Annotated in this window: 43 protein-coding genes and 1 riboswitch; of the genes, 18 read left to right on the top strand and 25 right to left on the bottom strand. The window is 65.2% G+C overall.

Annotated elements, in window-relative coordinates:
* Nucleotides 1-121 precede the first annotated feature (121 nt).
* The 3 genes from ABFE16_11290 to ABFE16_11280 form a co-directional block, all read right to left on the bottom strand.
* Entirely contained in the window at nt 122-2,614 is a 2,493-nt protein-coding gene (locus ABFE16_11290) for a chemotaxis protein CheA (GenBank protein ID MEN6345877.1), read from the bottom strand.
* Nucleotides 2,615-2,652: 38 nt separating this feature from the next.
* Nucleotides 2,653-3,147, bottom strand: a complete 495-nt coding sequence (locus tag ABFE16_11285; GenBank protein MEN6345876.1) for a chemotaxis protein CheX — start codon at nt 3,145-3,147, stop codon at nt 2,653-2,655.
* A gap of 87 nt (nt 3,148-3,234) precedes the next feature.
* The gene (locus tag ABFE16_11280; protein MEN6345875.1) at nt 3,235-3,696 is read right to left on the bottom strand and encodes a response regulator; all 462 of its coding nucleotides are present in this window, start codon (nt 3,694-3,696) and stop codon (nt 3,235-3,237) included.
* Nucleotides 3,697-3,914: 218 nt separating this feature from the next.
* On the opposite strand from ABFE16_11280, the gene ABFE16_11275 reads away from it, so the two are divergent.
* Together ABFE16_11275 and ABFE16_11270 are read left to right on the top strand one after the other, a co-directional pair.
* Complete coding sequence (locus ABFE16_11275) at nt 3,915-6,272, top strand: sialidase family protein (protein MEN6345874.1); 2,358 nt, start codon at nt 3,915-3,917, stop codon at nt 6,270-6,272.
* A gap of 65 nt (nt 6,273-6,337) precedes the next feature.
* On the top strand, nt 6,338-6,706 hold the full coding sequence (locus tag ABFE16_11270) for a YbjQ family protein (protein ID MEN6345873.1): 369 nt from the start codon (nt 6,338-6,340) through the stop codon (nt 6,704-6,706).
* A gap of 132 nt (nt 6,707-6,838) precedes the next feature.
* Here ABFE16_11270 and ABFE16_11265 read toward each other — a convergent pair whose 3' ends face one another.
* A complete protein-coding gene (locus ABFE16_11265) occupies nt 6,839-7,765 on the bottom strand; it encodes a DUF1559 domain-containing protein (protein ID MEN6345872.1) in 927 nt (308 codons plus the stop codon).
* A 279-nt stretch (nt 7,766-8,044) separates the two neighbouring features.
* Here ABFE16_11265 and ABFE16_11260 point away from each other — a divergent pair, with 279 nt between their 5' ends.
* From ABFE16_11260 to phoU, 7 genes are all read left to right on the top strand, one after another.
* Nucleotides 8,045-8,752, top strand: a complete 708-nt coding sequence (locus ABFE16_11260; protein MEN6345871.1) for a response regulator transcription factor — start codon at nt 8,045-8,047, stop codon at nt 8,750-8,752.
* 5 nt (nt 8,753-8,757) lie between these two features.
* Nucleotides 8,758-10,515 carry an ATP-binding protein gene (locus tag ABFE16_11255; protein ID MEN6345870.1) on the top strand — a complete coding sequence of 586 codons (1,758 nt, stop codon included), beginning with the start codon at nt 8,758-8,760 and terminating at the stop codon, nt 10,513-10,515.
* A gap of 145 nt (nt 10,516-10,660) precedes the next feature.
* Complete coding sequence (locus ABFE16_11250) at nt 10,661-11,599, top strand: phosphate ABC transporter substrate-binding protein (GenBank protein MEN6345869.1); 939 nt, start codon at nt 10,661-10,663, stop codon at nt 11,597-11,599.
* Between the two features lie 111 nt (nt 11,600-11,710).
* Complete coding sequence (pstC, locus tag ABFE16_11245) at nt 11,711-12,661, top strand: phosphate ABC transporter permease subunit PstC (GenBank protein MEN6345868.1); 951 nt, start codon at nt 11,711-11,713, stop codon at nt 12,659-12,661.
* Nucleotides 12,645-13,604: a phosphate ABC transporter permease PstA gene (gene pstA, locus ABFE16_11240; protein MEN6345867.1), complete on the top strand. Its 960-nt coding sequence runs from the start codon at nt 12,645-12,647 to the stop codon at nt 13,602-13,604. The genes pstC and pstA overlap by 17 nt, the downstream gene beginning before the upstream one ends.
* Nucleotides 13,605-13,607: 3 nt before the next feature.
* Nucleotides 13,608-14,459: a phosphate ABC transporter ATP-binding protein PstB gene (gene pstB, locus ABFE16_11235; protein ID MEN6345866.1), complete on the top strand. Its 852-nt coding sequence runs from the start codon at nt 13,608-13,610 to the stop codon at nt 14,457-14,459.
* Nucleotides 14,459-15,130 (top strand): phosphate signaling complex protein PhoU, encoded by a 672-nt coding sequence (phoU, locus tag ABFE16_11230; GenBank protein ID MEN6345865.1) that lies wholly within the window; start codon nt 14,459-14,461, stop codon nt 15,128-15,130. Before pstB ends, phoU begins: the two co-directional genes overlap by 1 nt.
* Before the next feature lie 3 nt (nt 15,131-15,133).
* Here phoU and ABFE16_11225 read toward each other — a convergent pair whose 3' ends face one another.
* From ABFE16_11225 to ABFE16_11215, 3 genes are read right to left on the bottom strand one after another with little or no spacing between them, the layout of a single operon-like run.
* The gene (locus tag ABFE16_11225; protein ID MEN6345864.1) at nt 15,134-16,513 is read right to left on the bottom strand and encodes a CehA/McbA family metallohydrolase; all 1,380 of its coding nucleotides are present in this window, start codon (nt 16,511-16,513) and stop codon (nt 15,134-15,136) included.
* Nucleotides 16,514-16,564: 51 nt separating this feature from the next.
* The gene (locus ABFE16_11220; protein ID MEN6345863.1) at nt 16,565-17,698 is read right to left on the bottom strand and encodes a hypothetical protein; all 1,134 of its coding nucleotides are present in this window, start codon (nt 17,696-17,698) and stop codon (nt 16,565-16,567) included.
* A gap of 39 nt (nt 17,699-17,737) precedes the next feature.
* A complete protein-coding gene (locus ABFE16_11215; GenBank protein ID MEN6345862.1) occupies nt 17,738-18,517 on the bottom strand; it encodes an alpha-L-fucosidase in 780 nt (259 codons plus the stop codon).
* 139 nt (nt 18,518-18,656) lie between these two features.
* On the opposite strand from ABFE16_11215, the gene ABFE16_11210 reads away from it, so the two are divergent.
* The 7 genes from ABFE16_11210 (at nt 18,657) to ABFE16_11180 (ending at nt 26,953) form a co-directional block, all read left to right on the top strand.
* The gene (locus ABFE16_11210) at nt 18,657-19,139 is read left to right on the top strand and encodes a flavodoxin domain-containing protein (GenBank protein ID MEN6345861.1); all 483 of its coding nucleotides are present in this window, start codon (nt 18,657-18,659) and stop codon (nt 19,137-19,139) included.
* Nucleotides 19,140-19,337: 198 nt separating this feature from the next.
* Nucleotides 19,338-21,323, top strand: a complete 1,986-nt coding sequence (gene tkt, locus ABFE16_11205; GenBank protein ID MEN6345860.1) for a transketolase — start codon at nt 19,338-19,340, stop codon at nt 21,321-21,323.
* A 34-nt stretch (nt 21,324-21,357) separates the two neighbouring features.
* Nucleotides 21,358-22,770, top strand: coding sequence for a D-alanyl-D-alanine carboxypeptidase/D-alanyl-D-alanine-endopeptidase (gene dacB, locus ABFE16_11200; GenBank protein MEN6345859.1), 1,413 nt, complete (start codon nt 21,358-21,360; stop codon nt 22,768-22,770).
* A gap of 56 nt (nt 22,771-22,826) precedes the next feature.
* Nucleotides 22,827-23,016: riboswitch (cobalamin riboswitch) on the top strand.
* Nucleotides 23,017-23,158: 142 nt separating this feature from the next.
* The gene (locus tag ABFE16_11195) at nt 23,159-24,028 is read left to right on the top strand and encodes a homocysteine S-methyltransferase family protein (GenBank protein MEN6345858.1); all 870 of its coding nucleotides are present in this window, start codon (nt 23,159-23,161) and stop codon (nt 24,026-24,028) included.
* Between the two features lie 29 nt (nt 24,029-24,057).
* Nucleotides 24,058-25,080, top strand: a complete 1,023-nt coding sequence (locus ABFE16_11190) for an ABC transporter substrate-binding protein (GenBank protein ID MEN6345857.1) — start codon at nt 24,058-24,060, stop codon at nt 25,078-25,080.
* Nucleotides 25,080-25,907 (top strand): ABC transporter ATP-binding protein, encoded by an 828-nt coding sequence (locus tag ABFE16_11185; protein ID MEN6345856.1) that lies wholly within the window; start codon nt 25,080-25,082, stop codon nt 25,905-25,907. Before ABFE16_11190 ends, ABFE16_11185 begins: the two co-directional genes overlap by 1 nt.
* Nucleotides 25,904-26,953, top strand: a complete 1,050-nt coding sequence (locus ABFE16_11180) for an iron chelate uptake ABC transporter family permease subunit (GenBank protein MEN6345855.1) — start codon at nt 25,904-25,906, stop codon at nt 26,951-26,953. Before ABFE16_11185 ends, ABFE16_11180 begins: the two co-directional genes overlap by 4 nt.
* Here the strand turns inward: ABFE16_11180 and ABFE16_11175 are convergent.
* From ABFE16_11175 to ABFE16_11165, 3 genes are read right to left on the bottom strand one after another with little or no spacing between them, the layout of a single operon-like run.
* Nucleotides 26,886-27,335 (bottom strand): DUF2304 domain-containing protein, encoded by a 450-nt coding sequence (locus tag ABFE16_11175; protein MEN6345854.1) that lies wholly within the window; start codon nt 27,333-27,335, stop codon nt 26,886-26,888. The genes ABFE16_11180 and ABFE16_11175 overlap by 68 nt on opposite strands.
* A complete protein-coding gene (locus tag ABFE16_11170) occupies nt 27,328-28,059 on the bottom strand; it encodes a glycosyltransferase family 2 protein (protein MEN6345853.1) in 732 nt (243 codons plus the stop codon). Before ABFE16_11170 ends, ABFE16_11175 begins: the two co-directional genes overlap by 8 nt.
* 27 nt (nt 28,060-28,086) lie before the next feature.
* The gene (locus ABFE16_11165) at nt 28,087-29,754 is read right to left on the bottom strand and encodes a hypothetical protein (GenBank protein ID MEN6345852.1); all 1,668 of its coding nucleotides are present in this window, start codon (nt 29,752-29,754) and stop codon (nt 28,087-28,089) included.
* A 164-nt stretch (nt 29,755-29,918) separates the two neighbouring features.
* On the opposite strand from ABFE16_11165, the gene ABFE16_11160 reads away from it, so the two are divergent.
* Nucleotides 29,919-30,641 carry a YbhB/YbcL family Raf kinase inhibitor-like protein gene (locus tag ABFE16_11160; GenBank protein MEN6345851.1) on the top strand — a complete coding sequence of 241 codons (723 nt, stop codon included), beginning with the start codon at nt 29,919-29,921 and terminating at the stop codon, nt 30,639-30,641.
* Between the two features lie 35 nt (nt 30,642-30,676).
* On the opposite strand, the gene dusB is transcribed toward ABFE16_11160, so the two are convergent.
* The 14 genes from dusB to ABFE16_11090 form a co-directional block, all read right to left on the bottom strand.
* Nucleotides 30,677-31,750, bottom strand: a complete 1,074-nt coding sequence (dusB, locus tag ABFE16_11155) for a tRNA dihydrouridine synthase DusB (GenBank protein ID MEN6345850.1) — start codon at nt 31,748-31,750, stop codon at nt 30,677-30,679.
* Entirely contained in the window at nt 31,747-32,529 is a 783-nt protein-coding gene (locus tag ABFE16_11150; protein ID MEN6345849.1) for a type III pantothenate kinase, read from the bottom strand. Before ABFE16_11150 ends, dusB begins: the two co-directional genes overlap by 4 nt.
* Entirely contained in the window at nt 32,529-33,275 is a 747-nt protein-coding gene (locus ABFE16_11145) for a metallophosphoesterase (protein ID MEN6345848.1), read from the bottom strand. Before ABFE16_11145 ends, ABFE16_11150 begins: the two co-directional genes overlap by 1 nt.
* Nucleotides 33,276-33,339: 64 nt before the next feature.
* Nucleotides 33,340-34,323, bottom strand: a complete 984-nt coding sequence (locus ABFE16_11140; protein MEN6345847.1) for a KpsF/GutQ family sugar-phosphate isomerase — start codon at nt 34,321-34,323, stop codon at nt 33,340-33,342.
* A 76-nt stretch (nt 34,324-34,399) separates the two neighbouring features.
* Nucleotides 34,400-35,224 carry a 3-deoxy-8-phosphooctulonate synthase gene (kdsA, locus tag ABFE16_11135; protein ID MEN6345846.1) on the bottom strand — a complete coding sequence of 275 codons (825 nt, stop codon included), beginning with the start codon at nt 35,222-35,224 and terminating at the stop codon, nt 34,400-34,402.
* A 54-nt stretch (nt 35,225-35,278) separates the two neighbouring features.
* Entirely contained in the window at nt 35,279-36,046 is a 768-nt protein-coding gene (gene kdsB, locus ABFE16_11130) for a 3-deoxy-manno-octulosonate cytidylyltransferase (GenBank protein ID MEN6345845.1), read from the bottom strand.
* Between the two features lie 137 nt (nt 36,047-36,183).
* On the bottom strand, nt 36,184-36,663 hold the full coding sequence (locus tag ABFE16_11125; protein MEN6345844.1) for a hypothetical protein: 480 nt from the start codon (nt 36,661-36,663) through the stop codon (nt 36,184-36,186).
* A gap of 32 nt (nt 36,664-36,695) precedes the next feature.
* Nucleotides 36,696-37,547, bottom strand: coding sequence for a rod shape-determining protein MreC (mreC, locus tag ABFE16_11120; GenBank protein ID MEN6345843.1), 852 nt, complete (start codon nt 37,545-37,547; stop codon nt 36,696-36,698).
* Nucleotides 37,548-37,672: 125 nt separating this feature from the next.
* Entirely contained in the window at nt 37,673-38,674 is a 1,002-nt protein-coding gene (locus ABFE16_11115) for a rod shape-determining protein (protein MEN6345842.1), read from the bottom strand.
* Nucleotides 38,675-38,925: 251 nt separating this feature from the next.
* Nucleotides 38,926-39,576: a Maf family protein gene (locus tag ABFE16_11110; GenBank protein ID MEN6345841.1), complete on the bottom strand. Its 651-nt coding sequence runs from the start codon at nt 39,574-39,576 to the stop codon at nt 38,926-38,928.
* Nucleotides 39,573-41,192, bottom strand: coding sequence for an AarF/ABC1/UbiB kinase family protein (locus tag ABFE16_11105; GenBank protein ID MEN6345840.1), 1,620 nt, complete (start codon nt 41,190-41,192; stop codon nt 39,573-39,575). The genes ABFE16_11110 and ABFE16_11105 overlap by 4 nt, the downstream gene beginning before the upstream one ends.
* Before the next feature lie 58 nt (nt 41,193-41,250).
* Entirely contained in the window at nt 41,251-42,237 is a 987-nt protein-coding gene (gene amrS, locus ABFE16_11100) for an AmmeMemoRadiSam system radical SAM enzyme (GenBank protein MEN6345839.1), read from the bottom strand.
* Nucleotides 42,238-42,286: 49 nt separating this feature from the next.
* Nucleotides 42,287-43,126 (bottom strand): hypothetical protein, encoded by an 840-nt coding sequence (locus tag ABFE16_11095; GenBank protein ID MEN6345838.1) that lies wholly within the window; start codon nt 43,124-43,126, stop codon nt 42,287-42,289.
* A gap of 16 nt (nt 43,127-43,142) precedes the next feature.
* The gene (locus ABFE16_11090; GenBank protein MEN6345837.1) at nt 43,143-43,823 is read right to left on the bottom strand and encodes a hypothetical protein; all 681 of its coding nucleotides are present in this window, start codon (nt 43,821-43,823) and stop codon (nt 43,143-43,145) included.
* 502 nt (nt 43,824-44,325) lie between these two features.
* Between ABFE16_11090 and ABFE16_11085 the strand changes: the two genes are divergently transcribed.
* On the top strand, nt 44,326-45,645 hold the full coding sequence (locus tag ABFE16_11085) for a hypothetical protein (GenBank protein MEN6345836.1): 1,320 nt from the start codon (nt 44,326-44,328) through the stop codon (nt 45,643-45,645).
* A 31-nt stretch (nt 45,646-45,676) separates the two neighbouring features.
* On the opposite strand, the gene ABFE16_11080 is transcribed toward ABFE16_11085, so the two are convergent.
* Nucleotides 45,677-46,051, bottom strand: a 375-nt coding sequence (locus ABFE16_11080; GenBank protein ID MEN6345835.1) for a phosphatidylglycerol lysyltransferase domain-containing protein, incomplete at its 5' end; no start/stop codon positions are given.

Here is a 46,051-nt window from a genome sequence, read left to right as displayed (position 1 = left end):
CCCGCCTCGGCTCCGCTCGACGAGGTCGTCGTCGGGCCCCCTCGCGGGGACCGCCGTCTGTGCGTCTGTGGTAACGCCGCTCATGGTGTCTCCTTTCAAGCTGTGACCGGCGCGGCCGGCTTCAGGCTAGAGCAAGGGTCGGGCTCGTTCCGGTCGAGGCAGGACGTGGCCCCGTACCTTCCCGTGCGAGGGCGTAGACACCCGAGGTGTCCAGAATGAGCCCGACCCGTCCGTCTCCCAGAATCGCACCACCACTCACGCCGGGAACGCGCCAGGTTCCGTCGCCCAGGGACTTGGCAACCACCTGCTGCTGTCCCAGCAAGGCATCGACCAGCAAGGCGTAGCGATGGTCCCCATCGTCGACCGCCACCAGCAGCCCCTTCGTGGGGTCCTCGACGGCATCACGGACCCCGAAGAGACGGTGTGCGCGCACGATGGGCATCAGCTCGTCACGCACCATCGCCATCTCCCCGTGACCGGCTACTGTGGATAGCGAGTCCTCGGTAGGCTGGAGGCTGACGTCGATGTTGGCGGTCGGGATGATGTAGCGTTCGGCGCCAACCTGCACCAACATCCCGTCGGTGACTGCCAGGGTGAGAGGCAGCCGGAGGGAGAAGGTGGAGCCCTGGCCGGGCGAGGAGCTGATGTCGACACGTCCACGCAGAGACTCGACGTTCCGCTTCACAACGTCGAGCCCGACGCCACGGCCCGAGACATCGGTTACCTTGTCGGCCGTCGAGAAGCCCGGCGCGAGGATGAGGTTGTACACTTCGCTGTCGGACATCCCGCGGTCGGCCTCGATGATGCCCCGACTGGCGGCCTTCGTCAGGATGCGCTCACGGTCCAGGCCCTTGCCGTCATCCTGGATCTCGACCACGACATTGCCGCCGGCGTGGTAGGCGACGAGACGAACCCGACCGACAGTCGGCTTGCCTGCTGCAGCTCTCTCCTCCGGGGACTCGACGCCGTGGTCAACGGCATTCCGGACGAGGTGCACCAGCGGGTCACCGATGATGTCCACCATGTTCCGGTCAATCTCGGTGTCCTCGCCCTCGGTGAGAAACTCGACGTGCTTGCCGCACTTGTGGCTGACGTCTCGGGCAAGTCGCGCCATCTTCTGGAAGGTGGGCTTGAGAGGCACCATGCGCATGGCCATGCTCAGGTCCTGCAGCTCCCGGATGATCTTGGTCGTGCGCGTGATCTTCTTGGCGAGTTCGTGGTGCCCCTGATCGATCACGCCTTGGTCCTGGGCAATCATCGAATGGGCGATCACCAGCTCGCCGACGGCCTCAATGAGCTTGTCGAGACGGTCGGTGCGAACACGAACAGTGTTCTCCGCCGCCCGAGTGTCGGTGCTCATCCGACGCTGAGTGCGCAGGGCTCGGGCCACATCGGTGACCTTTGCCAGGCCGGACTGCACGAGCGCCTCACCGATGGGCCTTTGCCCCTGCGACGCCTGCACCAACTCGACGTCGTCGCGGGGCACGACGGCCTCGGCCACGAGGATGTCGCCAACACGGGGCGCCTGCGGTCCCGGGTCAGCCTGGGCGGACAAGTCGGGGTCATTGAGGCACCGCATCAGGTCTGCATAGGTCGCCGGCTCGGTCATTGGCACGCCGCCGAGGGCATCCTGAAGGGCGTGCGTGAGCTCCTTGAGCATGTCGATGGCCCGGAGCGCAAGGTCTGCGCAGGCATCGGCAAACACGACTTCGTGATCTCGCACACGGCTCAGAAGAGACTCCGCCCGATGAGCCATCCCGGTGATCGCATCCAGACCCAGAAAGGCGGAGGTCCCTTTGATCGTGTGGAAGGCGCGGAAGACGGTATTGACGCTCTCCTCGTCGGTGGGATCGGTCTCCAGGGCAAGGAGTGCGGCCTCGGCGCCTGAGATGTTGTCGCGCGTCTCGGTGATGAACTCGCTGAGGAGGTCGGGGTCGGCGTCGTCCGGCAGTTGGCCCCAGGGTGTACTGGTCTCGGCCTCTGTGTCCGTGTCCGTATCAAAGGAGACAGCGGCCTCTGAGTCTGGCGTCGGCTCCGTCAGGGCCTCCTCGGGCATCGCGGCCTGTAGGTGCGTGCTGATCTGGTCCAGGAGGGCGGGCCACTGCTCGGGAGTTGCCCCTCCAAGGTCGTCTGCGGCTGCGCACGCCTCGTGAAGCTCGAGGGCAACCTCCTCCGGGAGGTCCGGCCGGCTTCCGACGGCATGCAGGGCGGTCGCAAGCTGCTGCAACTGCTCCGGGTCTTCGGTATTGGTCCGCACCAGCAGGCTGGCCACCTCGTCGAGGGTCGGCGGCGTGGCGTAAGTGTCTTCGCACGCCTCCGGCACGGTCGGCTCCTCGGCGGGTGTTTCGGCCAGGGCTTCGAGAGCGTGCGCCACAGCGTCTTTGACCTGGGAGATGACCGACGCGGGACTGTCTGCCGTGCCGGTGAATACGGCCTGCAGGCCAGACAGGGCCGTCATGAGGTGTGCCTGGGCCTGCGGTTGCTCCGGGGACAGCCCAGAGAACGCTTCCTCGAGCATCGTTCCCATCTCGACGACTGCATCACGGTCGCCCGGGTCCAGGCGGCTGAGTTGCGCTACTGCTCGTCCCAGGACATCGGCGGGTGTTGGATCCATAGGGTGTCTGGTCAGACCTCCCATCATGGCTTGGCTGACTACGCCTGTTTGCGGGCACCCAGAATGAGGTAGAAGGGACCCTCGTCGCAGGAAAAGCGCAGGTGTATCCGCGGGGTGCCGTCGGGCAGCATCAGGTTCAGGTTCGTGCCCCGTACAACCATCGGCAAACCCATCGTCGCCTTAACCCCAAGTGCATCAAGTCTTGCAAGTGCCTCGCCGGCGAGGACGTTCGCGAGCTCGCCCACAACGTCCGTCATGTCGTCGCTCTCATACTCGATGTCGAAGCCTGCGAAACGCACGGCGAGTTGTGTCGCGACCTGCTGCGGAAAGGTCCACATCAGGGACCAACTGATGTCTCCGACCAGCGAGATGATTCCTGCGACACCGTCACAGGGACAGGTCTCGTCGTCGTTGCCCGCATAGCTCCCCTCCGTCGAGCAGGCCGAGGAGAGCGTGGTGAGGACGGAGTCCCTTGCGCAGGCGAGTTGTGCGTCGAGCGGATAGGTTTCTGGGACAGAAGTGGTGGTCGCCATAGATGTAACCTCTGAGGAATCGCTCCAGGAGCGCAGGCGCAGTTCACGCTGCAGGCTCGTGGACGCAGACTTGGTGCGGCAGCGGCGTTAGCCCATGTCACGCATGAGCTTGCTGAAGAACCCGCCGCCACCGGATTTCGGAGGCTTTGGGGTCTGGGGACGAGACTGGATGCCGGCGATCACCCGGGCGAGCTTGCGCTGGAGCTCCTCCACTGTGAAGGGCTTGCTCACGTAGGCGCTGGCTCCCGCTTTGTCGAGGGCGATTTCCATCTTGCCCATGGTCTTCTCGCTGGTGACCATAATGATGGGGATGTGGTCGGTGTTGGGCATGGCCCGGATCTTGTGGGCGAACTCGATGCCGGTCATGCGAGGCATGTTCCAGTCGGCGAACACGATGTCGATGTCGTCGGGGCTGAACTTGCTGAGGGCGTCGACGCCATCCTCGGCCTCGATGAACTCGAAAGTCGCCAGGTTTGTCTTCTGCAGTCCGTCCATGACCATACGGCGCATGATACGTGAGTCGTCGATGACAAGGGCTCTGAGCTTCACGGGATACCTCCAAGGCGTGGCACGATCGCGGCGCGATTGGCGGAAGAGCTACGGCGGCAGGGCCGGTGCAGGAGTTCGGACCTTGCGGGCCGAAACACGACACGTCCCTGGTGATCTGTGCAGGGCCGCCGACGGTCCCTGCTTGCCGGAGGGTTCTGCAATCGTCGGGCCATAGCCGCTGTCCGACTACGGGCCGGTGTAAAGGGAGTGTATCGGAGGTGCCGTGGAGTCTGCTGTGGGCGATGCCCATGCTCCTTGCCGGGCCGTGGCGCAGCTATGAACTGTACCAGCCGGCCTTTGAGCGAGGCTTCGTGGTGGACGGCAGGGCGAGTGCGCTCAAGTACAACCACGACAGCAGCATCGCGTGGTTCGGCGACCGCTGGTTCTGCCTGTGGAACGGCAACCAGCCTCCCGCCGAGGGCAAACCGGGGCAACTGAACTACATGAGCACCAGCAGCGACGGCCGGACCTGGACGCCGCCGGTGCCTGCCTTCTCGGATGCAGAGCACGCGGCGAACCCGATCCCTTGTCCGACGGGCACCCAATGGCAGCCGAACCTGATTGTGATGAACCAGGAACTGTGGTGCCTCTGGAGCCAGAACTCGCGGGACGAGTACAACGGGTGCTACTTCTCGCGGTTGCGCACCCCTTCGGGCAAGTGGGAGAACCGTCGCTTGCTGTGGGAGGGTGAGCCAGGCCCGCTGGTGGAGGGCAAGCATTGGCGGCTCTTCCCGACGCAGAACCCGGTCCAGCTTCGCTCGGGTCGCGTCCTGGCACCTGCTACGATGATCGGTCCACCTGCCAGGGATGCGCCCGAGAGCATGAGCAGGAACTGGTGGGGCACTGAGAAACGGGACTCGGTCCTGATCACCGACGATGGCGGGGTCACCTGGACTGTATCGCCGGGGGCTGTGCAGCCTGGACGCACCTGGGCGCAGTGGGAGCCGACGGTGTGGGAGCAACCGGACGGCACAGTGAGGATGGTCTCACGCAACAACGACAACCGGCCGCCGCGAGAGGGTGGGCCCCATCCGTCGGAGATGCTGCTCGAGTCTCGCAGCACCGATGGTGGACTGACCTGGACGCCCCACGAGCCGGTGCGGCTGGAGACCGTGGCCTCGCGGATGCACGTGCTCGCCGCCGGTGGCGACCGGTTCATGATGGTGCATAACGACTGGCCGGCCGGGGTTTTCGTCTCCGACCGAGAGAACCTGGCCCTGTTCTTCACCCGCGGTTCGGGGCGCAACTTCGTCGCCGGCCCCGGCCTTAGTGAAGGGCAGCCCGTGGTCTGTTACCCGCAGATGTGGCTGCGCGACAACGCAGTCTGGGTGAGCTACAGCCAGGGGCTCCACACCCGATCCATCTGTTGGGTGCGAGTGTCACCGCTTCCGGACCCCTCGCGCTACTACCTGTCTCCGCGCACCTACTGGACCGCCGATCCCGCTCCCGTACGAGTGGACGATGCCTTGCGCTTCGACGGTCGCCAGCGCCTCCTGACGCGTGAGCCTGTGACTCTCGGCAAAGCGGGGTTTACGCTTTGTGCGCGGTTAAGAGCGCAGGAGGCCGGAGTGCTCCTCGACACACGCGCATCGAGAGGACGCTCCGGGTTCGTCCTTGCGCTGACTCCAGGCGAGCAACAGGGCCTCAGGCCCTTTGGCTTCGTGGACAGCCCGGAGCGCAACGTGACCCCGTCCCTGGGGTTCGGGACGAGCGAGTGGGTCTACGTGGCTGTGTCGGTGGACCTCCAGGCCGGGCTGATGACCTTCCGCGTCAATGACCGCGCGGAGCAGGTGAAGTTCAGCGCCGACAAGGCCGCGCCGATCGACGGTGCGACCGGATCGATCGGTGACCGCCGAAACCCCACCAGTGCACTTCGGGGGCTGACCGGTGAGATTCGAGGCATGGCCCTGTATCCTGCGCCGAGTCTCTCGGCGGCGGAGCACGCCTGGGTCGCGGAGAAGCTCGGAGGGTCTCTACCGGGGTCTGAGGCGACGCCGACGGCACCCGCGATGGCGCCGGTGCTCTGGCTCGATGCCGCCGATAAGGCTGCCACGAAGCGGGACTTCGCTACCGAGACGGCCTCGGGGCCGGTGCTTCAGTCGGAGCAACTGGAGGGCGAGAGGGTCCTGCGACTGGGCGCCGGTGCTTCCGCCGGAGTCGACGTGGACGAAAACTGCCGTGACCGGGGCGACGGGGTCGAGCTGGTGCTCCGCTTCCGTCCCGTGTCGGCGGAGGAGGCAGTCCTGTGCACCGTGGGCGATGCCGAGAGCCCGGCACGGGTGATCTGCCGGCAAGGTGAGGTACGCCTACAGGCTGCCGGTCAGGATCTGCGCTGCGGCGAGGCAAGGCCGACCAACTGGACGGAACTCGCCCTCGTCACGGCTGGTGACCAGACGACGGTCCGCCTCAACGGCGGCCCGGCGGTCACAGTGCGGCACTCACCGACCGACACCTGGCTATACCTGGGCGAGGGCTACCGGTCTGCAGCCCCGAGGCCTGGTAGCGTTGTCATGTCGGTGGCATCAGTACGCACACGAGTGAGCAGAGGGGACGCACCTGCCACAACGAGACAGTAGGAGACCAAGGGTGCCGGGCCTGGCCACGGTGCCGATCATCACACCCTGAACGGAGGGCCGACCGCATGGACCCAGCCTTCATCACAACCGCCTTTGAGCTTCCAGGATGCCGTATCGTCCGGAACCTGGGGATTGTACGCGGCATCACCGTAAGGTCGCGCAGTGTCGTTGGGAACTTCATCGGGGGTATCGAAGCCTTCTTCGGCGGCTTCGGCAGTCGCATCACGGTCTTCACGGAGCTGTGCGAGCAGGCGCGGGAGGAAGCCTTCGACCTCCTGATGCAGCACGCCGACGCCATGGGCGCGAACGCTGTCATCGGAATGCGCTACGATGCCAACGAGGTCATGCAGGGGATCACGGAGGTGCTTGCCTACGGGGCTGCGGTGGTCGTCGAGGCGAGTCCCCTGGCCGGTCCGCCGACGGGTTCCCAGTAGGCCGGCTCCTCTTCCGCCCGGTAGTCTGACGGCGCACCCCAGAACCCATCATGACACCGGACAAGCCGGCGCCATGATCGGGAGATGGTCTCTGCGGTGCCTCATAGGCCAAAGGGGCATCCGCTTGGTGCCCTAGTTGACGGGGCCGCTACCGTCGGCTCGCTGGATGGCCGGTGAGCCGGGGCAGGAGTACGCGCGCTTGCCCCAGAGGAAGTTGTTGGGGTCGAGAGTCTGGCCCAGGCTGTACCACTTGGCATGGCCATCGGCGAACACGTAGTTGCTGCCGCCATTGTGCATTTCCGGGTTGATGTAGCAGATATGGTGGTTGCCCATGGCGCTGCTGGTCTTCGCGGCGTCGATTGCGGTCTTGCACTGTGCAGGTGTCAGGGCGATCACGGGCGTGCCGGGGACGTAGCTCTCGCCGTCGAAGACTGCTCCACCCATGCTCACGGCATTCGTCGGCCGGTGAGACTTGATGGCATCTCCGCCGGTTGGCGAGCTGTCGAGGAGCGACGAGAGACTGTCCGTGTACTCGGCAAGCAGGATCACGTCGGAAGGCGCGTCAACGTTCGACAGGCTCACAACCTGCTGCGGGATGGAAGCGTACTTCTTGCGCGGGATCAGGAGCTCGTTGGCTACATAGCTGAGCCGTGGAGCCTGGACGTCGTTGACACCGGCAACTGCGGAGGTCTGGCCCGCGGGCGGATCGACCGGAGGCGTGGTGAAGCAGGTCGGTGCCCAACCCTTGACCTGATGCTCAGGACACACGAAGATCTGCTGGTTCTTCACATAGGGGAGCACCGCGCCGCTCCACTGCACGTAGCCGTTGTTCTTGTTGGAGCCATTGACATAGTAGTAGGAGGACGGCAGCGTATCGTCGTAGTCGGAGGAATACATGAGCATAGCCAGGCCGATCTGCTTCTCATTGCTGAGGCAGCTTGTCTGGCGAGCCTTGGCGCGTGCCCGCGCGAACACCGGGAACAGGATGGATGCCAGGATCGCGATGATCGCGATCACCACGAGCAGTTCGATGAGCGTGAAACCGTGACGTCGGGACATTTCGCGTGCTCCTTGTGCGAGCGTTACTCCACGGCCCGGAAGGGTCGTGGGCAGCTTCAGCATAGGGTGCCGGGGTTACGGGAGGCTTAAGTCCCGGTTAGGCCGAGGTTAGCTCTCCTCTGGCCGAGCAGTGAGGAACCGGTGTACCAGAACCGGCTCTGGCGGGAGCCGTTAATCGCGGATTCACGACACCTTAACAGGCCGTTAATCGCCGGCTGGTACCGTCCGGGAATACACGGGCTGAGGTCTGGCCAGAAGGCGATAAGGGCGGTGAGGCAGTTGGCAAAGTCAAAGGACGCGGGGCACAAGGGGACCGTGGTGATCGTGGAGGATGACCCCGGCATCGCAGAGTCAGTAGCCTACACACTTGGGCAGGAGGGCTTCCGGACAATCAGCGCTGCGGACGGACCCACCGGCCTTGCTGAGGCCCTGGCCGGACAGCCGGACCTGGTGATCCTGGACCTGATGCTCCCCGGGATGGACGGCCTCGACGTGTTCCGGGCTTTGCGCAAACACTCCACGGTGCCGGTGATCATGCTGACGGCCAAGGCGTCGGAGAGCGACCGCGTTGCGGGGATTGAGATGGGGGCAGACGACTACATCGTCAAGCCCTTCTACATGCGCGAGTTGGTGGCGCGAGTGAAGATGGTTCTCCGGCGCGCCCAGGCCGGCGCTGAGCCCTCCGAGGAGGTCCTTCGCGTCCGGGGCATCAGCATCGACCGAGCCCGACGGACCGTCACGGCCGGCGACCGAGAGGTGACGCTGACACCCCAGGAGTTTGCCCTCCTGGAGTGTCTGGCACGGAACCACGGTCGGGCGCTGACGCGCGAGGTGATCCTCCAGCAGGCCTGGGGCGAGAGTGAGTACATCGATCCACGGACGGTAGACGTGCACATCCGCTGGCTACGCGAGAAGCTCGAGGACGACCCGAGTGCGCCGCAGCACATCCTCACCGTCCGCGGTGTCGGCTACAAGATGGCAGAGTGAACTCGATGCGTCTGAGTCTGAAGTGGAAGGTCGTGGGAGCCTACACGGCGCTGATTGGCGTCGTGATGCTTCTGCTGGCGGCACATCTTGAGGACGTGGGGGAGGACTACCTTACCCGCGAGCTCCGCGTCGATCTTCTCAAGCAGTGTCAGTTGGCCGGGGACATGATCGCAGCGGCCGGCGAGCAGCGGCTTTCCGCCCCTGTTGCGCGGATCGCGAACATGACCGGGGCGCGGGTAACGGTTGTGGCGGCCTCGGGGCGCGTTCTCGCAGACAGCGAGGGCGACGTCGGGCAGATGGACCCTCACGACACCCGTATGGAGGTCGCCGAGGCACGCCGGGAGGGGACCGGGTGGTCGGTCCGACACAGCGTCACCGTTGGAGCCGACATGATGTACGTGGCCTCCTGCTCCGGGCCGCAGGCGCCCGTGGTCCGTCTCGCACTTCCCATGACCACCGTTCATGAGGCGGCTGAGGCGCTGCAGAGAGCTATCCTCCTGGCGGCGCTAGCTGCCGCTGTCCTTGCTGCCGTGGCTGGTGGCTGGCTGACGAGGGGAATGGCCCGGTCACTGGATGAGCTGCTCCGGGTCGCGCGCTCCCTGGGAGCAGGTGACCTGACGGCTCGCGCGCACCTGGAGAGCAAGGACGAGACCGCTGAACTGGCCCTGGCGCTGAACACGATGGCGGACAACCTGCAGACCACACGTCACGGGCTCGAACGCAGCGCCGCTCATCTGCGCTCGGTGCTCGGACAGATGGCCGATGGGGTCGTCGTGGTCTCGCTGGAGGAGCGAGTGCAGACCCTGAACCCGGCCGCCGGCGAGTTGCTGGGCATTGAGCCGGAACGCGCCGTGGGACGCAGGCTTTCGGAGGTCGCGCTGAACTACGACCTCGTGGAGTTCTGCCACCGGGCGGTCCGTCTCCGGACCCTTGTGCGAGACCAGATTGTCTCCCATGGCGAACCGGCACGCACCCTTGCCCTGAGTGCGAACCCTATCCTCGATGACAGAGGCGAGCCGCTGGGGACCGTAGTGTCTCTGCGCGACATCACCGAGCTGATGCGGCTGCAGAAGGTGCGCCAGGATTTCGTGGCCAATGCCTCGCACGAGCTGCGCACGCCTGTGGCCTCGATCAGGGCACTCGCCGAGACTCTCGAAGGCGGTGCCCTTGAGGACCCTCAGGCCTCGCGGCGTTTTGTCTCGCAGATCGTGGAGAACACCGAGAACCTCGGCCGTCTGCTGGACGACATGATGACTCTGGCCCGACTTGACAGCCTCGAGGGCCAGCCACGTCCCCGCTCGCTGGAAGTGATAGCTTCCCTTCAGGAGGCCGCCTCGCGCCTCGCTCCCCAGGCGGCGGCGAAGGAGCTGCAAGTCACGGTCACTGCCCCCGAGGGGCTCTCTGTGTGGTGCTCGGAGGACAACCTGCTTTCGGCCCTGGTGAATCTGATCGACAACGCGGTCAAGTACACGCCCGCGCAGCGCTCGATCCAGGTGTCAGGCGAAGCGACCGACAGCGGAGAGGTCCGGATCACCGTCACCGACGCGGGACCGGGAATCCCTGAAGAAGCGCGGACACGGGTGTTTGAGCGTTTCTACCGGGTGGACCGAAGTCGCTCCAGGGCACTTGGCGGAACTGGACTGGGCCTGAGTATCGTCAAGCATGCCGTCGAGTCCAGCGGCGGCCGTGTGTGGGTGGAAGCCCCCGAAGAGGGCGGCTCGCGGTTTGTGATCGTCCTCCCGCAGCCCCCGGAGAAGACCTGATCCCCTCGCGCAACGGCCACCTTAACTCGCTCTTAACCGAGCATTAACCGCTCGTTGACGCCCTACGTTTAGCCTGAAGGTTGTCGGAGGCCGATGCGATAGCACGTCCCCGACACACCCTCATCGAGAAGGAGAAACGCAAGGTATGCACCGCACGCTGCCTGTCTTCCTCACGCTCCTCGTGACCGTATCCGTGCTGCTGTCCGGCTGCCCCAAGACCGGCCCAGAGAGCCCCGGCGGAGAGTCAAGGCCGTCCACTGCCCCAGAGGCCGGCACTCCCTCCGAGAACGCCGGAGCGGTTCCTGCCGCAGGCGGCATCCAGCTAAAGGGTTCGGACACACTGCTTCAGGTTGCCCAGGGGCTCGCAGAGGCCTACAAGACCGCGAAGACCGACGTCCCCGTTAGCGTGACCGGCGGAGGGACGGGCACGGGGTTCACAGCGCTCGCCGACGGCACCTGCGACATTGCCGATGCCTCGCGCAAGATCAAAGATGAAGAGAAGAGCACCTGTGAGGCCAAGGGCGTGCAGCCGGTGGAGAACCTGGTCGGGCACGACGGCATCGCCGTGATCGTCAACAAGGCCAACCCGATTCAGAAGCTGACTATCGACCAACTCTCCGACCTGTTCATCGGCCAGACCACTGACTGGCAGGCCCTCGGAGGCAAGGGCGAAGTCGTGCTGCTGTCGCGCGACTCGACCTCCGGCACCTACGAGTACTTCAAGGAGCACGTCATCCAGAAGGGCGACAAGAACAGCAAGCGCGACTTCGCCGCCGCCGCTCAGCGGCTACAGTCCAATGACCAGATCCGCGATCAGGTCGCCTCCGTCGAGGGCGCGATCGGCTACGTCGGCCTGGGGTACCTCACCGACACAGTCAAGGTCGTGCCGATCGTTGACAAGGCCGGGAAGCCTATCACCCCGAGCCTCCAGACCGTCCGCGACGCCACCTATCCGATCTCGCGACCGCTATTCATGTACACCCGGTCCGACGCCCGGCAAGAGGTCAAGGACTTCCTGACCTGGGTCCTGGGTGCCGAGGGTCAGAAGATCGTCGAAGCCAAGGGCTTTGTGCCCGTGAAGTAGAGGCTCAACAGGACAGGCGCACCCTTCTGCGCCTGTGTCCCCCGGACGGGGTCGGCGCTCCCTCAGAGATCTACCACCGACCCCGCCCCAAGTCAACCGGAGCGGGACCGAATGTCGAGACGAATCCAGCGAGTATGGGAGTCCCTTGTCGAGGTCGCCATCCACGCCTGTGGCATGGCCTCCATTGCCTTCGTGGCTCTCCTCCTGTTCTTCCTGACCCGCGACGCCCTGCCGGTGCTCAAGAACACCAGCCTTGGGGAGTTGCTCGGGGGGACGAGCTGGAACCCGACGGCGACGCCACCCCAGTTCGGTCTACTGCCGCTGATTCTGGGCAGCCTGCTGGTGACGGTCGGGGCTGTGCTGATCGCCATTCCCACCGGGGTCGCCTGTGCGGCCTTCGTGGCGGAAGTAGCGCCCGGGTGGCTGCGTGAGATCGTGAAGCCGGTGGTGGAGCTTCTCGCGGCCATCCCCTCGGTTGTCTTCGGTTTCGTCGGTCTGCTGCTGGTCGGCACGTGGATCAAGACGCTGTGCGTGGCGGGCTCGAAGGCGATACCCGGGCCCGAGTGGCTGACTACCGCGCTGAACATGCCGACCGGTCTGGCGGCGATCACCGGGGCAGTCATGCTGTCCATCATGACGCTGCCGACCATCGTCTCCGTCGCGGAGGATGCGATCAAGGCGGTGCCTCGGTCCTACCGCGAGGGGTCGCTGGCGCTCGGTGCGACTCCCTGGCAGACGCTGATCGGTGTGACCCTTCCTGCCGCGAAGTCGGGCATCATCGCCGCCATCATGCTGGGCATCGGGCGTGCCGTTGGCGAGACGATGACGGTGCTGATGGTGACCGGGAACTCGCCGGTCATGCCCTCCTTAACGCGAGGGCTGTTCCGGCCGGTTCGCACCATGACTGCAACCATCGCGGCGGAGATGGGGGAGACTGCGCACCGGTCGGAGCACTACCACGCGCTGTTCATGATCGGCCTGCTGCTCTTCGCGATCACCTTCCTGGTCAACACGGCAGCCGACTGTGTCACCAACAGGAGCAGGCATGTCGAGCAGCGCTAGCAGGCAAGCGACAGAGGGTTCGGCCGCTCGGGGCCTCTACCAGGGCGCCTACCGGCAGCGTGTCCAGCAGGCAGTGGCCTTCACGCTGATGTGGCTGGTGTCGGTCGCAGTCATCGTGCCCGCAGTCCTGCTGGTCTGGTTTGTGGCGAGCAAGGGCCTGCCGGGGATATCCTGGCGGTTCCTGACTGCCGCGCCGGAGCAGGGAATGACCGCCGGTGGTATCTTCCCGGCGATCCTTGGCTCGCTGTACCTGGTCCTGGTGACGATAGTGCTCAGTCTTCCCGTGGGCATCCTGGGGGCTGTGTACCTGACCGAGTACGCACGTCAGGGCCCGCTGGTCCGCGCCGTCCGACTGGCGATCATGAACCTCGCAGGCGTCCCGTCGATCGTGCATGGGCTGTTCGGGCTTGGTCTGCTGGTGATGGTGGTCATGCCCGCGCTGATCCGATGGCTGCACCTCACGCCGCAGCAGGCCACCCCGAGCTGTCTCCTGGCGGGAGCCGGCACGCTTGCGCTGCTGGTGCTGCCGATGGTGATCACGACGACTGAGGAGGCCCTCCGACAGGTCCCGCAGCATCAGCGCAACGCGAGCCTGGCGCTTGGGGCCACGAAGTGGCAGACGGTCCGGCGCATCGTCCTCCCGAACGCTCTGCCGGGGATACTCACTGGCCTGATCCTGGCGGTTGGACGAGCAGCGGGAGAGACGGCGCCGATCCTGCTCACCGGAGCCGTGTTCTATGCTACCCATACGCCGGGGCCTGCGGAGGCGCTTCTGAAGCCCTTCATGGCGCTGCCCTACCACCTCTACGCGATCTCGACCCAGCTTCCAAACGCTCCCGAGTCGACCAAGTGGGGGACCGCGCTGGTCCTGCTGGCGCTGGTCCTGGGGTTCAACGCAGTGGCGATCGCCTTGCGTGCGTACCTACGCAGGAAGAGGAACTGAGGGATGACTGCAGTGCTTTCCGACAAACGGACAACCAGTGAGCAGCCAGCGCCCTCGGCGGGCGTGGTCACTGAATCCGAAGAGCCGGCCGGCACCTCGGGGCCGGGCAAGTTCGAGGTCCGGGACTGGCAGCTCTACTACGGGAAGTTCCATGCGCTCAAGGGGATCAACATGGTGGTTCCCAACCGGGAGATAACGGCGCTGATCGGCCCCTCGGGGTGCGGCAAGTCGACCTTCCTGCGCTGCCTGAACCGGATGAACGACGTCATCGACGGTGTCCGGACCCAGGGCACCATCTCCATGGATGGGCTGGATATCTACGACCGGCGTGTGGACGTAGTTGCCCTGCGGAAGCGCGTGGGGATGGTGTTCCAGCAGCCGAATCCCTTCCCGATGTCAATCTTCGACAACATCGCCTACGGACCGCGTCTGCACGGCACCCATAGCCGGTCGGAGCTTGCGGAGATCGTCGAGCGGACACTTCGGGGAGCAGCCCTGTGGGACGAGGTGAAGGACAAGCTGCGGGCTTCGGCCTTCTCACTTTCGGGTGGCCAGCAGCAGCGCCTGTGCATCGCGCGGGTCATGGCCGTCGAGCCCGAGGTGATCCTGATGGACGAGCCCTGCTCGGCCCTCGACCCAGGCGCGACCTACCGCATTGAGGAGCTGATGATGCAGCTCCGGGAACAATACACAGTCGTCATTGTCACACACAACATGTACCAGGCGGCCCGCGTGTCACAGAAGACGGGCTTCTTCCTGATGGGCGAGCTCATCGAGTTCGACGATACGGTGCGGATCTTTGAGACGCCCTCCGACACGCGAACGGAAGACTACATCCGAGGAAGGTTCGGGTAATGGCTGAACAGGGGCAGGGGATCCGGTCGGCCTTCGCAGGCAGACTAGGCGAGCTAGCCGACACCGTGCTGCGCATGGGCACCTTTGTCGAGGCCATGCTGGGACGGGCCATGCAGGCCCTCGTGACGCAGGATCGTGAGTTGGCGGAGGAGGTCCGACGCAGCGATGACGTCGCCGACGCCTTCGACCTGGAGATCGAGTCCGTCAGCACACGACTGCTGGCCACTCAGCAGCCCCTTGCCCGAGACCTGCGGCTGATCATCGGGGCAGTGCGAATGGGCTCCGACCTGGAGCGGATGGGCGACTATGCCAAGGACATCGCCAAGATCGCCCGGCGCCTCAGTCCCGAACCCTTCTTCTGCCCGCTGGAGGATATCCCCCTCATGGCCCAGCGGGTGGAGGCCATGATCAACCTCGCGATCCGCTGCTTCGTGAACCGCGACCTGGAGGCTGCGCGTCAGGTAGCCGAGATGGACAAGGCCGTCGACGAGCTCTGGACGCGACTGCGCAACCAGCTCATGGAGCACATGAAGCGCGACGGCAGCCTTGTCTTCCAGGGGACGCACCTGCTGCTGGTGGCCCGTTATCTCGAGCGGATCGGCGACCACACCGTCAACGTTGTGGAGCGCGTCCACTACATCGAGACGGGCAAGCTCCAGCACCTCGCCTGAGGCTCACTTCACGTACCAGGCGTTCGTGGTGGCGAACTCCGGCCACTTCCCGTAGCACTCGACGGTCAGCCAATGCGCGCCCTGCAAGGACACAGTCAACTCGCCCGATGCTGTCAGGCCGGTCAGGCTGCAGGACTTGGCGACCTTGCCATCGACCACAAGGTCGAGGCGCTCAAGCCCGCGGTTGCAGACGGCCTGGTACTTCACGGTCGCCTCAGTGCCCTCGACCAAACTCCCCGGATCCGTGCCCTCCACAGTTACGAGCAGCAGCGGCCCGTTGGTCACGAAGCTGCGCCCGGCCTTCAGCGCACCCATGATCTCGGGCTGTGCGAGGTTGGAGAGCTTCGCACACGTGCGATAGGTGCCCGGGTAGAGGCCCTTCAGCGCCCAGGGCACCAGGAGCTCGTCGCGATTCGGCAGGTTCCACAACAGGTTGAGACGGGGCTCCTTCTTCAGCGCCGTCTCCGGGTCCTTGAGCGTTGCGCGGACCATGCCGTTGGTGTTGTCGTGGTTGTCGGAGTCGCCAACCGCCGGGACGCGCTTGCCCTCGTTGAGTAGCTGGTGCCAGCGCGTCCGTGCCTGAACAAAGTCGAAGAGCCCGCGATAGGGTGGAAGCGACCCGTTGAGGATCTCGATCGCGTCGAAGTCCATGACGTCCCACTGGGTGTAGGACATGGTCGGCGTCATGGGGTGAGCGATGACCGCCATGCCGCCCTGCTGATGGATCTCGCCCATGATCCGTGCAACGTCCGCCGAGCCCTCATCCGTCTTGTCGCTGATGACCGCGGTGGTGCCCAGGCCGAGGATGTGGCCGAGCTTCGTCGTGACCTCCTGGCCGCCGAGGGGCAGAAACCCCGGAGCTGCCTGCGCAAGGAACTCAGCGTGTCCGCGTACCGCGCGGTGGTCAGTGAGGAAGGCCCAGTTGAGGCCCTCGCAGCGGCAATGGTAGGCGACCTCTGCCGGCGTCTGCTTGCCGTCGCTGGCGGTCGAGTGTAGGTGACCGTCGCCTGCGAAGTACCCTTGGGCGTTGAGATCGAAGAGACGCTGCAGCTTCACAGACAGCTTCCCGGCTGACCCCGGTACGACCTCGACGGTCGAGGTCTCGATGCTCCACTCCGGTCCGTGGGTGACTTCGACGGTCGCTTCACCGGCCGGGCACGAATCCACGCGACAAAGGCCACCGCGGTCGGTGAAGAACACGTAGATATCCGGCGTGGGTGTGCCCACACGGGTCAGTGTCACCCGTGCCGGCAGGGGGTTGCCGTCGGTGTCCGTCACGGTCAGGCTGGAGACCTGTGGCGCAGCAGCGCACAGCGTCGTGACGCTCAGCGCCAGGAGCAGAACCAGCAGACCGGCATAGTTGTACCTTCGACCAGGCTTCACAGTTGCGACCTCCTACCAGGGTGCAGTTCGTAGCTACTCCGGGGCCATGCTTCAGAGCTCAACCACTAGGACCTCATGGATGTGGAGACTGCTGATGGCCACCTGCAGCTTCCCGTTCTTGTACGACCATCCCAGGCTCTGCTTCCCGGGCTGCAGAGAGACCTGCTTTGGTTCTGAAGGGCACTGCAGGGACAGCTTCAGCGGTCCCGCAGCAGGCACCGATTCGACCATGTGCGCCGTCGGGCTCAGGGTCGGCTCCGCTCCGAGGTTGTACAGGTGGACCAGAAGGCGGTTGCCCTTGCGCCGGAGCGACAACTGCACCGAAGGAGGCCCGCTCAGCTCGACCAGGGGTTTGCTCAAGGCCGCCTTCATGATCCGCCCGATGACCGCCCGAAGGCGCGGGTACCTTGCCCGTCCATACGCCGCGAAGACCGGGCCGGGAACCGCCACCACGGTGCCCTTGCCGACGCGATTCGAGATTGCCGCCGGCAAGCCAAGCCCGTCGCGCTCGGGCTCCTGGTCGGATAGCAGCGGCAGAACTTCGCCGGCCTCCTCAGGCCGCAGCGGCTGCCAGGGACCTGTCACGGGCACGGACTCGTCTCCCACTCCCACGAACAGCGTCTCTTCCCGCAGGTTGCCGCGCTTTTTGGCCCCCAGGATTCGCCGGAAGGCCTGACAGGTCTCCGCGCCGCTCACCACGAGATGCCCGCCCTCCTGTACGTAACGTTCGAGGGCCTGCACGAGTTTCGTCGGAAGATGCGTCTGCTCGGCGACGACGACTGCCGGGTACTCCTCCAGGCGGCGGAGAAGCGCATCTTCATTGAGAACATCGACGTGCCAGTGGTTCTCCAGGAGCCCAAACAATGCTCCCGTGACCGGGGTCAGGGCCGAGCCCATGGCATAGAGGCCCTGGTTCGAGGCGTAGTAGTGACTCTGGCTGTGCAGCAGCGCCACCTGGGGGACGGACTCTGTATGCTGGCTGACGGCCTTGCGTCGGCGGCAGAAGGCGGCGACTTGGGCTAGAATGTCCTGGTGCCAGCCGATGACGTGTCCGGAGCGTTGCGGCACGTCGTAGATGAAGACGCTGCCGCCGTTGGCCATCACGACCGCGCACTCCTGGCACAGGTGGTCTACGGTCTTGGTCGTCCAGGGGTTGTCGCCGACGCGCAGGAAGGACCACGCCATGAGGTCCCAGGGCAGGCCCCGACTGTCGAGGAACTTGCCCTAGATCAGCGCAGTCTCGGTGCCGAAGGAAGGGGTGAAGTCGCCGCTGAGGTAGTCCAGCGGAGCTGCGACCTCGTCGGGCTGGCGCACCGAGTACATCCAGTTGCTGCACACCAGACAGGTCGGCTTCAGCTCGTGGATGGCTTCGGTGTAGCGGGTTACGTAGCGCTCAAAGCTGCGGCGCTGGAAGGCGTGCCACTCCTCCCAGTGGGCCTGACCGCGCTCCGTCGGGATCTCGGTGATGCCGGTCTCCTCGGTGAAGAGCTTCCGACAGGTGTCGCACCAGCAGATCTGGGCTGCCCAGTTCTCACCGTCGACCCAGAAGCCGTCTACATCGTACTCGCGCACGATCTCCAGCATCTGCGGGATCATGAGCCCCTCGGCATACCCCTTGTTCGCGCAGAGGCTGTTGGCCCAGGGCGTGCCGTCGGCCTTCATGCGTGCCCACTCGGGATGCTGCTGCTGGGCGACGCCGTCCCACGTTCCGGAGTAGTGCACGGAGAGTGGGATTCCCAGCTCCCGGGTTACCTTGCGCCAGATCCTGAGGGCATCGCGCTTGATGCCCGGCGAAGGCGTTCCGACCTTCGTCGGGTACCCGGTGTACCCGGGATGGCCCTTGCAGTCGTACTGCACGAAGTCCGGCTTGGCCTTGAGAAGCTCCTCGCGGACGTGCTCTTCCGAGGTGTCGCGACCAAGAACCGTGTCGTTCTCGTTCGGGTGCAGGTCGTAGTGCAGTCCGAAGAAGGCTTTGCGATGCCAGTTGGGCACAGTGTCGGACATGGGGGCTCCCTCCCAGATTCGCGGTCTGTGGGTCATTTCGCGGCCGGTCGTCGCGGGTCCTCCGTGCGACAAGCGAGCAGGAAGGAAGCCAGGGAGCGAGGAACTTCGGCTTCACTGACGCAGGGATGAGGTGACCGGTATGAAGGCTGTTATCGTCTACTGGACCAAGACTGGACATACGGGCCGGGCCGCTGAGGATATCGCCCAGGCTCTGCAGGCCGCCGGGCACGAGGTCACGCAAGTGAACCTGCGCACGGAGGCCGATGCAGACCTGAGTGGGGCAGAGGTCGTCGCTATTGGCAGCCCATGCCATGCCGGCTCCATCAAGGGCGCGGGCACCGGCATTGCACGTCCGGTGGAGGGCTTCCTGCGGTCGCTGCCACGCGAGTCACTGGCGGGCAAGCGCGTCGGGGCCTTCTCGGTGCACAGTGGGGCCGGGGGACGTCGCACGGTGAACTCCATCGAGGGGTTCCTTGCTGATGCTGGAGGCGAAGTCGTGTCACCGGGCCCGGTGGTGAAGGCAGGTGTACCCTTCAGCCTGTGGGTGGGGCCGGTGGCCTCTGAGACAGACCGGGAGCAACTGCGGGGCTTCGCCCGTGCCCTGGCCGCAGAGGCCTCCTGAAGGGTTGGCAGGCAACCCGCAGAAGGTGTATTCTTTGACCTTGGCGTGAGTCGGGCGGCCGGTGCCGGAGCGCTCCGCTCTGCACAGCTTTCTGGTTCAGCCTTGAGCTACGCTGATCACTATCGCCTGGTCCATCTTCAGCCGGTCTGGTGACACGGACCGGTCTATTCCGTTTACCCGTATCCTCAGGAGTCACCCATGGCTTGCGATCTCGACCGTCTCGCAGTGAATACTATCCGCCTGCTGTCCGCCGATGGCGTACAGAAGGCCAAGTCCGGCCATCCCGGAATGCCGATGGGCATGGCCGATGTCGCCTACGTGCTCTGGACCCGCTACCTGAAGTACAACCCGACCGATCCGGAATGGCCCAACCGGGACCGCTTCGTCCTCTCCGCAGGTCACGGGTCGATGCTGCTGTACAGTATGCTGCACCTGTCCGGCTATGACCTGTCGATGGAAGACCTCCAGCAGTTCCGGCAGCTTGGCAGTCGGACTCCGGGGCATCCCGAGTTTGGTCGCACGCCGGGCGTCGAGGCTACCACCGGACCGCTCGGTCAGGGCATCTCGAACGGCGTTGGTATGGCCCTTGCGAGCAAGATCCTCGCGGCCAAGTTCAACGCCACACAGGCCGGGCTGGTCGACCACTATGTCTACGGCATCTGCAGCGACGGCGACCTGATGGAGGGCGTTGCTTCCGAGGCGGCTTCCCTGGCCGGTCACTGGGGCCTTGGCAACCTGATCTTCTTCTATGATGACAACGCCATCACAATCGAGGGCAGCACCGAACTCGCCTTCACCGAGGATGTTGCGAAGCGCTTCGAGGCCTATGGTTGGCAGACGCTGCGTGCCGACGGCCACGACCATGCGCAGATCGCCGCTGCTCTTGAAGCCGCTCAGGCCGACAAGGCGCGTCCGACGCTCATCCTGACCAAGACCCACATCGGCATGGGCAGCCCGAACAAGCAGGATACCTCCGGTGTGCACGGTGAGCCCCTGGGCGACGACGAGCTCGCGGCCACCAAGGCCAACCTCGGGTGGCCTGCAGATGCCAGGTTCCTCGTTCCGGATGAGGTGCGGGCGATCTTCACCGCTCGCGCCGCAGCGCTCAAGCCGGCCTATGACGAGTGGCAGAAGCTGTTCGCGGGCTTCAAGGCTTCTGCGCCGGAACTGGCCGCCGAGTGGAAGGCCCTGTGGAGTAAGGAAGTGCCGGCAGACCTGTTCGAGAAGATGCTCGAAGCCGTTGGCGACAGCACCGACGCCACCCGCAACCACGGCGGGAAGGTCATGCAGATTGCCTCTGCGCAGGTTCCGGCTCTGTATGGTGGCTCCGCCGACCTGGCTCCCTCGAACAAGACGCTCATCAAGGGCGCAGGCGACATCTGCCGCACCGACTTCAGCGGACGCAACCTGCACTTCGGCATCCGCGAGCATGCCATGGGCGCCATCTGCAACGGTATGGCCTACTATGGCGCTTTCATCCCCTACGGCAGCACCTTCCTGGTCTTCTCCGACTACATGCGGCCCTCGATCCGTGTGGGTGCGCTCTCCCATCTGCAGACCGTCTGGGTGTTCACCCATGACAGCATCTTTGTAGGTGAGGACGGGCCGACGCACGAGCCGGTGGAGCATGTGGCCGCTCTCCGCGCCATCCCGAATCTCACCGTCCTGCGTCCTGGCGACGGCGCTGAGACAGCAGCGGCCTGGTCGATCGCCTTGAGCCGCAAGACCGGCCCATCGGCCCTCTGTCTCACTCGCCAGTCTCTTCAGAACCTGCCGCGTCCGGCGGACATGAAGGACCTGCTCCGCGGCTGCTATGTCACCGTCGACTGCGAGGGCGAACCCGAGCTGATCATCCTCGGCAGCGGGTCGGAAGCTGCGCTGGCCGTTGAGGCCGCCCAGGCACTGCAGGCAGACGGCATCAAGGCACGTGCCATCAGCCTGATGAGCTGGGAAGTCTTCGAAGAGCAGGAGGCGGCCTACCGCGAGAGTGTCCTGCCCTCCGCGTGCCGCCGCCGGGTTGCCATCGAGGCTGGGATCGCCCAGGGCTGGGAACGCTATATCGGGCTTGACGGCCTGATGATCGGCATGACGGGCTACGGCGAGTCCGCGCCCTACAAGGTCCTCGCCGACCACTTCGGCTTCACACCGGAGAAGGTCCTGGCCGCCATCCGTGAGTGGTGGTAGGCCCGGGGCTGGAAGCTGAAGCCGGGAGCGTCCAATGAGGTCACGCTGCGTCGATCGCTGCCGGTGGTCCCTTGCGTGGGTTCTGTTGTTCTGGTTGCTGGGGCTGCCGGTGGCGTGCCTGGCGTCCTTGCGGTCCGAGATCGACGACCTGCTGGCCGCACGTGAGCTGCGCCACGCGACCGTCGGCCTTCATGTGGTGGATTCCGGAACCGGCGAGGTGCTGTACAGTCGCAATCCGGACGCTCTGCTCCTGCCGGCCTCGAACACCAAGATCGTCACGACGGCGGCTGCCTACGAGCTTCTCGGCGGCGACTTCAGGGCACCGACGCGGGTTCTCGCGCAGACAAAGCCGACCGCTGAAGGCGTTGTCACCGGTCCTCTGTACCTGCGCGGCGGCGGCGACCCGACCCTGACTCATGACAAGCTCGCGGACATGGCTCAGCGCCTGTACAAGAGTGGGCTGCGGAAGGTCACGGGGCCTGTGGTGGCCGACGGGACGGCTTTCTCCGACGCTTCGCTCGGAACCGGCTGGCATTGGCAATACCTTAATGACGGGTACGCTGCCGAGTTTGGCGCGCTGACCGTGGACAGCGGCTGCGTGACCGTGATCCTCCGCGGCGCTGAGACGCCCGGTAAGCCCCCGCTCTTCCGACTCGAACCCTTCTCTGAGTACCTGAAGCTCGACCCGGAGGCGACCACCACCAGTGGCGACGCCAAGCCCGGAGCCTTCCGGAGTCTTGGGCGCAATCTGGTGTCCCTTACCGGCCCGATCGGCGTGAACCAGCGCATCGAGACCTCCTTGACGGTGCGCCAGCCCGCCCTCTACTGCGCAACGCTCTTCCGAATCGCGCTGGTGAAGGCGGGCATCGAGGTCGGCGGCGACGTGCTGTCCGGCAGGACCCCGGCTGACGATGTGAAGCTGCTGCAGGTGGATTCTCCGCCTCTGGTGGAGATCTTGCAGCGCATCAACAAGAACAGCGACAACAACGCAGCCGAGATCGTGCTCCGCGACATTTCCATGGCCGCCAAAGGCGTCGGCTCCTGTGGTGCTTCGGCAGCGTTGATTGCACAGTGGGCTGCCGGATTCGGGGCTGACGTGGAGGGCGTGAGCCTGGCCGACGGGTCGGGGCTCTCGCGGTCGACCACCATCACGGCGCGGTTCTTCGTCCAGGTGCTCAACCATATGCAGGGACGCGACGCCTGGGTTCAGACGCTGCCGCTGATGGGGAAGGACGGAACGCTCTCGTCGCGACTCAAGGGGACGGCTGCGGAAGGTCGGGTGCGCGCAAAGACGGGCTTCATTTCCGGAGTGCGCTCGCTCTCGGGTTACGTGCACACCAAGTCGGGCAGGCGGCTCACCTTCTCCATCCTGGTGAACCAGCCCCAGACCACGGGAGCGGCGACCGCCTTCCAGAACAAGGTCTGCCTGCTCCTGGCCGGGCTGTGAGGGGCACGAGGCTTGGGTTGGAGCCCCGGAGGCTTGACTCCGGTGTGGCCGAGACCTATTATCATCACGCAATTGCCTTGAAGATGGACCAGACAACGGGAAGCCGGTGCAAGTCCGGCGCTGCCCCGCAACTGTAACCGGGGACGAAAGCCACCTCAGCCACTGTCTCGCAAGGGCGGGATGGGAAGGCGTGGCGAGTAGGCCGATCCGGAAGCCAGGACACCGAACATGCTGCACGTCTCCTCGAGGGCGGGAGATGAGTGGTTCGCTGTATGATGGCCGCCCTCCGGGGCGGCTTTTGTCGTTGATCCCAAAGCGGAAGCCGTTCGCCTGCCGGAAGCCGGACGGCCGCCGTGACGGACCTCAACTCGCCTGTGGGGACACGCTCATGAGACTAGCAGACCTGCTGTCCAGCTCTCGCCCGATCATCTCCGATGGTGCCTGGGGCACGCAACTCGCCGCCCGTGGACTGGCCGCAGAAGTCCCGGAGACCTGGAATCTCGCTCACCCGGACCGCGTGTCTGCCGTCGCTGCCGACTACGTGGCTGCAGGCTCCCAGATCGTGCTGACCAACACCTTCGGCGGCAACCGCCTCAAGATGGCGAAGGCCGGCGTCTCGGAGCCTGCTGAGCTCAACCGCCTCGGGGCTGCCCTGAGCAAACAGGCTGCCGGTGACCAGGCGCTCGTGTTCGCCTCCATCGGCTCGACCGGCGAACTAATCGGCCTCACAAGCACCTACAGCGAGGACGACATCGAGGGTGTCTTCGCCGAGCAGGTGGCGGCGATCCTCGAGGGCGATCCGGACGCCTTCGTTGTGGAGACCTTCACCGACCTGACCGAAGCGCGCTGTGCTCTACGTGCCATCCACGGCTTGTGTGACCTGCCGGTCGCCGTGTCCTTGACCTTCGATGAAGGTCGGCGCGGACCGGCCACGCTGATGGGCGTCACGCCGGAGCAGGCTGCCCAAGAGCTCTCTGAAGCCGGCGCCGACTTTGTGGGCGCCAACTGCGGCGGTCTGAGCGTCGAGGGCTGGGTCCAAGTGGTCACAACCATGAAGGCGAGCACGAACCGCCCGATCTGGGCCAAGGCAAACGCCGGGGTCCCGCAACTGGTCGCGGGCAAGTCGGTGTTCCCGATGGAGCCGCCGGAGTTCGCCGCCCTGGGCAAGCGACTTTTCGAGGCCGGTGCGAAGGTCATCGGTGGTTGCTGCGGCACCAGTCCCGCACACATCGCAGCCCTTGCGGCCGCCCTGGCCTAAGCAGTCTTCAGGATAGGTGGCGTCTGTTGATGATGTTACGAGCGCTTCGTACTCTCTGCCTTGCCTGCCTGTTCGCCGCGATCCTCCTTGCGGTGCTCCTGACAGGCTGCCGGCCACAGTCCTCAGCACCCTCTGCCGTGCCTGAGGCCCTGACGCCGACCCCGAAGACCACCGTTTCCTATCCACTCACCGTCAAGGATGACCTCGGCAAGGAGGTCACGCTGAAGGCGGAGCCCAAGCGGATCGTCTCCTTGAGTCCCCCACTGACTGAGTCCGCCTTCGCCCTGGGACTGGGTGACCGCGTGGTGGGCGTCACGCGATTCTGCAACTACCCGAAGGAGACTGAGGGCAAGGAGAAGATCGGCGGCGTCAGCGACCCGAGCGTCGAGAAGATACTGTCGCTGAACCCCGACCTCGTGCTGGCGACCGTCGGCAACCCCATGCCCGTTCTCGAGGCCCTGGAGAAGGCGCAGATTCCTGTGCTGTCCCTCGACCCCAAGACCTACGACGGCGCCGCCGAGGCAATGAACACTCTGGGACGCGTCTGTGGGGTGCCGGAGGCAGGGGAGAAGCTCGCAAAGCAGATGCGCGACACTGCCGCCGAGATCCAGGCCAAGGTGGCCCGGGTCCCGGAGAGCAAACGCGCCAGGGCGTTACTCGTCGTCTGGCTCGATCCGCTCTTCGTGGCGGGGCCGAAGACCTACATGGATGACATGCTGCGAATCTGCGGGGCCAAGAACGTCGCCGCGCAGACCGAGAACCCCTGGAAGCAGTTCTCGCTGGAGATGGCGGTTGCCGAGAACCCCCAGGTGCTGATCCTCACGGCCGAGCATACTCCGGGAGCCAAGGACGTTCAGACGCAATTGGAGGAGCTGCGCAGGAGCACCGCCTGGCGCAGCGTCGTCGCTGTGAAGGACGGTCGCGTGGCGCTGATCCCTGCTGATCTCATCACACGCACGGGCCCGCGACTGCAGGAAGCGCTCAAGCTCCTCTCGCAGGCCGTGTACCCTGACCTATTCCCGCTCTCCGCCGGGCCGGGTGCCTCCCACTGATGACTGCAGAGGCTGCCGCCTTCCTCGAGTGCCAGAACATACGTGCCGCCTACGACGGCTCGGAGGTCCTGCACGGCATCAGCCTTCGCATCGGGGCCGGGGAGATGGTCGGCATCATCGGTCCGAACGGCTCGGGCAAGAGCACGCTCCTGCGGGTACTCGCAGGTGTGCTGCCCCCGGTAACCGGGAAGGTGACCATCGACGGACGTGATGTCTTGCGGCTGCGAGCGAGGGACCGGGCACGCCGGATCGGTGTGGTCGGACAGCAGACCTCGGTCACCTTCGCTTTTGCGGTGTGGGACCTCGTCGCCATGGGCCGGCATCCGCACCTGCGTCCGCTGAAGGGCCTGACCTCGCATGACCGCGACGTCGTCCGCTGGGCCCTGGAGCGGACCGACATCCTGCCCCTGGCCGACCGGTTGGTGACTGAACTCAGTGGGGGAGAGCTGCAGCGAGTGACCATCGCCCGAGCCCTGGCGCAGGAGCCTGACGCCCTCCTTCTCGACGAGCCCACCAGCCAACTCGACATCAACCACCAACTCGAGATCGGCGAACTGCTGCTCTCGCTGAACCAGGAGCGCGGGCTGACCACGGTGTGGGTATCCCATGACCTGAACCTGGCCTCCGAGTTCTGCCGCCGGATCGTGATGGTCGGCGATGGACTGGTGGCGGCGGACGGTTCGCCCTCCGAGGTTATCACCGAGGAGCTCCTGGCCCGGCTCTACGGAGTCAGTGTGACCGTTATGCCAAATCCGCTCAGTGGGCGACCGCACGTGCTTCTCTCGGCTGAGTCCTCCCTTACCGTGGGAGAGGTGAGCGCCGAGTGAAACCCCGCAAGAGCAGGCGTCGGCGTTACCTCCTCATCCTGTTCGCGTTGCTTGTGGCCGTGGTGGTCTGTACGGGGCTGTCGACCCTGGTGGGCCCCGCTGGTGCACCTATCGGTGCGGTCTTCGGCGCGCTGCTGGACGGCCTGCGCTGCGTGGTTACCGGGCAGGCGGCCCCTGCCGACAGTCTGCACACGATCGTGCTCTCGCTGCGTCTGCCGCGGGCAATCCTGGCCTGTCTGGTGGGAGCCTGTCTCGCCCTGGCCGGAGTCGTCATGCAGGCGTTGTTCCAGAACCCCATGGCCGACCCGTATCTTGTCGGAGTGTCGGGTGGTGCGGGACTGGGTGCTGTCGCGGCGATGATGCTGGGGATCAACGTGGAGTTGGCGGGGTTCACCGCCGTGCCTCTCCTGGCCTTCACGGGAGCCCTGGGGGTTACCCTACTCGTCTACCTGCTCTCACAACGCGGGGGGAAGGTGCAGACGGCGACCTTGCTGCTGACGGGGATCGCCGTCGGCTCACTGGTTGCCTCGATCACGGCCTTCCTGATGCTGAGCCGAGACGAGCACCAGGCGGTCGTGCTCTCCTGGATGCTGGGGAGTCTGTCGGGCCGGACCTGGCTGCACGTGTGGGCGATGGTGCCGCAGTTCGTTCTCGGACTGGGGATCTCGCTGGCCCTGGCGCGCCCGCTGAACGTGCTGCTTCTCGGTGATGAGGCTGCTACCCATGTCGGCCTCGACGTTCACCGAGCCAAGCGCTGGTTGCTGGCGCTCTCCTCGCTTCTTGCGGCGGCGGCCGTCGCAGTCAGTGGTGTCATCGGCTTCGTTGGCCTAGTCATCCCCCATATCTGCCGGCTGATCGTTGGGCCTGACCACCGGATTCTGCTCCCTGTGTCGGCGCTGGCCGGTGCGCTGCTGCTGGTCCTCGCGGACATCCCTGCCCGACTGCTTCTCTCGCCTGGCGAGATCCCCATCGGGATCATCACGAGCCTGCTGGGCTGCCCCTTCTTCCTGTATCTCCTCCACCGTCACGGCGCTCGTCGACTGTAGGGCTACCTTCCGGTCCTTCCCGGGGGGCCTCCGGCTTGCGAACCCGAAGCAGGGCCACCTGCTGGGCAATTTGCTTGATCTGGTCATGCTGGCGCGTGAGCTTCGTGCACAGGTGGATGCAGACCACCATCAGGAAGAGGATGCCCAGTAGGAAGACACTCGTTGTCGGCGTTTTCGAGCCCGTGAGCCAGGTCACGGCTTTCAGTCCGCCCGGCCACAGCACTACCCCCAGGATCACGGTGCAGGCCAGCAGCCACAGCCACGAGTACTCCTCCCGCAGGCGACGACGCCGGACCAGCTCCACCACGAAGAGGAACAGCGCAGCTGCCAGGCACAGCGCCATCAGCTCCTGCCGTGGCGTCATGGTCGGGATGCTATCCATCCTGACCCACTCCCTCTACCGCCGCTGCCGGCGGTCTGCGCAGGAGAGTGACTGCAATCGATAGCAACATCTTGAACATGTACCACACGGGCTTCAGGCCACTGTGCATGGAGGTTCCCGACAACCGCGGGTGCATTACCACTGCAATCTCGCGCACCTTGAGCCCGGCCCGCAAGATCATGATGAGCACGTCCGTATCAGGGTAGTCCGTGGGGTACACGTCGGAGGCGTAGAGGCGGATCGCGCGTCGATTGAGGGCCTGGAAGCCACTGGTCGGATCTGTGATCCGCTGGCCCGTGGTCACCCGCAGAAGGGTGCGCATCAGCGCCATTCCCAGGGCACGCGCAGGCGACGGCCGGTAGGCACCCGGAGTAAGGAACCGCGAGCCCAGGACGAGGTCTGCGTCGGTGGTGCGCAGGGCCTGCAGAAGATCGGCGACGCAGGTGGGCTCGTGCTGCCCGTCGGCGTCCATCTGGACGACCTCGTCATAGCCCTCCCGGTCGGCATAGAGAAAGCCGACCTGCAGAGCTCCACCGTATCCGAGGTTGATGGGCAGAGGGAGAACGACTGCACCGCACCGGTGGGCGATCTCGGCGGTGTTGTCGCGGGAGCAGTCATCGACGACCGCGAGATCGACCCCCGGCAGCACACTCCGCACGCCTGCGACGGTGGCGGTAAGGTTGGCGGCCTCGTTGTACGCCGGCATCACGATGAGGGTGCGCATACAGTCCCCCCGTAACGTCGAGCCGGGTCACCAGTTGCGGTCGCGGTCCTCTGGGCCGGCTATCGTCTGTCCTTCACGCAGCTTCCCCCCGTGATCGCGTTTCATGAACAGCACCGAACCGTTCGGAAAGACTGAGGCGACTTCATAGCCCGGTGGAGGAGTGCGAGCAGCCCGCAGGTCCTCCCACTGGGTCCAGGTAGGCGGCATCCACGACTCCACTGTATTCGGCGTCAGGTAGATGGCTTCGATCTGGAACCCGAAACGCTCCTCGAAGCTCGGGATATCCTTGACCTGCGGCAAGGGCATGATCGCCGGTCGCCCGGCGTGCCAGGCGACGGTGGCAGCAACGTTCGACATCACTACCGTCCCCTCTGGAACCAGGCGCTCGATCACGCGCTGGTTGTCAGGAGCCACTTCGAGGTAGCCGATCTCCTCACCGGGGACATAGGGCCCCGGTCTGCGCAGTGACAGGGTGGCGATCCATCCTGTTGAGCACAGCAGCACTGCTACCGCGACTGCGACCCACATTCCCCGTCGCAGGCCCGCGGGACTGAACCCGATGAGCTGGGCAACGGCCGTTGCTGCAACGGCGAACATCAGCCCGCCGAAGGGAACCAGGTACCGGGCCTGGGCGAAGGTCATGGCCGAGGACAGCACCATGGTAGCGAACACCCCGCCGGAGACCAGGGCCAGTCGCCACGCCGTCCGGTTCGAGCGAAGCGGAAAGGCCAGCAGAAAGGCCGGGAGCACCCAGGCCGCGCCAATCATGTCATGAATGGATCCGACAGCGTCCATGAGGTTGGCAATCGTACGCTTCGCCACATCCCCTGCACAGACCTTCAACACCGCGAGCGGCGCCAGGTAGTCGGGGTAACAGCCATCCAGCCCAGGGTACGTCAGCCGCGTACCCTCACGCATCCCTGAGCCGCCGCGTGCATCCGCGACCCAGAAGCCCGTGGTCAGCCGGTTCGCGACGAGGTAACCAAGCCCGACCAGCAGAACAGCAGCCAGGAACCACCCGACTGCCCTCCTGCGGCCGCGAGTAGCCTCAGACGAACCGTTCCCCACCTGCGCCCAGGCCAGCCACCCGACCAGCAGGACGATGGGCAAGAGGCTCGGTCGGAGGGTCGCCATCGCCATCGACACGGCTCCCGCACCGGCCCATCCCCAGGGGTTTCGCACGCAGAGTGCGAGACCAACTGCGGCCAAGGTGAGGAAGGCCTGGTAGCACTCAGACATACCGCTCAAGGCCAGACCCCAGGTGTCACGGTTCACCAGGAGGGCCGCAGTGCCCAGGAGCCCGGCACCCGTCCCGGCAGCGCTGCGGCCGATCAGGAACACGAGCACCAGCGAACCGAGGAAGGAAAGCAGCGAGAACACCTGGACAGCTTCCAGTCGCTCCCCGACCAGTGCCTCCAGGAAAGCCACCGGGAGAACCAGGGCGAGTGGACGCTCCATGTTCGGCCAGGGCGGCCTCGACCGGCCATGCTGACGCAGATAGTCGAGGGTGTCGAGGTCGAGCGCAGGCGCAACGTTGCCGTCACCATGGAGCAGACTGCGGGCTACCAGGAGGGTCTCATACGTGTCGTCATTGTCGACGTGGCACCCGCGCCAGTACAGATTGGCGTAGGTGAGGAAGGCGAAGGAGAGGGCGAAAAGCCCGAGGACAAGCCACGAAGCCAAGCGGCGGGACATGAGTTCGGAGCTCCAGGAGGGGGACCGTGATCACGCCGCGACGGAGCCCACAGTATCACAGCCGCCCTCGGAGGTCAACTTGGGGCCGACGGACCCAGGCTTCGCACGAACCGGGCTCAAGAGGTTCGGTCTTGTGCTATCATAGGTTTCGGAGGTGACCAAGGATGGCCCGTGTGATAGGTCAAATGGCCCTTGCTGCCCTGCTTGCGGCGTTTGTGGTGGCGCTCTGTGGTTGTCCCAGTCGTCGGACCGCGCCTGGTCTTGAGACCCCGGCGGCGACGGTGAACACGGCTGCTCCGACGCCGACCGAGGAAGCCCCTGCGGCGACGGTCAACGCTGCTACAGCGACGCCCGCCGAAGGAGCCCCGACGCCTGGGGCCAAGACGACTACTCCAGCCTCTGCCGCGAAGGAGGCTGCGCCAGGCCTCTGGAAGCTCTCGAGCGAGGCCCTCGCCTCAGGTGTGAAGATCCCGGCCAAGTACACAGAGGATGGCGAGAACGTCTCGCCGCCGCTGTCCTGGGGCAAGCCGCCCGCAGGGACTCGTGAGTTGGCGTTGATCTGTGACGACCCCGATGCGCCGGGCGGGACGTGGACCCACTGGATCGCCTACGGGATCAAGCCTGAGACGACCTCGCTGCCCGAGGCCCTGCCGGCCGACCGTGAGCTGAAGACGCCCGCAATGAAGCAGGGCGCCAACAGCTTCGGCAAGACGGGCTACGGCGGACCCGCACCACCTGCGGGCAAGGCTCACCGCTACCAGTTCACCCTCTACGCACTCAAGGCTCCGCTGAAGCTCGGGGGCGGTGCGAGCAAAGACAAGCTCCTGGCCGCGATGAAGGGCCAGATACTCGCCACGACCATGCTCGAGGGAACGTACTCGCGCTGAGGCTGGGAAACGGCGGGGGAGAGGGCACCAGAGGCCTACTCGAACTCTTCGTCCTCGGCGAGCATCGCGGCGATCTGCGCTGCCGCCAATTCAGCCTGCTCGGCGGCATAGGTCAGGTAGCCCGACATGAGCGGCGGAAGCTCGGACAGGTGGCGGACCTCGCTGAAGCGGCGCCGCAGTTCGTGGCTGTAGGGGAGACCCTTGGAGTACCAGGAGAGCTGGCCGCGCATCTGGTGCATGGCGGTCGTCTCGTCGCTTTGGAGCACCAGCATCTGAGCCTGGCACATGGCGATCCCGAAACGCTGTGGCGCCTCAGGGTCCGGCGAAGGCTCCTCGCCGCGCAGAGCCTGGTTGGCCTGTGTGAAGGCCCAGGGACGTCCGACGGCGCCCCGAGCGATCATTACTCCGGCGCAGCCCGTATCTTCGAGGATCTGCCGGGGGCGATCCGGCGACATCACGTCGCCGCTGGCGATCACCGGGATGTGCAGCGTCTCAACGAGGCGTCGGGTGTGCTCGTGATCGGCCTCGCCCCAGAAACGCTGGCGAACGGTGCGTGCATGCAGGGCGAGGGCAGCCGCACCAGCCTGCTCCAGACGGCAGGCCAGGTCGAGGTAGCTGTTGTCGCCCCTGAACTGCCCGGCGCGGATCTTGCACGTGACGGGGACCTTCGCACGCTCAACCATGGCGGCGATGATCTCGGCAGCGCGGATCGGGTCGGTGATCAGCGCCGCACCGCCGTCGCTGCGCACGATCTTGGGCACCGTGCAGCCCATGTTGACGTCGATGATGTCTGCTCCGGCGGCCTCCGCGAAGGGCACCGCATCGGCCATCACCTGAGGGTCAGACCCGAAGAGCTGCAGCGAGACGGGATGCTCGGCCGGATGCGTCAGCATGAGCTCAAAGGTCTTCGCGTTGTGGTAGGCGAGGGCCTGGGCCGAGATCATCTCGGAGCACACCAGGTGAGCTCCCGCACGCCGCGACAGAAGACGCATGGGCAAGGATGTGTAGCCGGCCATCGGCCCGAGCACGAGAGGACCGTCGATCTCGACGGCGCCGATCGACCACCGGTAGCGTTCTGGAACCTCGCACAACAGGGAATTGGGCATCATCGATCGGGGATGTCCAGCCTCCGCAGGCCTTCGAGGAGCAGCAGCGGTTCTGACCGCAGGGGAATCGTGCACAGCTTCCGGACCAGGTCCCCGTCGCCTCCCGTCAGCACCGCACTGACCCCGTTCCTCGCACCAAGAGCTCTGTAGGCGGCCCGTACCAGGGCTTCGGTAGTGCCCGCCAGGGCACAGAGAAAGCCCACGGAGAGACTGGCTGCAGTCGACTCGGCCGGCAGAAGGGTGACGAAGTGCCGGTCCTCCGACATCGGCATCAGAGCTTCCGCGAGGGCCGGTGCCTCCCGCTGCACTCCGGAGAGGAAGGCAGATAGACCGGGCGCGATCCCAATGGACAGAACCATGCCCTCGGCCGTGAGCGCGTCGCAGGTGATACAGGTTCCGGCATCGACCACTATGCAGGGAGAGCCAACCAACTCGCGGGCTGCAAACACTCCGAGGAGCCGGTCCTTCCCGTAAGCCTGTGGGGTCTCGTACTGCACCGGAAGGTCTATCTTGACGTCGCGACCGAGAAGGCGGACCGGAACGCCCAGCACTCCCTCTACGGCCGCGGATACTGCCTCACTCCGTGGCGCATTGACGCTCAGCAGTGCCCCTGCACAGCCCTGCAGTGCCAGACCGGCCTCGCCCAGCAGCCTCGTAAGGCACCCTTCCGGGGCCGTCAGAATCTCCTCGGTAGCGAAGCGCCGGTCGCTTAGCCACTGCCCGTCCCACAGCCCCACATGGAAGCTCGTGTTCCCCGCGTCACCATACAGGACGAATCCCATCACGCACCTCCCGAGGAGCTTCGCGCGCCAGTCAGCGACAGGAGCCGACGCTGGAACCGTGGGGTCCCCTCCAGGCTCCTGATCAGCGCGATCTCCCGCCCGTATGGCCCGATATGGGAAATCGTCACCTCGCCCACCTGCACCAGCTCGTCCGTGTGACGATGTGAGTGACCACCCAGGATCAGGTCGATGCCCTGGAACCGCTCCGCAAGAGCCAGGTCGCGCTCATAGCCGAGGTGGCTAAGACACACGACCCAGTCGCACTGACTCCTTAGGGCCGCGAGCGCCTCGCGCGTTGCCCGTTCATGGCTGATGAAGCGCACGTCGGCAAAGACTTCCATCCACGAATCCGGCCGGATCATGGTCGGCGTGAGGCCGAAGAGACCGACCTTTGAGCCCTGCGGACTTGTGAGAATCGTCCACCTCTGAACGTGCCCGGCTGACCGGCCGGGAGCTGGGGCAAGATTTGCGCTCAGCACGGGGAAGGTCGCTTCCGAGGTCTTCATCAGCATGCCGAAGGAGCGGAAGAAGAACTCCCGGTTCCCCATGGCCATGGCGTGGTAGCCAGCCTCGTTCATGCGCAGGATGGCATGCTCCACGCCGGGCTTCACCAGGATGTTGGGCGCCCAGATCGCGTCTCCACAGTCAAGGAGCAGGGCCTGGTGCTCCATCCGCAGGTTGCGCAGACGTCCGGCCTCTTGCAGGCCGATGTTGTTGTGCCAGTCAGCCGTCTGAAGGAGGACCAAAGGTTGCCTCATAGCGCGCAGAGCAGGCCTGGAGCATCGAAAGCGTTGGCCGTCACGACCCGCGTCACACAATCCCCGCTTTCAGCAGGTCCTGGATGTCGAGCATGCCGACGGCGACGCCCTCTGCATCAACCACGGGCAGGTTGTCGAACTCACGGTCCTGCATCAGCTTGGCCGCTCGGGCTGCGAGAGTCTCGGGCGTGGTCGTGGTCGGCTGCGCCGTCATGGCCTCAGTGATGGCCCGACACATCACGGCGTTTCGATCGGGCTCTCGCTGCATCAGTACGCGGAAGTCGCCGTCGGTGAAGAGGCCTCGCAGCTTACCGGCCTCATCGACGATCGAGACCGCTCCCCGGACCCGCGCACCGCTCATGGTCAGCAGAGCATCGAGTACCGTTGCGCTGGTCGTGACCGTCGGGTTGTCGTCACCGGAGTGCATGACATCCGCCACGCGCCAGAGGACCTTGCGCCCAAGGGTTCCGCCCGGATGACTTTGGGCGTAGTCCTCGGTAGTGAAGCCGCGGGCCCGCATCAGGGACATCGCAAGAGCGTCGCCAAGGGCCATCTGGGCAATGCAGCTCGCCGTCGGTGCAAGCCCCAGGGGACAGGCTTCGCACTCGACGGAGGCGTCAAGGGTAACGTCCGAGTGCTGCGCAAGACTGGACTCGGCCGCTCCACAAAGCGAGATGATACCTGCACCACGGCGCCTAACCGCCGGCAAGATATTGAGGATCTCCTCGGTCTCGCCGCTGTTGGACAGGAAGATCACCACGTCGGCCTCGGTGACCATGCCCAGGTCGCCGTGAATCGCTTCGGCCGGGTGCATGAAGAAAGAGGGTGTGCCGGTGCTCGCGAGGGTGCTGGAGAGCTTCCGCCCGACCGCACCTGACTTGCCCATCCCGGAGACGACTGCACGGCCCTTCATCCCCAGCAGCAACTCGCAGGCCGCCACGAAGGGCTCGCCGATGCGTTGCCGCAGGCGTGCGATGGCCTCCTGTTCGGTCTCCAACGTCTGTAGGGCTTGGTCGAGGATCTGCGTCGATGGCATAGGTACTCACGCTTCCGTGTTTTCGAGTCTGGACTGGCCGAGCAGGGGCCTGGAGCCCACTGCTTGAGCCGATGCCCTACTGTTTGCTGTGGACGAGGGCGTGGATCCCCAGCGCGTCCTCCAGGAGGCCGCGTAGCTCGCCCAGGGGCACCATGTTCGGACCATCACAGGGAGCCTCGTCAGGGTTCGGATGCGTCTCCATGAAGAGGGCGTCCGCACCGGCAGCTACGGCGGCACGAGTCAGCGGCGCCACGAACTCCCGCTGACCGCCAGAGCATCCGCCGGCGCCACTGGGCAACTGGACGCTGTGTGTGGCGTCGAAGACCACCGGGTAGTCGAACCCGCGCATGATGGGGATTGCGCGCATATCGACCACGAGGTTGTTGTAGCCGAAGGAGAAGCCTCGCTCGGTGATAGTGACGCGCTCGTTGCCGGTGGAGGTCACCTTCTCGACGGAGTGCACGATGTCGCCCGGAGCCATGAACTGCCCCTTCTTGACGTTCACCGCACGCCCCGACTCTCCTGCGGCAACGAGAAGGTCGGTCTGACGGCACAGGAAGGCTGGGATCTGGAGGAGGTCGCACACCTCGGCCGCGCGGGAGACCTGGCTGGTCTCATGGACGTCGGACACGAGCGCAACCTCGGCCCGGTCCTTCACTCTGGCGAGAATCTCAAGGCCCTTCTCCCAGCCCGGTCCACGGGTGCCCCGGATGGAGGTCCGGTTCGCCTTGTCGTAGGAGGCTTTGAAGACGAAGGGGATGTCCAGGTCCGCGCAGATCTCCGCCAGTTCCAGGGCAAGGCGCAAGGTGGTGTCTTCGTCCTCGACGAGACAGGGACCGGCGATGAGTGCCAGTCTGTCCGGGCCGATTGCGACGCGATCGGTGATCTGTACCGTTCTCATGCTGAGCCCACCATCGGTGAGTTATGGTCGCGCTGGAAATGTGCCCGTCGTCGGCTATCCGCCCAGAGCCTTCCGCACGCGCTCAAGATCCTCGGGCGTGTCGACGCCGATGGGCGCATAGTCGACCTGGACCACCCGGATGCGGCAGCCGTTCTCCAGGGCACGCAACTGCTCGAGCTTCTCGGTCTGTTCCAGAGGCGTCGGCGCCAGTGCCGAGTACCAGAGCAAGGTCTCCCGCGCGTAAACATACAGGCCGATGTGATGCAGGGGCTGCACCCCCGTTGTCGGATGAATACGAGGGCGATCCTCCGGCCAGGCCTCGTCGCCGTCGACGCGGAAGTAGGGAATAGGCGCCCGGGAGAAGTAGAGCGCATACCCCTTGCGGTCGGTGACGACCTTGACCACGGAGGGCGCCAGGTGGTCCTCAAGGCTCGTGATGCGCCTGGCGAGCGTCCCGAAGCGTTCCTCCGGGTTCGACAGGAAGGGTGCAACAGCGGCATCAATCGCGGAAGGCTCGATCATGGGCTCATCGCCCTGGATGTTGACGATGAGGTCACAGTCGATGCGGCGGGCCACCTCCGCCAGGCGATCAGTGCCCGACTGGTGAGTGGAAGCGGTCATCTCGCAGCGTCCGCCAAAAGCCGCGACGGCGTCGGCGATCCGCTCGTCATCCGTGGCGATGATCACATCGTCCAACTGAGCCGCGCGCGCGGCCCGTTCATAGACATGCTGGATCATGGGCTTGCCGGCGATGTCTGCAAGGGCCTTGCCTTCCAGACGTGTGGAGCCATACCGAGCCGGGATCATGCCGATAATCTTCATGAAGTCACTTCCTGACGAAGCGGAGACGGTCGGTCGGCTGTCACGGCGAGCCCCGCAAGGTCACCGGGAGAAGGGACCGCGGGAGGTCTCGACGGAAGCCGGGGAAACCAGAACGCAGACGTGTGAAGGCCTGGACGCTACAGGATGATCGTCTCGCGGCGACGTGTGAGACAGGTCAGCCAGAAGACGACCGGAGCAAGGATGGCGGTGAGTAGCGCAGAAGCGAAGATGCCCCCGACTGCAGGGACGAACTCCAGGGGAGGCGCAAACACCATCCGCACAAGCCCGAAGACAAGGGCCCCGCAAGTGGCAATCAGCACAGCGATGAGGGTTCGCTCGGCGAACAGCGAGCCCCGAAGCGTCCCCGCCCCTGCACCCACCAGCATGAAGCCGACGAACAGGCCGCCGTAGGGCAGATGGCACGTGCCTCCCAGAAGGAGAGCGGCCACCAGCCCGGCCAGGCACCCATCATAGGCTCCGCGTACCAGCCCGATGCAGGCGACCACAGCCACCAGCACATTCGGCGCCTGACCACCAATGCGCAGCCACACCGGCCAGGCCGCCTGCAAGGCGGTTGACACCCAGATCAAGAGGATTCCGATCACATAGGGCTGCATAGTCGGTTACTCGAAAGCCCTGGTCCCGGCGGCTACTTCTCGCCGGCTCTGAGGACATACACGTAGTCAAGACGCTCGAAATCAACGAAGGGCTTGATGTAGGCGACGACACTGCTCATGCTGGCCGGCGAGCGGCGCACGGACTCGACGACACCGATGGGGATGTCTCCGGGATAGGTCTCGCCCAGGCTGGAGGTGACGACCACGTCACCAACGGCAACCTGAGCCCCACTGCGCACCTTCTCCAGTTGCAGCCGGTCCGGTCCGGCCTCCAGTACCGGAGAGGCATGCACCATGCCCTCGTCATTGGTCCGTTGGACACGACTCCTCACGGCATGTTGCGGGTCAACGAGCAGGACGACTCGGCCGGTGTCACCTTGAGCCTCGACCACACGACCCACGAGCCCCCGTGCCTCCCGCACCACGTTGCCGACCTCCAGCGTCTTGCCGCCGCCGGTGCGGATCTTGACCCAGCGACTGCTTCCGCCGGAAGAGCGACCAATCACCTGAGCCGGAATCCGGCTGAGGGGCTGGTCAGGGGTGAAGCCAAGTTTCTCCTGCATCGCCTTCAGCTGCAGGCGCACATCAACGGTCGCGATGCGCTCGGCCTCGAGTTCGTCGCGCTCTTGCTTCAGCCGGCGGTTCTCGGCCACGAGAGCGGGCGCCGTCAGTGCCGCGACACTCGTGTCATGGATACGCGTGCAGACCGCCGTGATCGCCGACTCGAGAGGTGTCACCGCGGTGTACGCCAGGTACTCAGGAAGGCTGAGGGAGGAGGCACGCCATGCACCGTGCTGCCAGATCGTCAGCACCAAGGCCAGCGCCGCCAGAGTGAGGTAACGGCGCGCGTCCGTGGAACCGGATGAGGAGTGAAGGGGTGCCATGTAGAGTGCGATTCACAGGTTGGGAAGCATAGATGGTATGGCAGCGGAACCTCCTGCGGAGGTACCCACTTCGGCAGAGCCCGCTGCGCCAGGGACTGTGGCAAGGAACGCGTCCAGGACACACACTACCGCGTCATCACGACCCCGTCAAGCTCCTCAAGGTACTTTGCCGTCCCCATGACCACGCAGGTCAAGGGATCTTCGGCCACGTACACCGGGATGTCCGTCTCCGCGCTGATCAACTGGTCCAGACCGCGCAGCAGGCCGCCGCCTCCCGCGAGGACGATTCCGCGGTTCATGACGTCCGCCGCAAGTTCCGGAGGCGTGGAATCTAAGGTTTCCTTCACGAGTTCGACGATGGCGGCGGCCGTCTCCGAAATGGCCTCGCGGACCTCGAGGGAACTGATGATCACGCTCTTGGGCAGGCCGGAGAGGAGGTCCTTGCCGCGCACTTCCATGGTCTCCTCTTCGGGCTGAGGGAAGGCCGAACCGATGCGCAGCTTGATCTGCTCCGAGGTACTCTCTCCGATGTAGAGGTTGAACTCGCGCCGGATGAAGTTCGAGATGGCCTCGTCGATCTCCTCACCGGCGATCCGCATCGACCGCTGGGCACAGATGCCCCCGAGGGAGATGACGGCGATCTCCGTAGTGCCGCCACCGATGTCGACGATCATGTTCCCCACAGCGTCGGCTACGGGCAGTCCCGCGCCGATCGCAGCGGCCATGGGTTCGTCGATGATCTCGGTCTCCCACGCACCGGCCTGGCGAGCGGCGTCCTCGACGGCACGCCGTTCGACCTCGGTGATCCCCGAGGGGACGCCGATCACCATGCGTGGATGCACAAGCCAGCGCCGCGGCTGGCACTTACGGATGAAGTGCTTCAGCATCGCCTCGGTGGCGTCGAAGTCGGCGATGACGCCGTTCTTGAGGGGCCGAATCGCGGTGATCCGGGCAGGCGTCCGCCCAACCATCCGCTTGGCGTCCTCGCCAACGGCGAGCACCTCGCCCGTGTCCGTATCGATGGCCACTACCGAGGGCTCACGCAGGAGGATTCCGCGACCCTTGACGTGCACCAGGGTGTTCGCAGTCCCCAGGTCGATCCCCATATCCCGGGAGAAATGCGACATCCAGTGCACGGCCAGCTTGCTCATCCGGTCCAGGGTACGATGATAGCGGTCGGGCGTCACCGCCCGCTCGAGGATCTTGGCCCGCTCACCGTAGGACTGTGTACGCAATCGTGACACGGCAGGGTTCTCTTGTATCACGGGACGAGGCTCGCTTCCCTTGGTGCGATGAGATCTGCGATGCTTGCTTCGTGTAGGGAGCGGCGTAAGGCCCGGTCCCTTTCGTGCTTCGCCCGATGTAGTTGGCCCGGCTGTCAGTTCTGACGGCGCCCGGCGAGAGTAGCGTCCTGCGCTGTCCTGTGGTCGGGGAGGTCCCGTCCCAGCGTTTCCAGCACGTACTCCATCGGAAGGCCAACGATGTTGGTATGCGATCCAGTATAGCTTTCGACAAGTGCTCCCCCGAGTCCCTGTATCCCGTAGGCCCCCGCCTTGTCGAGGGGTTCGCCGGTTGCGACGTAACCCTCGATCTCCTGGTCCGATAGGTGACGGAACACCACCTCGGAACAGATTGCCGCACCCACCAGGTCAACCTCGCCACCAGACCCGGCCCGCGCAAAGGCCACACCGGTGATCACCTGATGCGCACGTCCAGCCAGACGGCGAAGCATCCGGAGAGCATCTTCAGGCCCCCTCGGCTTGCCCAGCACTTCGTCGTCCAGTACGACGATGGTGTCGGCGCCCAGAACAAGACGCCCCGGTGAGACCAGCGCCACCTGCCGTGCCTTCTCCTCAGCGGCACGACGAGCGAAGGTTGCGCAGTCTTCGCCGCACTTCCGTTCGGCCTCGGGGCCGCTCGGCACCAATACCTCGAAGCGGACACCGGCTTCGCTCAGAAGCTGATCCCGGCGCGGAGATGAAGAGGCCAGTATCAGCGTGCTTCCAAGGTTACGCTTTGCTTCTGTCACAGTCGGCCTGACCTCAGAATCGAGTACAGCAGGTATAGCCCCATCAGGGCACCCACCAGCCCGTAGGCAAGCGCTCCCGGCTGCGTCAGGGTTGCCACAGCGGTCTCGCTGGCCAGAATGACCGAAGATCCAACGATGATCGCCGCGACGACCAGTGCAAAGGCCACACGATTGCACATCACGTCGAGACGATGCAGGGTCTCGTCGGAGTTCTCGATGTCGAAGCGGATCTTCAGCGCTCCGGCCTGTACGCGTGACAGCACTTCGCTCGCTTGGCGGGGGAGCATCAGCCCATATCGGTGAAGGTCCCTGACGGCCCGCCACAGCTCCCGCATAATGTTCGCGGGCTGGACCCAGGTCTTCATCACTTCGCTGATGATCTGACGGGCGGGAACCCGGAAGTCGAACCCGGCATCGAGGCTTCGACAGGTTCCCTCAGTGATGATCAGCGCCCGCAAGACTGAGGAGAAGACGGAGGGCATCCGCACTCGGTGCCGGAAGATCACGGCCATCAGGTCTTCAAGTACCTCGCCCATCCGGAACTCGGCGGTGCTGACAGCACTGTATTGTGCCATCATACGCTGGATGTCAAGGCGCAGTTGCTGCAGGTCAGTATCCTCGCTCACTGCGCCCATGTCAATGATGTGGTCGCAGACCTCGGTGGCGTCGCCGTCCAGCGCCCCCATCAGCAGGTGGACCATGCTTGCGCGGATGTCCCGACCGATGCTCGCCGCATTGCCGCAGTCCAGGAAGGCGATCCGGCCGCCGCTCTGCACGAGCACATTGCCGGGGTGCGGATCCGCGTGGAAGAAACCGTTCACGTAGATCTGCCGGAGGATAGATTCGGCCATATGTACAGCAATCATTGACCGGCTGACGCCGATGCCGCGCAGCCCCTCGACGTCGTCAATGTGGACACCCTCGATGCGCTCCAGCGTGAGGACGCGGCGGCTGCTGAGGTCCCAGTAGACACGCGGGACCACCACCTTGGGGTCCTCAGCGAGCACCTGACGAAGGCGGTCAGTGTTCTGCCCCTCGTTGGTGTAGTCCAGTTCGGCCCGCAGAGACCGCCCGAACTCCGAGGCCCATTCGCTGATGCGCAGGTCGTGCAGCAGTCCCACGTGAACCTCGGCCTCGCGGGCGGCGAACTGCAGGATCTGCAGGTCGGTCTCGACGACCTCCTCAAGGCCCGGGCGCTGCACCTTCACTGCCAGCTTCTGGCCGTCTGGCAGCGAGGCGAAGTGAACCTGACCGATGGACGCGGAGGCGGTAGGCACCTCCTCGAAGGCCTCATACAGGCGGTCTATCGGCGCGTGCAACTCGCTCTGGATCACGTCGGACGCGGCCTCAAAGGGGAAAGGCTGCACCTGGTCCTGCAGCCGCCGGAACTCCCGGACATAGTCCATCGGGATCAGGTCGGGGCGGGAAGCGAGGGCCTGCGCCAGTTTGATCGTCACGGGGCCGATCTCTTCGCAGGCAAGCCGCACACGCACCGGCAACTCCAGTCCTGCGGTGGTGGGGTCCGGCTCACGCTCAGGGGTACTGGGCAGGAATCGGGAAAGCCCCAGAATGCGCAACTGGGGCCCGAAACCGTGACGCCATAGGATGCTTGCCACCTGGAGGCCCCGTCGCAGCCAGCTGGTTGCGCGTCGGCCAAGGCCTCGCCCTGACTTGCTAGACAACAATACCAAGCTCCTCTCCGCAGGAGGCGCAGCGGCCATCGCGGGTCTTCGGCCACGCTGAGAAGCCCTCGCGTTCGACTGCCACTGCTCCGCACCGCGGGCAGATCGTGTCGGTCGTCCCGTTCAGATGCAGGTTGCCCACGTACACGAAGTCCAGACGCTCACGGGCGAGCTCGTAGGCTCTGCGCAAGGTCTCGACGGGCGTCGTCGGCGCCTGCATCTTGTAGGCCGGATGGTAGCGCGACAGGTGTACCGGCAGCCTGCGCGACACCGACGCGGCCCAGTCAAACAGGTCGGCGAGGTCCGCGTCAGAATCGTTCTCGCCGGTGATCACCAGGTTCGTGATCTCGACGGCGCAACGCCCGAAGGCCATCTCTACCGTACGCCGGGCCGCGTGACCGTCACCACCGCAGAGCCGCCGATAGAAGTCGGAGCGGATACTCTTGATGTCAACGTTCATCGCGTCGATGTAGGGGAGAAGCTCCTGCAGGGGCTCCTCCTCCACTATGCCGTTCGTCACCAGGACGTTGACCATGCCCCGGTCGTGGATTAGCTTCGCAGTCTCCAGAACGAACTCATACCAGATGAAGGGCTCGTTGTAGGTGTAGGCGATGCCGATGTTCCCGTCCACCTGGTGCTTCTCCGCCAGTTTGACGGCGTGGATCGGCTCCAGGCTTTGGGTCGACGGCGTCTCCTGCGAGATCGCCCAGTTCTGGCAGAAGTCGCACTTGAGATTGCACCCGTAGGTGCCCAGCGACAGAATCGGCGCTCCCGGGTGGAAGTGGTACAGCGGCTTCTTCTCCACCGGGTCCAGGGCCACAGAGGTCACCTGCCCCCAGTTGCGGCTCCACAGCTTGCCGTCCCGGAACTCGCGGACTCTGCAGCGGCCGGTCTGTCCCTCTGCGATGCGGCAATGGAAGGGACACAGCAGGCACTGGGCCCGGCCCTCTTCGACCTCATAGTACCGCGCTTCATGCATTCCAGCTCACCCCAGTCTCCTCCCCGGCGTCGACCGCAACCGGCGCCTCCTACTTGCCCATGACTGCGTCCCAGAAGGAGGGTTCGCCCTGCACCTGGCTGATGACTTCCTTGGCGGCCTCGACCTCTTCCTCGAAGCCGAAGGCAATCAGACAGACTGCCCCCTCGGCGCCACACAGACCACCGGCGCCGGTCTGGAGCACCTGGACTCCCGCGAGGGTGTTCAGTGCCTCGAGCTCCGTGAACAGAGTGCCCTGAATCGGCCACAGGCGAGGGATACCGTAACCGGCGCAGGCATCGGTCGGAGGGGCCATCTTGCTCAAGACCGCCGGGGTGGCCGTCTGCTTCTCCAGGCCCACCGGGATGATGAGCGAGAGCCCCTTCCCGTAGACTGAGCCGAGGATCGAGCCCAGCGTGCCTCCCGCCGGATGGCCGATGAGTACGCCGGCAGTACGGGTTGCATAGTCGATGATGTTGGCGCCCTTGAGCACCACATCGCCGACGGACATCTCCGTTACCGCCTGAGCAACCGTCATTCCCTCAACGACCTCGCCCTGCCGGAAGATGACTTCCGGGATACTGCCCTTGAAGGCCTGCGGCGCGCGTTCATCGCCGACGGGAAGGACCTTGCCCAGAACGTACTTGCCCTTGTCGATGTCCCCTCCCAGCAGCTCCTCGAGCACATAGGCGTTGGTGGAGCCCTTGCAGACCGCCACCATGCCCTCTTCCATCGACTCCTGCACCGCGCTATCCGCAACCACGCCCTTGGCGATGAGACGCTTGCCTTCGGCCACCGTCAGCGAGAATCCGAAGGCGGCCATATCCAGATCAAGGTCGGACAGGTCCTCAAGGTCTCCGTCACCAGGGAAAGGGAAGATGTTGTCGTCCATGGGGGTAGCCTCTCTCTCAGGGCATGGGCGGGGCGCCCACGAGGATGACCTCACTGAGGAGGTCGTCCGCGCTGATGGGCTTGCCCATTGCCGGGTAGACCGCGATGGTGGTGTCTTCGGCATCTGGCGTCTCGCGAACGGTGAGGGTGCTGAGGGGGAGAAACCAGGTCGGCTTGCCCTCGACGACCTCACCGGTCTGCAGCACCGCATGGATCTTGGCGATGGACCAGTAGTTGGGCCAGCCCTCGGGGGTCGGGGCTGCCCAGGTCACAGCAAACTGAGCAATCTCGCGCGCCTTGACCGTCACTGTGCTCTCGGCAGAGACCGCGAGAGCGAAGGCCCCGTCGTCGATGACCCGGTTACCGATGCGTGCCTCCGGCTTGATGCCCAGCTCAGCCATCTGCACCAGTCCGGCCAGCTTCCTGCCGCCACGAGTCGTCGCCACACCGACCAGACGGTCCGGGTTGTCACGTGCGAGGTCGACCAGTGTTGTGAGACCCAGGTACTGCTCGTAGAGAGCCTGGCGCTGCTTGAGGCGTGCCGCGTCCTCCGCGGAGGCAGAACTGGCTGCCTGCTCGAGTGACTTCAGCGCCGTCGCGTAGTCGAAGGCACGGGCAGCCTGATCGGCGGCCTCAAGAGGTGTTGGCGGCGCCGGGGTGACCGGAGCCGGGGTCTCTTGCCCGTAGGCAGCGGCCATCACCCACATAAGGGCATAGCACACAAGCAGGGCCGGTTGGAGTGACGTGCGGGGTGTGAATCCTGTCCTGACCGTGGCGTCTCCCACCTTGCCTGGAGTGGCTTCGGGAAGGCCGTCTGCCCGACAGCGGGGCACACAAACGCCTGATCCATGCTCCGAGGGCAGTATATCAGGTCACCTCCAGCCTTGGCAAGCCTTGGCGGGCGCTGAGCACGGACACCTGGGCACTTCTCTCGAAGCCTTCAGCCGTGGTCTTCGTCGCCTTTCTCTTACGTCCCCCGGAGCACCAGGGCGTCGAGGAAGGGGTACGCCCCAAAATCTTGATTACGTTAACTTAAGGACCAGATCACAGCCTCGCCGGTTGTAGCCGTCCTTCTGACAGGGGGACCCCTGACTCCAGGGCGGTCGTCGCCGGCGGAACACGTCAGGGCACAAGGACACTTGGGCGCCCAAGAGGAACCACCCTCTGTGCGCTACCGATAGCTCCTGGAGGTCCTCCGCGATGGTTACCGCCGCCACTGGGGTCCTGCTGACGGTCCTTGCCGCACTCCTTGGTCTGTCGACCTGCGCGTCCGCCGGCTTCCTCTGTGACCTGACACAGCCGCTCCCGGCCGAACTGCCCGAAGTCGCGCCCTGGAAGGTTGTGCCACTGGACCCTGACTACTCCGGCCAGTGGGTGGTTCTGGAAGACGTGAACGCGGATGGTGAGGTCGAGGTCATCAGCGCCCGCAACGTCAACGTGGGCGACGTGCACTACACCAGCGCCGTGGTAGTCCACCGTCTGGATGGCTCGCTGCTGTGGCGCTGGGGAGGCCGCGACCTGGGGCGATCTGCCCTGCACCATGACGTCGCCTGCCAGGTCTACGACTGGGATCGTGATGGGCGGCCGGAGATCGTGGTCTGCGGCGATGGCGAGTTGATTGCCCTCGACGGCGCCAGGGGTTCTGTGAAGGCGCGTTACCCCTTGCCCCCACAGGCGACCGATTGCCTGGTCTTCGCGAACTTCTCCGGTGGCCCGGCAGCGACGGACGTCCTCGTCAAGGACCGCTACGACCAGATCTGGGCCTATGACCGCAACTGGAACCTGCTGTGGACCGTCAAGCACCCCGGCGGTTACCGCACGGCTCATCAGCCCTACCCGCTGGACCTTGACGGCGACGGCTGCGACGAGGTCATGGCGGGCTATGCGCTCCTCGGCCCGGACGGTGCGGTTCGGTGGACGCTCTCCTCGAAGCAGGTTGACCTCCGCAAGGGCCACCTGGATTGCTGCCGCGTGATGTCTCGCGGCGAGCGGCCCGAAGACTGGCGTCTGGTGATGACCACCTGCGGCAGCTCGAGCATGGTGATGACCGACGGGCTCGGGAAGACGATCTGGGAGCAGACGGGGCTCCACTTCGAGTCCCTCGACCTCGGCAAGATGCGCTCGGACGTCCCTGGCCTGCAGATCGCTGTCGATGACGGGCATCATCCCGCAGGACGAGGCCCGGTGCACTTGTACGATGCAGAAGGGGCACGGCTGGGCACTTGGGTGATGCCCTATGCGCGGTTCCACGCGATGCTCGACTGGAACGGCGACGGCCTGGCGGAGTTGCTGTTGCCCGATCCCTGCGTCATCTCCGACGGCTTCGGAAAGCCCCTGGTAAGGCTCAAGGTCGAGGACAAGGGCATGAAGCTGGTCCGCACCGGGGACTTCACCGGCGATGGCGTCGTGGACTTCGCCCTGTCGACGCCGACCGCAGTCTACGTCTTCCGGAATCCGAGCCGACTGCAGCCTTCGAACCACGCACCCCTGGGCTCAGGCCGCAATGCGACTTTGTACTAGAGGCAGGACACGCAAGGGGAACCTGCCGGAGCTAGGACCGCTGCGTCACGACGTACTTCTCCACCATCCTGGCCGGGAGATAGCTCTCCTTGGCCTTGCGCAGGCCTGGCTCGCCCACATCCTGCTCGCGGTTCACGCATCGCCACTGAGACCATTCCCGGGCGAGGAACTCGCGGTTGATCACCTGGAAGGCCCCATGCAGATCCGGGCTGGCCTTCTCGATATGGCAAACGACGGTGTGCTCGTTCAGGGGTTCGCCAAGGGTGAAGGCCTGCACACGGTCGTTCACCAGGATCGCCCCACCAGTCACCCCCAACTCCTCCAGGTGCTCAAGCACTTCCTTGACCGCCCGTGCCTCGGCGCGCAGGCTGGAGTGCAGGTCACAGTGCTTCTCATCACACCACAG

This window comes from Armatimonadia bacterium (assembly GCA_039679385.1).
Classification (GTDB): Bacteria; Armatimonadota; Zipacnadia; order Zipacnadales; family JABUFB01; genus JAJFTQ01.
This window is presented reverse-complemented; position numbering and strand designations above follow the sequence as displayed.

Coding starts and splice junctions, on each gene's coding strand:
- ABFE16_11290 (MEN6345877.1), bottom strand. CDS start 2,614: ATGGATCCAACACCCGCCGATGTCCTGGGACGAGCAGTAGCGCAACTC.
- ABFE16_11285 (MEN6345876.1), bottom strand. CDS start 3,147: ATGGCGACCACCACTTCTGTCCCAGAAACCTATCCGCTCGACGCACAA.
- ABFE16_11270 (MEN6345873.1), top strand. CDS start 6,338: ATGGACCCAGCCTTCATCACAACCGCCTTTGAGCTTCCAGGATGCCGT.
- ABFE16_11265 (MEN6345872.1), bottom strand. CDS start 7,765: ATGTCCCGACGTCACGGTTTCACGCTCATCGAACTGCTCGTGGTGATC.
- ABFE16_11255 (MEN6345870.1), top strand. CDS start 8,758: ATGCGTCTGAGTCTGAAGTGGAAGGTCGTGGGAGCCTACACGGCGCTG.
- ABFE16_11250 (MEN6345869.1), top strand. CDS start 10,661: ATGCACCGCACGCTGCCTGTCTTCCTCACGCTCCTCGTGACCGTATCC.
- pstC (MEN6345868.1), top strand. CDS start 11,711: ATGTCGAGACGAATCCAGCGAGTATGGGAGTCCCTTGTCGAGGTCGCC.
- pstA (MEN6345867.1), top strand. CDS start 12,645: ATGTCGAGCAGCGCTAGCAGGCAAGCGACAGAGGGTTCGGCCGCTCGG.
- pstB (MEN6345866.1), top strand. CDS start 13,608: ATGACTGCAGTGCTTTCCGACAAACGGACAACCAGTGAGCAGCCAGCG.
- phoU (MEN6345865.1), top strand. CDS start 14,459: ATGGCTGAACAGGGGCAGGGGATCCGGTCGGCCTTCGCAGGCAGACTA.
- ABFE16_11220 (MEN6345863.1), bottom strand. CDS start 17,698: ATGGCGTGGTCCTTCCTGCGCGTCGGCGACAACCCCTGGACGACCAAG.
- ABFE16_11215 (MEN6345862.1), bottom strand. CDS start 18,517: ATGTCCGACACTGTGCCCAACTGGCATCGCAAAGCCTTCTTCGGACTG.
- ABFE16_11210 (MEN6345861.1), top strand. CDS start 18,657: ATGAAGGCTGTTATCGTCTACTGGACCAAGACTGGACATACGGGCCGG.
- tkt (MEN6345860.1), top strand. CDS start 19,338: ATGGCTTGCGATCTCGACCGTCTCGCAGTGAATACTATCCGCCTGCTG.
- dacB (MEN6345859.1), top strand. CDS start 21,358: ATGAGGTCACGCTGCGTCGATCGCTGCCGGTGGTCCCTTGCGTGGGTT.
- ABFE16_11195 (MEN6345858.1), top strand. CDS start 23,159: ATGAGACTAGCAGACCTGCTGTCCAGCTCTCGCCCGATCATCTCCGAT.
- ABFE16_11190 (MEN6345857.1), top strand. CDS start 24,058: ATGATGTTACGAGCGCTTCGTACTCTCTGCCTTGCCTGCCTGTTCGCC.
- ABFE16_11185 (MEN6345856.1), top strand. CDS start 25,080: ATGACTGCAGAGGCTGCCGCCTTCCTCGAGTGCCAGAACATACGTGCC.
- ABFE16_11175 (MEN6345854.1), bottom strand. CDS start 27,335: ATGGATAGCATCCCGACCATGACGCCACGGCAGGAGCTGATGGCGCTG.
- ABFE16_11170 (MEN6345853.1), bottom strand. CDS start 28,059: ATGCGCACCCTCATCGTGATGCCGGCGTACAACGAGGCCGCCAACCTT.
- ABFE16_11165 (MEN6345852.1), bottom strand. CDS start 29,754: ATGTCCCGCCGCTTGGCTTCGTGGCTTGTCCTCGGGCTTTTCGCCCTC.
- ABFE16_11160 (MEN6345851.1), top strand. CDS start 29,919: ATGGCCCGTGTGATAGGTCAAATGGCCCTTGCTGCCCTGCTTGCGGCG.
- dusB (MEN6345850.1), bottom strand. CDS start 31,750: ATGATGCCCAATTCCCTGTTGTGCGAGGTTCCAGAACGCTACCGGTGG.
- ABFE16_11150 (MEN6345849.1), bottom strand. CDS start 32,529: ATGGGATTCGTCCTGTATGGTGACGCGGGGAACACGAGCTTCCATGTG.
- ABFE16_11140 (MEN6345847.1), bottom strand. CDS start 34,323: ATGCCATCGACGCAGATCCTCGACCAAGCCCTACAGACGTTGGAGACC.
- kdsA (MEN6345846.1), bottom strand. CDS start 35,224: ATGAGAACGGTACAGATCACCGATCGCGTCGCAATCGGCCCGGACAGA.
- kdsB (MEN6345845.1), bottom strand. CDS start 36,046: ATGAAGATTATCGGCATGATCCCGGCTCGGTATGGCTCCACACGTCTG.
- ABFE16_11125 (MEN6345844.1), bottom strand. CDS start 36,663: ATGCAGCCCTATGTGATCGGAATCCTCTTGATCTGGGTGTCAACCGCC.
- mreC (MEN6345843.1), bottom strand. CDS start 37,547: ATGGCACCCCTTCACTCCTCATCCGGTTCCACGGACGCGCGCCGTTAC.
- ABFE16_11115 (MEN6345842.1), bottom strand. CDS start 38,674: ATGTCGCATTTCTCCCGGGATATGGGGATCGACCTGGGGACTGCGAAC.
- amrS (MEN6345839.1), bottom strand. CDS start 42,237: ATGCATGAAGCGCGGTACTATGAGGTCGAAGAGGGCCGGGCCCAGTGC.
- ABFE16_11095 (MEN6345838.1), bottom strand. CDS start 43,126: ATGGACGACAACATCTTCCCTTTCCCTGGTGACGGAGACCTTGAGGAC.
- ABFE16_11090 (MEN6345837.1), bottom strand. CDS start 43,823: ATGGCCGCTGCCTACGGGCAAGAGACCCCGGCTCCGGTCACCCCGGCG.
- ABFE16_11085 (MEN6345836.1), top strand. CDS start 44,326: ATGGTTACCGCCGCCACTGGGGTCCTGCTGACGGTCCTTGCCGCACTC.